At 67.1% G+C, this 55,569-nt stretch carries 53 protein-coding genes and 1 tRNA gene (1 of these 54 only partly in view); 32 read left to right on the top strand and 22 right to left on the bottom strand.

Annotated elements, in window-relative coordinates:
* Positions 1-500, top strand: partial view of a porin gene (locus HWW87_RS24050; RefSeq protein WP_175822432.1) — the end only. 703 nt of this gene lie to the left of the window's left edge; the window shows 500 of its 1,203 coding nt (coding positions 704-1,203); its start codon lies beyond the left edge, outside the window; it ends in the stop codon at positions 498-500.
* A gap of 124 nt (positions 501-624) precedes the next feature.
* On the top strand, positions 625-909 hold the full coding sequence (locus HWW87_RS24045; protein ID WP_174389790.1) for a PAAR domain-containing protein: 285 nt from the start codon (positions 625-627) through the stop codon (positions 907-909).
* A 58-nt stretch (positions 910-967) separates the two neighbouring features.
* Here the strand turns inward: HWW87_RS24045 and HWW87_RS24040 are convergent, their stop codons facing one another.
* The gene (locus HWW87_RS24040; RefSeq protein ID WP_175822431.1) at positions 968-1,279 is read right to left on the bottom strand and encodes a cupin domain-containing protein; all 312 of its coding nucleotides are present in this window, start codon (positions 1,277-1,279) and stop codon (positions 968-970) included.
* Between the two features lie 59 nt (positions 1,280-1,338).
* Positions 1,339-2,022: a DJ-1/PfpI family protein gene (locus HWW87_RS24035; RefSeq protein ID WP_175822430.1), complete on the bottom strand. Its 684-nt coding sequence runs from the start codon at positions 2,020-2,022 to the stop codon at positions 1,339-1,341.
* Between the two features lie 117 nt (positions 2,023-2,139).
* Between HWW87_RS24035 and HWW87_RS24030 the strand changes: the two genes are divergently transcribed.
* The 3 genes from HWW87_RS24030 to HWW87_RS24020 all read left to right on the top strand — a co-directional run bounded on the left by HWW87_RS24030 (position 2,140) and on the right by HWW87_RS24020 (position 8,062).
* On the top strand, positions 2,140-3,114 hold the full coding sequence (locus HWW87_RS24030) for a GlxA family transcriptional regulator (protein WP_175822429.1): 975 nt from the start codon (positions 2,140-2,142) through the stop codon (positions 3,112-3,114).
* A 175-nt stretch (positions 3,115-3,289) separates the two neighbouring features.
* The gene (locus HWW87_RS24025) at positions 3,290-4,264 is read left to right on the top strand and encodes a LysR family transcriptional regulator (RefSeq protein ID WP_175822428.1); all 975 of its coding nucleotides are present in this window, start codon (positions 3,290-3,292) and stop codon (positions 4,262-4,264) included.
* Between the two features lie 393 nt (positions 4,265-4,657).
* The gene (locus HWW87_RS24020) at positions 4,658-8,062 is read left to right on the top strand and encodes an ATP-binding protein (protein WP_175822427.1); all 3,405 of its coding nucleotides are present in this window, start codon (positions 4,658-4,660) and stop codon (positions 8,060-8,062) included.
* Positions 8,063-8,478: 416 nt separating this feature from the next.
* Here HWW87_RS24020 and HWW87_RS24015 read toward each other — a convergent pair whose 3' ends face one another.
* The 6 genes from HWW87_RS24015 to HWW87_RS23990 all read right to left on the bottom strand — a co-directional run bounded on the left by HWW87_RS24015 (position 8,479) and on the right by HWW87_RS23990 (position 14,782).
* Entirely contained in the window at positions 8,479-8,979 is a 501-nt protein-coding gene (locus HWW87_RS24015; RefSeq protein WP_175822426.1) for a DUF4411 family protein, read from the bottom strand.
* 2 nt (positions 8,980-8,981) lie between these two features.
* Positions 8,982-10,148, bottom strand: a complete 1,167-nt coding sequence (locus HWW87_RS24010) for an XRE family transcriptional regulator (protein ID WP_175822425.1) — start codon at positions 10,146-10,148, stop codon at positions 8,982-8,984.
* A 219-nt stretch (positions 10,149-10,367) separates the two neighbouring features.
* A tRNA-Met gene (locus tag HWW87_RS24005) sits at positions 10,368-10,444 on the bottom strand.
* A gap of 159 nt (positions 10,445-10,603) precedes the next feature.
* Positions 10,604-12,262 carry an MFS transporter gene (locus tag HWW87_RS24000; protein ID WP_175822424.1) on the bottom strand — a complete coding sequence of 553 codons (1,659 nt, stop codon included), beginning with the start codon at positions 12,260-12,262 and terminating at the stop codon, positions 10,604-10,606.
* Positions 12,263-12,488: 226 nt separating this feature from the next.
* The gene (locus tag HWW87_RS23995; protein ID WP_175822423.1) at positions 12,489-14,036 is read right to left on the bottom strand and encodes a sensor histidine kinase; all 1,548 of its coding nucleotides are present in this window, start codon (positions 14,034-14,036) and stop codon (positions 12,489-12,491) included.
* Positions 14,037-14,053: 17 nt separating this feature from the next.
* A complete protein-coding gene (locus HWW87_RS23990) occupies positions 14,054-14,782 on the bottom strand; it encodes a response regulator transcription factor (RefSeq protein ID WP_175822422.1) in 729 nt (242 codons plus the stop codon).
* Here HWW87_RS23990 and HWW87_RS23985 point away from each other — a divergent pair.
* From HWW87_RS23985 to HWW87_RS23940, 10 genes are all read left to right on the top strand, one after another.
* The gene (locus HWW87_RS23985; protein ID WP_174389798.1) at positions 14,781-14,936 is read left to right on the top strand and encodes a hypothetical protein; all 156 of its coding nucleotides are present in this window, start codon (positions 14,781-14,783) and stop codon (positions 14,934-14,936) included. The genes HWW87_RS23990 and HWW87_RS23985 overlap by 2 nt on opposite strands.
* Positions 14,937-14,968: 32 nt before the next feature.
* Positions 14,969-16,039 (top strand): recombinase RecA, encoded by a 1,071-nt coding sequence (gene recA / locus HWW87_RS23980; protein WP_175822421.1) that lies wholly within the window; start codon positions 14,969-14,971, stop codon positions 16,037-16,039.
* Positions 16,039-16,908: a recombination regulator RecX gene (gene recX, locus HWW87_RS23975; RefSeq protein ID WP_175822420.1), complete on the top strand. Its 870-nt coding sequence runs from the start codon at positions 16,039-16,041 to the stop codon at positions 16,906-16,908. Before recA ends, recX begins: the two co-directional genes overlap by 1 nt.
* A 145-nt stretch (positions 16,909-17,053) precedes the next feature.
* Positions 17,054-17,662: a DUF2889 domain-containing protein gene (locus tag HWW87_RS23970; protein ID WP_027785327.1), complete on the top strand. Its 609-nt coding sequence runs from the start codon at positions 17,054-17,056 to the stop codon at positions 17,660-17,662.
* Between the two features lie 67 nt (positions 17,663-17,729).
* The gene (gene sucC / locus HWW87_RS23965; RefSeq protein WP_132022571.1) at positions 17,730-18,896 is read left to right on the top strand and encodes an ADP-forming succinate--CoA ligase subunit beta; all 1,167 of its coding nucleotides are present in this window, start codon (positions 17,730-17,732) and stop codon (positions 18,894-18,896) included.
* 64 nt (positions 18,897-18,960) lie between these two features.
* Positions 18,961-19,842 (top strand): succinate--CoA ligase subunit alpha, encoded by an 882-nt coding sequence (gene sucD / locus HWW87_RS23960; protein ID WP_175822419.1) that lies wholly within the window; start codon positions 18,961-18,963, stop codon positions 19,840-19,842.
* A 154-nt stretch (positions 19,843-19,996) separates the two neighbouring features.
* Positions 19,997-20,701 carry a TerC family protein gene (locus HWW87_RS23955; RefSeq protein WP_175822418.1) on the top strand — a complete coding sequence of 235 codons (705 nt, stop codon included), beginning with the start codon at positions 19,997-19,999 and terminating at the stop codon, positions 20,699-20,701.
* A gap of 95 nt (positions 20,702-20,796) precedes the next feature.
* Positions 20,797-21,393 (top strand): pilin, encoded by a 597-nt coding sequence (locus HWW87_RS23950; protein WP_175822417.1) that lies wholly within the window; start codon positions 20,797-20,799, stop codon positions 21,391-21,393.
* A gap of 156 nt (positions 21,394-21,549) precedes the next feature.
* Positions 21,550-23,328 carry a Wzy polymerase domain-containing protein gene (locus tag HWW87_RS23945; protein WP_175822416.1) on the top strand — a complete coding sequence of 593 codons (1,779 nt, stop codon included), beginning with the start codon at positions 21,550-21,552 and terminating at the stop codon, positions 23,326-23,328.
* A 453-nt stretch (positions 23,329-23,781) separates the two neighbouring features.
* Complete coding sequence (locus HWW87_RS23940; RefSeq protein WP_175822415.1) at positions 23,782-24,132, top strand: TonB family protein; 351 nt, start codon at positions 23,782-23,784, stop codon at positions 24,130-24,132.
* 156 nt (positions 24,133-24,288) lie between these two features.
* On the opposite strand, the gene HWW87_RS23935 is transcribed toward HWW87_RS23940, so the two are convergent.
* Positions 24,289-25,524 carry a glycosyl hydrolase gene (locus tag HWW87_RS23935; RefSeq protein ID WP_244107327.1) on the bottom strand — a complete coding sequence of 412 codons (1,236 nt, stop codon included), beginning with the start codon at positions 25,522-25,524 and terminating at the stop codon, positions 24,289-24,291.
* A gap of 432 nt (positions 25,525-25,956) precedes the next feature.
* Positions 25,957-26,436, bottom strand: a complete 480-nt coding sequence (gene moaC, locus HWW87_RS23930; RefSeq protein WP_175822414.1) for a cyclic pyranopterin monophosphate synthase MoaC — start codon at positions 26,434-26,436, stop codon at positions 25,957-25,959.
* Positions 26,437-26,705: 269 nt separating this feature from the next.
* On the opposite strand from moaC, the gene HWW87_RS23925 reads away from it, so the two are divergent.
* Positions 26,706-28,400, top strand: a complete 1,695-nt coding sequence (locus HWW87_RS23925) for a M48 family metalloprotease (RefSeq protein WP_175822413.1) — start codon at positions 26,706-26,708, stop codon at positions 28,398-28,400.
* Positions 28,401-28,439: 39 nt separating this feature from the next.
* On the opposite strand, the gene HWW87_RS23920 is transcribed toward HWW87_RS23925, so the two are convergent.
* From HWW87_RS23920 to HWW87_RS23895, 6 genes are all read right to left on the bottom strand, one after another.
* Positions 28,440-29,027 carry a DUF2946 family protein gene (locus tag HWW87_RS23920; RefSeq protein WP_175822412.1) on the bottom strand — a complete coding sequence of 196 codons (588 nt, stop codon included), beginning with the start codon at positions 29,025-29,027 and terminating at the stop codon, positions 28,440-28,442.
* Positions 29,020-30,057 (bottom strand): hydrolase, encoded by a 1,038-nt coding sequence (locus HWW87_RS23915; protein ID WP_175822411.1) that lies wholly within the window; start codon positions 30,055-30,057, stop codon positions 29,020-29,022. The genes HWW87_RS23920 and HWW87_RS23915 overlap by 8 nt, the downstream gene beginning before the upstream one ends.
* A gap of 33 nt (positions 30,058-30,090) precedes the next feature.
* The gene (locus HWW87_RS23910; RefSeq protein WP_006477934.1) at positions 30,091-30,537 is read right to left on the bottom strand and encodes a nuclear transport factor 2 family protein; all 447 of its coding nucleotides are present in this window, start codon (positions 30,535-30,537) and stop codon (positions 30,091-30,093) included.
* 115 nt (positions 30,538-30,652) lie between these two features.
* Positions 30,653-31,690: a lipopolysaccharide heptosyltransferase II gene (gene waaF / locus HWW87_RS23905; protein ID WP_072442744.1), complete on the bottom strand. Its 1,038-nt coding sequence runs from the start codon at positions 31,688-31,690 to the stop codon at positions 30,653-30,655.
* A gap of 141 nt (positions 31,691-31,831) precedes the next feature.
* Positions 31,832-32,026, bottom strand: a complete 195-nt coding sequence (locus tag HWW87_RS23900) for a zinc-finger domain-containing protein (RefSeq protein WP_006749970.1) — start codon at positions 32,024-32,026, stop codon at positions 31,832-31,834.
* Positions 32,027-32,077: 51 nt separating this feature from the next.
* Positions 32,078-33,001: a branched-chain amino acid transaminase gene (locus HWW87_RS23895; RefSeq protein WP_175822410.1), complete on the bottom strand. Its 924-nt coding sequence runs from the start codon at positions 32,999-33,001 to the stop codon at positions 32,078-32,080.
* Positions 33,002-33,208: 207 nt separating this feature from the next.
* Here HWW87_RS23895 and HWW87_RS23890 point away from each other — a divergent pair, with 207 nt between their 5' ends.
* The 3 genes from HWW87_RS23890 (at position 33,209) to HWW87_RS23880 (ending at position 35,761) form a co-directional block, all read left to right on the top strand.
* On the top strand, positions 33,209-33,964 hold the full coding sequence (locus tag HWW87_RS23890) for an AzlC family ABC transporter permease (protein WP_050014553.1): 756 nt from the start codon (positions 33,209-33,211) through the stop codon (positions 33,962-33,964).
* Positions 33,961-34,284, top strand: coding sequence for an AzlD domain-containing protein (locus tag HWW87_RS23885; protein ID WP_126363139.1), 324 nt, complete (start codon positions 33,961-33,963; stop codon positions 34,282-34,284). Before HWW87_RS23890 ends, HWW87_RS23885 begins: the two co-directional genes overlap by 4 nt.
* 280 nt (positions 34,285-34,564) lie before the next feature.
* Positions 34,565-35,761 carry a phosphoglycerate kinase gene (locus HWW87_RS23880; protein WP_175822409.1) on the top strand — a complete coding sequence of 399 codons (1,197 nt, stop codon included), beginning with the start codon at positions 34,565-34,567 and terminating at the stop codon, positions 35,759-35,761.
* Between the two features lie 157 nt (positions 35,762-35,918).
* Here the strand turns inward: HWW87_RS23880 and HWW87_RS37440 are convergent, their stop codons facing one another.
* Entirely contained in the window at positions 35,919-36,047 is a 129-nt protein-coding gene (locus HWW87_RS37440) for a hypothetical protein (protein WP_021164118.1), read from the bottom strand.
* Here HWW87_RS37440 and pyk point away from each other — a divergent pair.
* From pyk to HWW87_RS23850, 6 genes are all read left to right on the top strand, one after another.
* A complete protein-coding gene (gene pyk, locus HWW87_RS23875) occupies positions 36,046-37,482 on the top strand; it encodes a pyruvate kinase (RefSeq protein WP_011546106.1) in 1,437 nt (478 codons plus the stop codon). The genes HWW87_RS37440 and pyk overlap by 2 nt on opposite strands.
* Before the next feature lie 316 nt (positions 37,483-37,798).
* On the top strand, positions 37,799-38,863 hold the full coding sequence (gene fba, locus HWW87_RS23870; protein WP_174390560.1) for a class II fructose-bisphosphate aldolase: 1,065 nt from the start codon (positions 37,799-37,801) through the stop codon (positions 38,861-38,863).
* A 233-nt stretch (positions 38,864-39,096) separates the two neighbouring features.
* Positions 39,097-39,990 carry a phosphoribosylaminoimidazolesuccinocarboxamide synthase gene (locus HWW87_RS23865; protein ID WP_175822408.1) on the top strand — a complete coding sequence of 298 codons (894 nt, stop codon included), beginning with the start codon at positions 39,097-39,099 and terminating at the stop codon, positions 39,988-39,990.
* Between the two features lie 17 nt (positions 39,991-40,007).
* On the top strand, positions 40,008-40,529 hold the full coding sequence (gene purE, locus HWW87_RS23860) for a 5-(carboxyamino)imidazole ribonucleotide mutase (RefSeq protein WP_175822407.1): 522 nt from the start codon (positions 40,008-40,010) through the stop codon (positions 40,527-40,529).
* 90 nt (positions 40,530-40,619) lie between these two features.
* On the top strand, positions 40,620-41,816 hold the full coding sequence (locus HWW87_RS23855; RefSeq protein ID WP_175822406.1) for a 5-(carboxyamino)imidazole ribonucleotide synthase: 1,197 nt from the start codon (positions 40,620-40,622) through the stop codon (positions 41,814-41,816).
* 11 nt (positions 41,817-41,827) lie between these two features.
* Positions 41,828-42,856, top strand: coding sequence for an L-threonylcarbamoyladenylate synthase (locus HWW87_RS23850; protein ID WP_175822405.1), 1,029 nt, complete (start codon positions 41,828-41,830; stop codon positions 42,854-42,856).
* Between the two features lie 91 nt (positions 42,857-42,947).
* Here the strand turns inward: HWW87_RS23850 and HWW87_RS23845 are convergent, their stop codons facing one another.
* The 3 genes from HWW87_RS23845 to dacB all read right to left on the bottom strand — a co-directional run bounded on the left by HWW87_RS23845 (position 42,948) and on the right by dacB (position 46,962).
* Complete coding sequence (locus HWW87_RS23845; RefSeq protein ID WP_175822404.1) at positions 42,948-44,087, bottom strand: SGNH/GDSL hydrolase family protein; 1,140 nt, start codon at positions 44,085-44,087, stop codon at positions 42,948-42,950.
* 96 nt (positions 44,088-44,183) lie between these two features.
* Positions 44,184-45,098 carry a sterol desaturase family protein gene (locus HWW87_RS23840; RefSeq protein WP_175822403.1) on the bottom strand — a complete coding sequence of 305 codons (915 nt, stop codon included), beginning with the start codon at positions 45,096-45,098 and terminating at the stop codon, positions 44,184-44,186.
* A 331-nt stretch (positions 45,099-45,429) separates the two neighbouring features.
* On the bottom strand, positions 45,430-46,962 hold the full coding sequence (gene dacB, locus HWW87_RS23835) for a D-alanyl-D-alanine carboxypeptidase/D-alanyl-D-alanine-endopeptidase (RefSeq protein WP_175822402.1): 1,533 nt from the start codon (positions 46,960-46,962) through the stop codon (positions 45,430-45,432).
* A 186-nt stretch (positions 46,963-47,148) separates the two neighbouring features.
* Here dacB and HWW87_RS23830 point away from each other — a divergent pair, with 186 nt between their 5' ends.
* The 6 genes from HWW87_RS23830 (at position 47,149) to HWW87_RS23805 (ending at position 52,523) form a co-directional block, all read left to right on the top strand.
* Positions 47,149-47,811: a response regulator gene (locus HWW87_RS23830; RefSeq protein WP_006481728.1), complete on the top strand. Its 663-nt coding sequence runs from the start codon at positions 47,149-47,151 to the stop codon at positions 47,809-47,811.
* A gap of 3 nt (positions 47,812-47,814) precedes the next feature.
* Positions 47,815-49,161 (top strand): ATP-binding protein, encoded by a 1,347-nt coding sequence (locus tag HWW87_RS23825; protein ID WP_174432753.1) that lies wholly within the window; start codon positions 47,815-47,817, stop codon positions 49,159-49,161.
* 113 nt (positions 49,162-49,274) lie between these two features.
* Positions 49,275-50,756 carry a DegQ family serine endoprotease gene (locus HWW87_RS23820; RefSeq protein WP_174390569.1) on the top strand — a complete coding sequence of 494 codons (1,482 nt, stop codon included), beginning with the start codon at positions 49,275-49,277 and terminating at the stop codon, positions 50,754-50,756.
* 105 nt (positions 50,757-50,861) lie between these two features.
* Positions 50,862-51,299, top strand: a complete 438-nt coding sequence (locus tag HWW87_RS23815) for a carboxypeptidase-like regulatory domain-containing protein (protein ID WP_050014530.1) — start codon at positions 50,862-50,864, stop codon at positions 51,297-51,299.
* Positions 51,300-51,427: 128 nt separating this feature from the next.
* Positions 51,428-51,787 carry a DUF427 domain-containing protein gene (locus HWW87_RS23810; protein WP_174390570.1) on the top strand — a complete coding sequence of 120 codons (360 nt, stop codon included), beginning with the start codon at positions 51,428-51,430 and terminating at the stop codon, positions 51,785-51,787.
* Between the two features lie 28 nt (positions 51,788-51,815).
* The gene (locus HWW87_RS23805) at positions 51,816-52,523 is read left to right on the top strand and encodes an SRPBCC domain-containing protein (RefSeq protein ID WP_175822401.1); all 708 of its coding nucleotides are present in this window, start codon (positions 51,816-51,818) and stop codon (positions 52,521-52,523) included.
* A gap of 59 nt (positions 52,524-52,582) precedes the next feature.
* Here the strand turns inward: HWW87_RS23805 and HWW87_RS23800 are convergent, their stop codons facing one another.
* Entirely contained in the window at positions 52,583-53,581 is a 999-nt protein-coding gene (locus HWW87_RS23800) for a helix-turn-helix domain-containing protein (protein ID WP_175822400.1), read from the bottom strand.
* A 152-nt stretch (positions 53,582-53,733) separates the two neighbouring features.
* On the opposite strand from HWW87_RS23800, the gene HWW87_RS23795 reads away from it, so the two are divergent.
* Positions 53,734-54,411: a cysteine hydrolase family protein gene (locus HWW87_RS23795; RefSeq protein ID WP_175822399.1), complete on the top strand. Its 678-nt coding sequence runs from the start codon at positions 53,734-53,736 to the stop codon at positions 54,409-54,411.
* Positions 54,412-54,448: 37 nt separating this feature from the next.
* Here the strand turns inward: HWW87_RS23795 and HWW87_RS23790 are convergent, their stop codons facing one another.
* Positions 54,449-55,090 carry a TetR family transcriptional regulator gene (locus HWW87_RS23790; protein WP_175822398.1) on the bottom strand — a complete coding sequence of 214 codons (642 nt, stop codon included), beginning with the start codon at positions 55,088-55,090 and terminating at the stop codon, positions 54,449-54,451.
* Between the last annotated feature and the right edge of the window lie 479 nt (positions 55,091-55,569).

Raw genomic sequence — 55,569 nt, 5'->3', positions numbered from 1 at the left:
GTGTGCCCGGCAACAACATGCTGTCGCCCGTCTATTCGGGCTATGCGTCGGCGCGCACGCTGCAGGTCGCGGCGGCGGGCGGCACCTATGCGCTCGGCGCGGTGACGCTCGGCGCGATGTATACGAACACGTCGTTTCGCCGGCTGGGCGACCTGTCGTCCGGGCCCAACCCGGGCGGCGTGTCCGGTAACGCGGTGTTCAACAACGTCGAGGCGAGCGTGCGCTATCAGTTCGCGCCCTACCTGTTCGGCGGCGTCGCGTACGACTACACGCGCGGCGGCGGCGTGAACGGCCGTGACGGCGCGACGTATCACCAGGTCGCGGCCGGGCTCGACTACTTCCTGTCGACGCGTACCGACGTGTACCTGACCGCGGTCTATCAGCGCGCGTCGGGCGCCGATTCGACGGGGCGGGCAGCCGTCGCCGCGATCAACGGCCCGGGCGCATCGGCGAACGATCGCCAGTTCGAGGCGCGGCTCGGCATGCGGCACAAGTTCTGACGGGGCGCGGCTGCGGCCGCGGCGAGCGATGATATGCTCGCGGGACGCCCGCAACCGACGGGCGGTTTCACGATGCCCGTGCGCGACTGCGTTGCGCGGCGTTTCCGAGGGAAGAACCGACATCATGAGCCGCAAATTCATTCTGAAGGGCGACACGACCGATCACGGCGGCGTCGTGCTCGAAGGGATCGCCAATTCGTCGTTCGACGGGCGCGAACTCGCGTATCTCGGCGCATCCGTGTTCTGCGCGGCGTGCAAGTCGCCGGGCGTGATCGTGTCGGACGGCGGCGAGCGCACGATGACCGTGATGGGCAAGGTCGTCGCGCTCGAACACGACCTGTGTCAGTGCCAGTGCACGCCGCTGCCGAAACTGATCGCATCGCAGGCCACCGGGACGATCTCGGGATGACCGCCGCCGCGCGGAGGCGTTCGTCGTCCGCGCGGCATCGATGCACCGATGCCTGCCGTCAGGCGCTGCCTTCGGTCTCGATCACGAGGATGCGTGCTTCGCCGAGCGGATGCGCGACGTGCTCGGTGCCGGCCGTCGCGTGGAACACGTCGCCCGTTTCGAGCACCGTCGCGTGCTCGACGCCTGCTTCGCGGTAGCGCATCTCGACGCGGCCATCGAGCACTGCGAACACCTCCTCACCGTCGTTCACGTGCCAGCGATACGGCTGGTCGGTCCAGTGCAGCCGGACCGTGATGCCGTTCAGGTTCGCGATGTCGAGGGCGCCCCACGCGTGCTCCGCCGTGAATGCGGCACTCCGGATGATGTTCATCGATGTGTTCTCCGGCACGCGTGTGCGCCGCTTTCCAGTGATTTTTCCGACATCCGCACTCAGCGCGACGTTGCGCGCAGCGCCTGCTCGACGATCTGCTTGCGCTTCGCGAAGCCGGCGGCCGTACGTTCGGTGACGCGCTCCACGACCGCAGCCGGCGCGGTGTCGGGCGAGCCGGCGTCGAACGGTGGTGCGGGCGCATATTCGAGCTGCAGCTGGATCGCCTGCGCTTCTTCGTCGCCGACCAGCTCCGCGGCGATCGTCAGCGCGAAGTCGATGCCGGCCGTCACGCCGCCGCCCGTGACCAGGTTGCCGTCGCGCACGACGCGCTCGCGCACCGGTATCGCACCCAGCGGTTCGAGCAGCGCGTGGAACCTCCAGTGCGTCGTCGCACGCCGCCCGCGCAGCAGGCCGGCCACGCCGAGCAGCAGCGAGCCCGTGCAGACCGACGTCACGTAGCGCGCGGTGGCCGCGCGCTGCTGCACGAACGCGATCGTTTCGGCATCGAGCAGCAATTCGTTGATGCCGATCCCGCCCGGGATGCAGATCACGTCGAGCGGCGGGCAGTCGTCGAACGTGCAGGTCGGCGCGAGCGCGAGGCCGCTGCTCGACGCGATCGCGTCGCGCGACTTCCACACCAGATGGACGGCTGCGTCCGGCAGCGACGCGAGCACGTCGTGCGGCCCGGTGAGGTCGAGTTGCTGGACGCCCGGAAAGACGAGAAGGCCGATATGCAGGGTCATGCGAAGGCTCCGAGAGGGAAGGGAACGCGCGCCGTTCGGCACGGGATGGACAGATCGATTCTAGGCGCGTAGTGTTTGGCGAAATTGCCATATCACCCACGTTTTCAGCCAATCGCCATGCCTGCCGCCGCCCCGCGTTCGATCCTGGTTCTCGCGTTTCCTCGTGCGCAATTGCTCGATGTGACGGGGCCGCTGCAGGTGTTCGCGTCCGTCAACGAACTCGCGCTGGAGCGCGGGCAGCCGGCGCCGTATGCGCCGCACGTCGTGGCCGTCGAGGCCGGGCCCGTCGAGACGTCGTCGGGCCTCGTCGTGATGGCCGAGTCGCTGCGCGCGGCTGCGCGCCATCCCGATACGCTGATCGTCGCCGGCGGCAAGGGCGTACATGCGGCGTCGAAGGATGCGCGGGTGGTGCGCTGGGTGCGGCAGCAGGCCGGGCGGGCGCGGCGCGTGGCGTCGGTCTGCACCGGCGCGTTCCTGCTCGCCGAGGCCGGCTTGCTCGACGGGCGGCGCGCGGTCACGCACTGGGCGCGCTGCGACGAATTCGCGGCGCGCTACCCGAACGTGCGCGTCGAGCCGGACCCGATCTTCATCCGCGAAGGCGCGCTGTGGACGTCGGCCGGCGTGACGGCCGGCATCGATCTCGCGCTCGCGCTGGTCGAGGAGGATCTCGGGCGGGCGACCGCGCTCGACGTCGCGCGCGAACTCGTCGTATTCCTGAAGCGCCCGGGCGGACAGGCGCAGTTCAGCACGATGCTGTCGATGCAGCGCACCGCCGACCGGTTCGGCGAGCTGCACGCATGGATGGCCGAGCACTTGACGGCCGACCTGTCGGTGCCCGCGCTGGCCGAGCGCGTGAACATGAGCGAGCGCAGCTTCGTGCGCCACTATCGCGCGGAAACCGGCCGCACGCCCGCGCGCGCGGTCGAGCAGATCCGTGTCGAGGCCGCGCAACGCCTGCTCGGCGAAACGGCGTGGCCCGTCAAGCGGATTGCCGGGCGTTGCGGCTTCGGTTCCGAGGAGACGCTGCGGCGCAGTTTCGTGCGCGTGCTCGGCGTGTCGCCGCAGGGATATCGCGAGCGGTTCGTGCGGTAACGGACGACGGATGAGCGGGGCCGGCGCGGCGCCGCCCGGAACTGAACGGAAATCGGTCGGTTTCCAGTCCGAAGCGTCGAAACTATTCAGGATCGGAGAACAATAGGCGGGGGCTTGTGCCGCGCCCGCCGCGCGCTCTATTCTGTTCCGTTGGCGATTCGAAGGGGGAAGCAGCATGGACCGCATCCAGGCAATGGAAGTTTTTACCCGCGTGGTCGACGCGAACAGCTTCACGCGGGCGGCCGACACGCTCGCGATGCCGCGCGCGTCGGTGACGACCATCATCCAGAATCTCGAGGCGCTGCTCGGCGTGCGCCTGATGCACCGGACGACGCGCCGGCTGTCGCTGACGCCGGAGGGCGCCGCGTACTACGAGCATTGCATGAAGATCATCACGGAGATCGCCGAGGCCGACGCGAGTTTCCAGGCCGGCAACCGCAAGCCGAGCGGCATGCTGCGCGTCCACATGCCCAGTTCGCTCGGGCGGCGCATCGTGCTGCCGTCGCTGTCGATCTTCCGGCAGCGCTATCCGGACATCACGCTCGAACTGGGGCTGTCCGACCGCTACGTCGATCCGGTCGAGGAGGGCATCGACTGCATGATCCGGGTCGGGCCGCTTGAGGATTCGTCGATGGTCGCGCGGCGCATCGGGATGCTGAAGCGCGTGACGTGCGCGTCGCCCGATTACCTCGCCCGTCACGGCGAGCCGAACGAGATTGCCGATCTCGTCGACCATCATGCGGTGAATTTTCGTTCGAGCCACGGCGCGCGGGCGATTCCGTGGGTGTTCATGATCGACGGCAAGCCGTTCGAGGTGCGGATGAACGCCAGCGTCACGGTCAACGATTCGGATGCCTACGTGACGTGCGGGCTCGAAGGCTTCGGGATGATCCAGCCGACGCTGTTCATGGTGCTGCCGAACCTGCTCGACGGCTCGCTGGTCGAAGTGCTGCCGGACTGCAATCCGAAGCCGAAACCGATCTCGATCGTCTATCCGCACAACCGGCATCTGTCGCAGAAGGTGCGCGTGTTCGCCGACTGGATCGCGGAGGTGTTCGAGTCGACGCCGGCGCTGGAGGGTGGGGAGAATTGGCGGGGAAAGGTGGGGGCGCAGACGGAGCGGGGGCCGCGCAGTTCGGTGGCGGCGTAGCGCGCTGGGGGGGCGGCCGTGGCGTCCGGCCGTTTAAGCCTCAGCTACGGAGTGGGTTGCGCGGCGTCGTAGCGCTGCGTTTCATGCGGGCGGTCCGTCGCAATCGCCCCGTCGGTTTCCGGCGCCGCCGCGCGGTTCGCTTGATAACGCGAGACGATACTTTCGTATTCGAAAACGCGTGAGTATTCGGCTGTCAATCTCCTGTCGGGGATGTTTCGTCCATTTTCCGTCTCTCGAATGTCCGGGCTTGTGCCGGCCCGTCCCTTCTGATGACGAGTCGAGCGCGCTGCCGCGACAGGTATCTGGTTTTCAATCAACGGGATACAACGTCGGGATCGGGACTATGATTATATGATTAGACAAAATCAGACGAAACGAGGGGCGTGAAAAAGCATGGCCGACGCGGAAAGGATTCATCATATTCTCGACTATTGGCACAAGATCGAATTCTTTATTCCTTTCGATTTGAAGCAGGTATTCGAGCATGCCGAAGACGACGCGGTTAGATGGGTCGCGCCGAGCGATCTCGCGCGGGGTGCAGTGCCGCTGTGGCAGGTCGGCGAGATCCCCGAAGAGCGCGAGCTGACGGGGTTCCGGCTCTATCTCGGCGTATTCGACATGCAAGCCATTGTCGAGTTTGCCAATGAGCTTGCACCGGAAGGTGCGGGGATTTCCCCGGAGGAGGAAGAGCGGACGGCGCTCGATGGTCGATCATGCATGGCTCGGATAACGTTGAACGCTTTTGGCGAACCCGCGTTCGACCCGTTGTCCGTCTCGACTGTGCCGTGGGCGATCGGCACGGCCCGGCGCGACGGACTCGAGATGCTCGGTTCGGCCGCGTTCGACGTGGCAAGAAGGCGTTTGTCCGAGCAACTGGTCAATTTCGAGGCCGAGCGACGTAGGCGACGATCCGGTACGAAACGGGCCGAGTCGTCTATTCCGTTGGGAGGAGATGAAATCCTGCTGCTACGCGATCTCCTGGCGGATTGGAGCGGCTGGGAATCGAACGCGGACTCCACTGTCGCGCTTCTGGAAATCGTGACGCGCGAGAAAAAGCCGCGCACCAAACCGTTGAACGAGGCGGTGGGCGTCGCACAGGACGATGCCGAATCTCCGGATCGGGAAGAGCCGGCGGCACACGACGAAGATGACGATGATGCCGACGACGGCGGTCCAACGGTCGACATCCTGAACAGTTTCTACATCGAGGATATCGAGCGCTGCATGGCGTCTGTCGGAGCAGGCGATGAACCGGCGACGATCCGGGCCTATCTGACGCCGGGAGATGTGCAGCGGCGAATCGACCTGTATACCGATGCCGGTCGCGCAGCGATCGTCGATATGTTGCATCCGTCAAGAACGAATGCTGGGCGCTGGCCCGCGGATGCGCCGCAGAAAATGAGCCTGATGCAGCAGTTTGCGATCAACGCGGCTTTCGACCATTTGCGGGAAGAAGGATTGTTTTCTGTCAATGGCCCCCCCGGAACGGGGAAAACGACGCTGCTTCGGGACATGATTTGCGAGAACGTCGTGCGACGTGCGAATCGGCTGGCGGCGCTGGGGCGCGCGGCAGATGCATTGGCCGACGTGAGCACGGGAATCCCCTTCGTGGACGGCGAGGCGCCACGAATTCGCGCGTTGCGCGCGGAGTTCACGGGTTTTGAGATGGTGGTGGCCTCCTCGAACAATGCGGCCGTCGAGAATATTTCGAACGATCTGCCCAAGTGCAAGCAACTGGGAGACGAGTGGCGTCGGGTGCGCTACTTGCAGCCGGTTGCACACAAGATCGCGGCGCAGGTAGGCGATCGGAGGATGGCGAAACTCGACGCTGACGATGTGCCCTGGGGGCTCGTTTCGTGCGCGTTGGGCAACGCCGACAATCGATGGCGCTTCAAGGAGCGCTTCTTTAGCGATTTCCGGCCACTGGAAGAGCGCGGCGGACCCGACGACCCGCAGGCCATATGGGCATGGCGCGACGGCTATTCGGGACCGACATTCCAGTCGGCGAAAGAGACCTTTCTCGAAGCGAATGCCGCGTATCAAGCCGCGCTGTCCGAACGGGTGGCCTACAGGGCGTTGCATGCGGAGTGGGGCGAGATCACCGAGGCGCAATTTGCGCAGCCGGCCATGGAAGCGTTGGAGCAGGCAAAGAAGCATGTTCGCGAGACGGACGCCGAACTCGTCGCATGCGACGCTCGGTCGGAAGCGGTTGGCGCGGCGCTCGCGGAGTTGCAGGAAGAGGAGCGTTTGCTCGATCGCGCCCGTCCGGGTTTCTTTTCCCGGTTGTTCCAGGCGGACGGTGCCCGGCGGCACATGGAGCAGGTGACGAGGAATGCACGCGAGCAAATCGACGTTCGCCGGGCCATTGTGCAATGTCGGACGGATGCGGAGTCGGCGCGCCGGTCGTCGGACGATGCGCGATCGCACGCGAAACAGGCGGAAGCCGAACTGGTCAAGGCCCGCGGCATGTGGGCGCAACAGCACGCGTTGCTTGCCGAATGGCGCCTGCGGTTCGGAGAGGCGAGCTTGCCGGTCCGCTGCGACCAGATCGAATCGGACAAGGTGCAGCGTGACGGCTTTGGGCACGACGACGAGTTCGCACGTCTGCGATCGGGGCTCTTCGTCGCGGCACTGACGCTGCACGAGGCCTGGCTCGCGGAGGTTTCGAGAAAAGGAGGCGGCTTCGGCGGCAATCTGGTTGCGATACGAAAACTGCTTGGCGGTATGAGGCTGGAGAATCCGGCCGCCGCGGAATGGATATGGCAAAGCCTGTTCATGGTGGTACCGGTTGTGTCGTCGACCTTCGCATCGTTTGCTCGCCAGTTTCGCGGGATGGGGCCGCGGTCCATCGGTTGGCTGTTTATTGACGAGGCCGGGCAGGCCGTGCCGCAAGCGGCGGTTGGCGCGTTGTGGCGGGCTCGGCGCGCCGTGGTGGTGGGAGATCCGCTGCAGATTGAACCGGTATTCACGGTGCCGACTCGATTGATCAATGCATTGGCCGACCTGTCGCCATACACGTCCGATGGGCGGTGCTCGCCCGCCAGGGTATCGGTGCAGAGGCTTGCCGACGATGCGAATCCTTTTGGTACGTACGTGCCGGTGGACGGGGAAGAACCGTTGTGGATCGGGAGCCCGCTTCGGGTGCACCGGCGCTGCTTCGACCCGATGTTCACGATTTCGAATCGGATCGCGTATCACGACAAGATGGTCTATGGGCTGGATTCTCGCGACTCTGCCGGAGATCCGCTTGAACGACTGGGGAAGAGCGCGTGGATCGATGTGCGAGGCCGCACGTCGGAACGGCAGATCGTACCGTCGCAGATCGAGGCAGTCGTTGCGCTGGTGGCGCGGCTGTATGCGGATTCCGGCGTTTTGCCGCCGTTGTATGTGATCTCCCCTTTCAAGGCGATCAGAAAAGCGTTGCTGGATCGCTTGCGGAAAATCGACTGGCTGGCCGACACCGGCCGACGAGGGCCGGCGAGCAAGGTCTGGAAACGATGGTGTTCGCAACGTATCGGCACCGTACATACGTTTCAGGGGAAGGAGGAAAGTGTCGTCGTGTTCGTGCTCGGGGCGGACCATGAAAGCGGTGCGTCCGCGAACTGGGCGGCATCCAAGCCGAATCTCTTGAACGTGGCGGTGACCCGTGCCAAGCATCGTTTGTTTGTTGTCGGCGATGCATCGCTCTGGGGTGGCCTGAAGTACTTCAGCGAAGCCCGATTCCGCCTTGGGGACGCGATTTCGGCAGAGGAGTGGCTGGCGAGAACGGACGAGATGCCGCACGGCCATCCGGCTTGACGGAGGACCGTAACCATTGTGACGCCCATTTACACCCATTTGGGGGGGGGCGGAGAAATGGGCGTAAATGGGTGTGGTATTGGTTTATGTTTCGAATCGATACCCTTCAGATCGCACCGGAAGTCTTGGGCCTGATTGCCCGGATCGACGAATTCAAGGGCGCGTGGCGTGCGTTGGGTAGACGAGTGTGATTGCCGCGGCGCACACGCGCGCCCGATTGAGCGGATACCTCGTCCGTAGGACGGGGTAGACGCGATTTATCCGGGTCTTGTCGCCCGTGAGGGTGGCCCGCGTGCGGGCCAGGTCAGGTTGCTCGGTATCGAGCAACCTGAGTCGACTAGACCGAGGCACGACGGAGGCGGTTGCCTTTCGAACTGCTACTTGGGGGGGGCGTGAACTAATTAATGCAGTGTCTGTCAGTTCGCGCGGGCCCATCCAAAGGACGCCTCAAGCTGACGTAACACATCGAAGGTGTCTCGACTTGCCACACCGAAATTACGACACACGTTTGGGATCTTCACTTTGGTCGTGTGTTCGTTAAATTGCTCGTGTGTAGCGACGCTCCAGCCAATCGTTCGCGCTTTTGCGATGAGCCAAGGATCTGCGCCGCCGAGAAATTGGTCTTTGTTCGGCCGCGTATATCGATCGACAGATTCAACGTGCTGGACAATTTCCGCGAATGCCGTTTGTGTTGCGTCATCGGAAACGTCAAAAAACCAGCCGGTGTTACGGCGCTCTTCGATCCATTGGGCAAGCGGATCCCCACGACCTGCTAACTCCTCATAGACTTCACCGATACTTGCAACTAGTCCGCGCGCGTTTGCATCATCTAGCCAGGCCCAAAAGCCGGGACAAATATCGTTCGCGTAGTAGCGGTTCTGGGCTTCGATAAAGATATTGGTATCCAGCAGGTACATTTTTATTTTTCCCCGTACACAGTACTTGCAAGCTTTCTCAGGTTTGCAGGCGCAACACCAAGCAAGCTGCTGGCATCCCGCAATAGCATTCGCCCTTCGAAGGCCATTCCCAGTACCGCTTTTGTGAGGGTCTTGCTGTTTCTTACCGCCGAGGTTTTGTAAGGGTCTCCACCGCTGGCTTGTCGAGCTGCGGCTGCTGCCCACGCATCACGTTCGCCTTGGTAAAAGGCGAAAAAGTCGTCCCACCTTGCCAGGCGGAGTTCGACCGCACGTCGACCAATAACCACTCCACTAACTTTGAACTGGCGAGCTAGCTCCCGTGCTTGGGTTGCGAGGTCGGCGTTAGCGTTCCACGCAGTGAGGAACACGTCGGCCGGCACCAGGAACTCCGCAGCTGCAGCGTTACAGAGTTTTTCAACGTCTCCGCTTTGGCGCCCAATCGCGCCAATTTTCTCATTGGAAACGCCGCTTGCTCCCAACCACAGATGGGCCAGTTCATGGATGAGTGTGAAGATCTGGGCTGCCTTCGCGTCCTTTCCGTTGATGAAGATGACGGGAGCGTAAGAGTCTGCGACTGCAAACCCGCGAAACTCATCGACCGAAAGAGGGCGATGTGTATTGGTGCCCACAATGCCGGAGCGCATAACGAGGACTCCGATGTCCTCGATCTTTGTCATCAGCAGCCGCAGGTAGTCTTCCCAGTTTCCGCTATCAGCACGTTGCTGCTCCGTAATCGATAGGGTGCGCCTGATATCGGCTGCGATTTCAGCAGCGGAATTACCGGTTCCGTACCGACCAATAAAGGGAAGGGGTTCGTCACCTTGCAGTCTTCGATACTCCTGGAACCACGCTTGCTTCCTTAGTACATCGCTGAGCACGTCACGGAAGTCGATGCTTAAGGGGCGCAATGGGTCGTCGCCAACTGTCCGGAAGTCCGCGATAGGCAGCGGTTCGTCAGGCGGCCGGGGTAGGTATAGGTATCCGAACGGAATATGGGTGATTTCGGCGATACGCCGAGCTTGCCGAAACGTTGGTTTGCGCTCGCCTGTTTCCCAAGACGAAACGCGAGCTTCCGCTGTTCCCAGTTTGCTGGCCAAAGCGGGCGCGTCGATACCAGAGCGCCGAAGAGCCCAAGTCAGTATCGCAGGATTGATGTGCGCCTCGGCCATGATTCGTACTCGTCGCGTGGACTGGTTCTAGTTTTTGTTTCGGCGAGCGCGTCAGCGCGTGACGCCGGCGGCATATGAGCCTCTGAGTTCAGCGAATCATACCCGATAGGGTTGAGACGTAGTGTGAACTAGATGATCTGCACCCAGGCAGCCAGAGCAACTGGTTGACAGGGAGCAGAAACGACAAAGGGTTAGCCGAAGCTAACCCTTTGTTTTGTTTGGTGGCGAATCAGGGATTCGAACCCCGGACCTGCGGATTATGATTCCGTCGCTCTAACCGACTGAGCTAATTCGCCGAAGACTTGAATTATGTAGATTGCCCATCAGGCTGTCAACACCTTTTTTCATCTCTCCCGAAAAAAGGTGCCAGTGAGACTCACACCAGCCTGCGTTGCGGGCGGGTGCCGGTCGCCGGCAACGCCCGCCGACCGATTTCCGCCCGCTGCGACCGGGCGTCAATCCTGCGCGTAGATGTCCGAGTCCTTCGTCTCCTTGACGAACAGCAGGCCGATCACGAAGGTACCCAGCGCGATCACGATCGGATACCAGAGCCCCGAATAGATGTTGCCCTTCGCCGCGACGATCGCGAATGCGGTTGCCGGCAGGAAGCCGCCGAACCAGCCGTTGCCGATGTGATAGGGCAATGACATCGACGTGTAGCGGATCCGCGTCGGGAACATCTCGACCAGCATCGCGGCGATCGGGCCGTAGACCATCGTCACGTAGATCACGAGGATCGTCAGGATGACGATCGTCATCGGCCAGTTGAGTTGCGCCGGGTCAGCCTTCGCCGGGTAGCCGGCTCCCTTCAGCGTCGACGCGAGCGTCTTGTCGAACGCCGCGCCCTGCGCCTTCGCGTCGGCCGCCTTGCCGTCGTAGGTCTGGATCACCGTGTCGCCGACCTTGATTTCGGCCAGCGCACCGGCCGGCGCCGCGACGTTCTCGTAGTTCAGGCCGGCCTTCGAGAGCGCGCTCTTCGCGATGTCGCACGAGCTGGTGAACTTCGACGTGCCGACCGGGTTGAACTGGAACGAGCAGGTGGCCGGATCGGCGACGACCGTGATCGGCGCCTTCTGCGTCGCGAGTTCGAGCTGCGGGTTCGCGTAGTGCGTGAGCGCCTTGAACAGCGGGAAGTAGGTCAGCGCCGCGATCAGGCAGCCCGCGAGGATGATCGGCTTGCGGCCGATCTTGTCCGACAGCGAACCGAAGAACAGGAAGAACGGCGTGCCGATCAGGAGCGCGATCGCGATCAGGATGTTCGCGCTGGCGCCGTCGACCTTCAGCGTCTGCGTGAGGAAGAACAGCGCGTAGAACTGGCCCGTGTACCACACGACGGCCTGGCCGGCCGTCAGGCCGATGAGCGCGAGGATCACGATCTTCAGGTTCTTCCACTGGCCGAACGCTTCGGTCAGCGGCGCCTTCGACGTCTTGCCTTCCGCCTTGATGCGCAGGAACACCGGCGATTCGTTCAGCTGCAGCCGGATCCACACCGACACCGCGAGCAGCAGGATCGACGCGACGAACGGCACGCGCCAGCCCCAGTTGCCGAACGCCTCCTCGCCGATGAACGTGCGCACGCCGAGGATCACGAGCAGCGACAGGAACAGGCCGAGCGTGGCCGTCGTCTGGATCCATGCGGTGTAGAAGCCGCGCCGGTTGGCCGGCGCATGCTCGGCGACGTAGGTCGCCGCACCGCCGTACTCGCCGCCGAGCGCGAGGCCCTGCAACAGTCGCATCGCGATGAAGATCACGGGGGCGGCGATGCCGATCGACGCGTAGCCGGGCAGGAAGCCGACCACGAAGGTCGAGACGCCCATGATCACGATCGTCACGAGGAACGTGTGCTTGCGGCCGACGAGGTCGCCGAGCCGGCCGAACACGATCGCGCCGAACGGCCGCACCGCGAAGCCGGCCGCGAAGCCGAGCAGCGTGAAGATGAACGCGGCGGTCGGATTGACGCCGGAGAAGAAGCTCTTGCTGATGTAGGCCGCGAGTGACCCGGCCAGGTAAAAGTCGTACCACTCGAACACGGTGCCGAGCGACGACGCGAAGATCACCTTCTTCTCTTCGCCCGTCATCGGCGAGTGCGAAACTTGCCCGCCTAACGTTGCCATGAATCGTCTCCAAGTCGCTTGATATAGATATGCGGCCGCCTTGGGTGGGCGGGCCTGTCGACGATTATTGGCACGGAAACTTACGGCGCACTGACTCGCGCGTACAAAACGACTGCGCGTTAACCCGGGTCGAATCGGCCGCTTCGCGGGCCGATCGTGGCGCGAACGGCCGGTAAATCGCCGGTTTCGACGTATTGGCGCCGAGCCGCGGCGGCGCGCGTCAGGGTTAATCCTGGGCGGTGTCGGCCAGCGGCAGGCTGATGCGCACGAGCGTACCGGCGAGGCGCGGCGCGTGCTGGTAGACGTGATCGTCGAGCGTCAGCGTGCCGCCGTGCTGCGTGGCGATCTCGCGCACGATCGCGAGCCCGAGGCCGCTGCCGTCGCCTTCGCGGCCGAGGATCCGGTAGAAGCGCTCGACGACGCGCTCGCGCTCGCCGGCCGGGATGCCGGGGCCCGTATCCTCGACTTCGAGATGCACGCGTCGCGCCGCGGGCTCGGCCTGCACGCGCACGGTGATGCGGCCGCCTTCGGGCGTGTAGCGGATCGCGTTGTCGACCAGGTTGCCGAGCATCTCGCGCAGCATCACCGGGTTGCCGTCGACATTGAGCGGCGCATCGTCGTCCGGGCCCTCGTACCCGAGGTCCATGCGTTTCGCGAGCGCGGCCTGTACCCAGTCGCGCACCGTGCGCCGCGCGAGCGCGGCGATCTCGACCGGCTCGAACGTGAGCCCGCTCGCGCGGTTCTCGGCGCGCGCGAGCGCAAGCAGTTGCGTGACGAGCCGCGCGGCCTGCTCGGAGCTCGTCGCGATCTGCTCGAGCGAGCGCTGCACGTCGGGCGGCACCGGGTGGCGCAGCGCGAATTCGGCCTGCGTGCGCAGGCCCGCGAGCGGCGTCTTCATCTGGTGCGCGGCGTCGGCGATGAAGCGTTTCTGCAGCGCCATGTTCTGTTCGAGCCGCGCGAGCAGGTCGTTGAACGACGTGACGAGCGGTTCGATCTCGGGCGGCGCGCGTTGCGCCTCGACGGGCGACAGGTCGTCGGGCCGCCGCGCGCGAATGTGCGCCTGCAGTGCGTTGAGCGGCGCGAGCCCGCGCGACAGCCCGAACCAGACGAGCAGGATCGCGAGCGGCAGGATCACGAATTGCGGCAGGATCACGCCCTTGATGATGTCGTTCGCGAGCGCGTTGCGCTTGTCGAGCGTCTCGCCGACCTGCACGAGCACGGGCTGCGCGCCGCTCGCCTGCGGCAGCGCGACGGTCGTATACGCGACGCGCACGTCGTTGCCGCGCAGCAGGTCGTCGCGGAACACGACGACGCCCGGCGGCGGGCGGTCCTCGTCGCGCGGCAGCGGCATGTCGGCCTCGCCCGCGACCAGCTCGCCGCGCGTGCCGAGCACCTGGAAGTAGACACTGTCGATGTTGTCCGCGCGCAGGAAGTCGCGCGTTTGCTCCGGCAGCGTCAGCTCGGCGACGCCGTTGACCGGATGGATCTGCCGTGCGAGCACGTATGCATTGGTCTCGAGCGCGCGGTCGAACGGGCTGTTCGCGATCGTCTTCGCGACGAGATAGGTGACGGCGATGCTCATCGGCCACAGCAGCAGCAGCGGCGCGAGCATCCAGTCGAGGATTTCGCCGAACAGCGAGCGCGGGCGCGGCGTTTCGGGCGATTCGGTTTCGTCGGGCGGCGCGAACGGGTTCTCGTAGCGCGCGTCGCGCGCCTCGTCGGCAGCCGACGACGGCGCGCCGGTCGGGTGGCGGGAATGGGCCGGCGTGGCCATCGCGGCGCCGCCCGGCGTCAGCGCAGCGGCGTGCCGGCCGCCGCGGGCTGAGGCGCCGCCATGTCGGCCGGCGTCGCGGGCGCGACCTTCTCGAGGCAATAGCCGAGGCCGCGCACGGTCGAGATCCGCACGCCGCTCGGTTCGATCTTCTTGCGCAGCCGGTGCACGTAGACTTCGATCGCGTTGTTGCTGACTTCCTCGCCCCATTCGCACAGGTGATCGACGAGCTGTTCCTTCGACACGAGCCGGCCGATCCGCTGCAGCAGCACCTCGAGCAGGCCGAGCTCGCGCGCGGAGAGATCGAGCACGTGATCGTTCGCATATGCGATGCGGCCGACCTGGTCGAACGCGAGCGAGCCGTGGCGCACGACGGTCGGGCCGCCGCCGGCGCCGCGCCGGGTCAGCGCGCGCACGCGCGCCTCGAGCTCGTTGAGCGCGAACGGCTTGGCCATGTAGTCGTCGGCGCCGAGGTCGAGCCCCTTCACGCGTTCGTCGACGCTGTCGGCGGCGGTCAGGATCAGCACGGGGAGATTGGAATTGCGCGCGCGCAGGCGCTTGAGCACGTCGAGCCCGGACATTTTCGGCAGCCCGAGATCGAGGATCAGCAGGTCGAAAGTCTGCATCGACAGCGCGGTGTCGGCGTCGACGCCGCTCTTCACGTGATCGACGGCATAGCCCGATTGGCGGAGTGACCGGGTGAGGCCGTCCGCGAGTATGCTGTCGTCTTCGGCGATGAGAATTCGCATGTTGCTGACCGATGCCGGCAGGGCGTTCGCGCCGGTGCGGCTGTCTCCGAAGTTATTTGTGTACAACGCTCTGCATTGCGGGCTTGCACAAAACACTGTTTTTTTATACAGTGTCTGCATTCGTGGGCAGCGCTTGAAGCGGGCGCGCCTCTAACAGACGCTGCTCATCATAGCAAAGGACGATTCATGGAAGATAGCAAGAAGGGCTCCGGGATGACCGCCGAGAAGAGCAAGGCGCTGGCGGCCGCGCTCGCACAGATCGAGAAGCAGTTCGGCAAAGGGTCGATCATGCGCATGGGCGACGGCGAGGCGGCCGAGAATATCCAGGTCGTCTCCACGGGGTCGCTGGGTCTCGACATCGCGCTGGGCGTCGGCGGCTTGCCGCGCGGCCGGGTGGTCGAGATCTACGGTCCGGAATCGTCCGGTAAAACCACGCTCACGCTGCAGGTCATCGCTGAACTGCAGAAGATCGGCGGCACAGCAGCCTTCATCGACGCCGAGCACGCGCTCGACGTCCAGTACGCATCGAAGCTCGGCGTGAACGTGCCGGAACTGCTGATCTCGCAGCCGGACACCGGCGAGCAGGCGCTGGAAATCACCGATGCGCTGGTGCGCTCGGGCTCGATCGACATGATCGTCATCGACTCGGTCGCGGCGCTCGTGCCGAAGGCCGAAATCGAAGGCGAGATGGGCGATTCGCTGCCGGGTCTGCAGGCTCGCCTGATGTCGCAGGCGCTGCGCAAGCTGACCGGCACGATCAAGCGTACGAACTGCCTCGTGATCTTCATCAACCAGATCCGGATGAAGATCGGCGTGATGTTCGGCAATCCGGAAACCACGACGGGCGGCAACGCACTGAAGTTCTATTCGTCGGTGCGTCTCGACATCCGCCGGATCGGCTCGATCAAGAAGAACGACGAGGTGATCGGCAACGAAACCCGCGTGAAGGTCGTCAAGAACAAGGTATCGCCGCCGTTCCGCGAAGCGATCTTCGACATCCTGTACGGCGAAGGCATTTCGCGTCAGGGCGAGATCATCGATCTCGGCGTGCAGGCGAAGATCGTCGACAAGGCGGGCGCCTGGTACAGCTACAACGGCGAGAAGATCGGCCAGGGCAAGGACAATGCGCGTGAATTCCTGCGCGAGAATCCGGAAATCGCACGCGAGATCGAGAACCGCATCCGCGAATCGCTCGGTGTCGTCAGCATGCCCGATGGCGTAATCAACGAAGCCGAGGCGTTGGACGAAGAAGAGTAATGGTTGCGCGCCGAGGTCAGGCTGGCGAGCCGGAGGAGCGTGACACGCCCGAAATGGCGGGTCGCTCCGGCCGGCGAGCCGGATCCTCGGGCGCCGGCCGGCGGGACGCAGGCGGCAACGCCGCGAACCGCGCCGCGACGAGGGCATCCGACGATGCCCTCGTTTCGTTTGAGATTGCCGCACCGGACGATCCGTTCGACGACGATGAGTCGTTCGACGCACACGATCGCTCCCGCCGTCGCGTGTCCGGTGTCCGCTTCCCGGGCGAGCGCGCAGCCGACGCCGCCGCGCCGGTCAGGGAAGATGTCTATACCCGCAGCAGCCAGCATCCGCGCCGCGCCCGCCGCGCGTCCGGCGGCTCTGCCAGCGCGGCTTCCGGCGACGAGCCGGGCGCCACCGAGCGCAAGTCGTCGAAGCCGCCGCGGTCGTTGAAGGGGCGCGCGCTCGGCTATCTGTCGAGACGCGAATACAGCCGCGCGGAGCTCGCGCGCAAGCTCGCACCCTACGTCGGCGAGGACGAATCCGTCGAACCGGTGCTCGATGCGCTGGAAAAGGAAGGCTGGCTGTCCGACGCGCGCTTCGCCGAGAGCCTCGTGCATCGTCGCGCATCGCGCGTCGGCGTCGCGCGCATCGTCAGCGAACTGAAGCGCCATGCGGTCGGCGACAGCCTCGTCGAAGAGGTGAATGCCCAATTGCGCGAGACCGAGTTGACGCGCGCGCAGGCCGTCTGGCGCAAGAAATTCGGTGCACTGCCGCAAACGCCCGCGGAGCGCGCGAAGCAGGCGCGCTTCCTTGCCGCGCGCGGCTTCTCGAGTGCGACCATCGTGAAGTTGCTGAAAGTCGGCGACGATTTCCCGATCGACGACTGACGAGCCTGGTCGCGCGCGTGGCGCGCGATTTTGCTGCATTGCAACCGCTTCCGGCAGGCGGGAATACCCGCCGTCGCGGCAAACTGTCTCAAATACCCAATATGCTAAAATCCACGGGTTTTCCTCTTCGGCCTCAACCTCCAGCATGCCGCTATCCGAGCCCGTGCCCCGTCAGTTGCGACATCGACGCGCAATCCGAGCGGAAGCCTACGAGCGCGGCGACGGCTTGTGGGACATCGAAGCCTGCCTGACCGACCACAAGCCGCGCGATGTCGCGCTTGCGTCGGGCATCCGGCCCCAGGGCCTGCCGATCCACGAACTCTGGCTGCGCGTGACCATCGATCGTGACCTCAATGTCGTCGACGCCGAAGCGTCTTCGGAATGGGTGCCTTATCCCGGTCACTGTCAATCCGCCCCGCCTGCCTATCGGGCCCTCATCGGGCTCAATCTCTTCCGCAATTTCCGCCGCAACGCGAACCGGCTGCTCGCCGGCGTCGCAGGCTGTTCCCATCTCACCGAACTGTGCGCCGTGCTGCCGACGGCCGCGATCCAGGCGTTCGCCGGTGATGTGTGGAACGTGCGCGAGGAGGGCGGCGAAGGGCCGGATCATGACGGCGTGCACGCCGAACCGCCGTTCCAGCTCGGCCGCTGCCGCGCGCTGCGATTCGACGGCGAGGTCGTGCGGCAGTACTACCCGCGCTGGTATGGCCCGATTCGGCCGGATCTGCCCGGTGAAGGCAGCACGAAGGAATGAACGGAAATCATTCGAAGAAGCGTCTTAGCGACATTTCATCCAACTCTCAGACTGAAGGGAATCACGCATGAAGATTCACGAGTACCAGGGTAAGGAAATCCTGCGGAAGTTCGGCGTCGCGGTACCGCGCGGCAAGCCGGCGTTCTCGGTGGACGAGGCCGTCAAGGTGGCGGAAGAGCTCGGCGGCCCGGTTTGGGTCGTGAAGGCTCAGATTCACGCGGGTGGCCGTGGCAAGGGCGGCGGCGTGAAGGTGGCGAAGTCGATCGAGCAGGTGCGCGAATACGCGAACCAGATCCTCGGCATGCAGCTCGTCACGCACCAGACCGGTCCGGAAGGCCAGAAGGTCAACCGCCTGATGGTCGAAGAAGGCGCCGACATCAAGCAGGAACTGTATGTCAGCCTCGTCGTTGATCGCGTGACGCAAAAGATCGTTCTGATGGGTTCGAGCGAAGGCGGCATGGACATCGAAGAAGTCGCCGAAAAGCACCCGGAACTGATCCACAAGGTCATCGTCGAGCCGTCGACGGGCCTGCTGGACGCCCAGGCCGACGACCTCGCCGCGAAGATCGGCGTGCCGGCCGCATCGATTCCGCAAGCGCGCGCGATCCTGCAAGGCCTGTACAAGGCATTCTGGGAAACCGACGCATCGCTGGCTGAAATCAACCCGCTGAACGTCTCCGGCGACGGCAAGGTCATCGCACTCGACGCGAAGTTCAACTTCGACTCGAACGCGCTGTTCCGTCACCCGGAAATCGTCGCGTACCGCGATCTGGACGAAGAAGATCCGGCTGAAATCGAAGCGTCGAAGTTCGACCTCGCGTACATCTCGCTCGACGGCAACATCGGCTGCCTCGTGAACGGCGCAGGCCTCGCGATGGCGACGATGGACACCATCAAGCTGTTCGGCGGCGAGCCGGCGAACTTCCTCGACGTCGGCGGCGGTGCGACGACCGAGAAGGTCACGGAAGCGTTCAAGCTGATGCTGAAGAACCCGGACCTGAAGGCGATTCTCGTGAACATCTTCGGTGGCATCATGCGCTGCGACGTGATCGCGGAAGGCGTGATCGCCGGTTCGAAGGCCGTGAACCTGAACGTGCCGCTCGTCGTGCGCATGAAGGGCACGAACGAAGACCTCGGCAAGAAGATGCTGGCCGATTCGGGCCTGCCGATCATCTCGGCTGACAGCATGGAAGAGGCTGCGCAGAAGGTCGTCGCGGCTGCCGCAGGCAAGTAACGCTATCGAATACGCATGGCGGCGCGGCTAGCACGCGACGCCCATCGAACAGAGGTCAAAATACATGTCGATTCTGATCAACAAGGACACGAAGGTCATCACGCAGGGCATTACCGGCAAAACCGGTCAGTTCCATACGCGCGCCTGCCGTGAATACGCAAACGGCCGCGAAGCATTCGTCGCGGGCGTGAACCCGAAGAAGGCCGGCGAAGATTTCGAAGGCATTCCGATCTACGCGAGCGTCAAGGAAGCGAAGGCGGAAACCGGCGCGACCGTGTCGGTCATCTACGTTCCGCCGGCAGGCGCAGCCGCTGCGATCTGGGAAGCGGTCGAAGCCGACCTGGATCTCGCGATCTGCATCACGGAAGGCATCCCCGTGCGCGACATGATCGAAGTGAAGGACCGCATGCGTCGCGAAGGCCGCAAGACGCTGCTGCTCGGGCCGAACTGCCCGGGCACGATCACGCCGGACGAACTGAAGATCGGCATCATGCCGGGTCACATCCACCGCAAGGGCCGCATCGGCGTCGTGTCGCGTTCGGGCACGCTGACGTATGAAGCCGTTGCGCAGCTGACGGCACTCGGCCTTGGCCAGTCGTCGGCAGTCGGTATCGGCGGCGACCCGATCAACGGTCTGAAGCACATCGACGTGATGAAGATGTTCAACGACGATCCGGATACGGATGCGGTCGTGATGATCGGCGAAATCGGCGGTCCGGACGAAGCCAACGCCGCCGAGTGGATCAAGGACAACATGAAGAAGCCGGTGATCGGCTTCATCGCGGGCGTCACGGCGCCTCCGGGCAAGCGCATGGGCCACGCCGGCGCGCTGATCTCGGGCGGTGCGGATACGGCCGAAGCGAAGCTGGAAATCATGGAAGCGTGCGGCATCACCGTCACGCGCAACCCGTCGGAAATGGGCCGTCTGCTGAAGAAGGCGCTGTAATTTTCGCGTGGTTCGTCCTGCAGAAAACGCCGGCTTTGCCGGCGTTTTTTGTTATGCTCGCGCAATGAATTCGTAAGCACCGGGCATGCGTCCTGCATGTGCCGGCGATGAACCGGGTCGCCCCTGACGCGGCCGCTGCTCTTTCCTCACCGCCATGCTCGAATTCCTGACCTCGCTGCACTGGGGCGCCATTCTCCAGATCATCATCATCGATATCCTGCTCGGCGGCGACAACGCGGTCGTGATCGCGCTCGCGTGCCGCAACCTGCCGGCGAACCAGCGGCTGCGCGGCGTCGTCTGGGGCACCGCGGGGGCGATCCTGCTGCGTGTCGCGCTGATCACGTTCGCGGTCGCGCTGCTCGACGTGCCGTTCCTGAAGCTCGGCGGCGGGCTGCTGCTGCTGTGGATCGGCATCAAGCTGATGGCGCCGGCCGCCGACGCGCACGACGACATCAAGCCGGCCGACCGGCTGTGGGACGCCGTGAAGACGATCGTCATCGCCGATGCGGTCATGAGCCTCGACAACGTGATCGCGATCGCCGGCGCGGCCGAGCAGGCCGATCCGTCGCACCGGATCGCGCTCGTGATCTTCGGGCTCGTTGTCAGCGTGCCGATCATCGTATGGGGCAGTACGCTTGTGCTGAAGCTGCTCGACCGTTTCCCGGTCATCGTGGCGTTCGGCGCGGGGCTGCTCGGCTGGATCGCGGGCGGGCTGATCGTGAACGACCCGGTCGGCGATCGCTGGCCGGTGCTCGATACGCCGTCGGTGGTCTACGGCGCGAGCATTGCCGGCGCACTGTTCGTCGTCGCGATCGGTTACGCGCTCAGGAAACGCCGCAGCGTGCCGCACGCGCACTGACTGGCCATCCGGCCGACTGCCGGCCTCGCGGCCCGCTGGCTACGATCGAGACGCCTGCCTGTATCGGCAGGCGTTTTTCGTTTCCGGAGCCTGTCATGTTCGAAGCCTTTTCCGTTTCCCTGTTCCGTCGCGTTGCCGCTGATCTCCGGCGCGCGAACCGGCCGTCGCCTCGCTGGCGGCTGGCCGGCTTCACGCTGATCGAACTGATGATCGTGCTGGCGATCGTCGGTGTCATCGCGGCCTATGCGATTCCCGCGTACCAGGATTACCTCGCACGGTCGCGCGTCGGCGAGGGGCTTGCGCTCGCGTCGTCCGCGCGGCTCGCGGTCGCCGACAATGCCGCGAGCGGCGCGAGCCTCGACGGCGGCTACAGCCCGCCTGCCGCGACCCGCAACGTCGAATCCGTCACGATCGACGGTGCTACCGGCCAGATCACGGTCGCGTTCACCACCCGCGTCGCCGCGGCCGGCACGAATACGCTGGTGCTCGTGCCGTCGGCGCCGGACAAGGCCGATGCGCCCACCGCACGCGTGCCGCTCAAAAAGGGGGCGATACAGGCGGGCGCGATTGCGTGGGAATGCTTCGCCGCGGGCAAGGACGCGTCGTCGCTGCCGGCGCCGGGAGCGGGGCCGTTGCCGGGTAACGCCGCGACGCTGCCCGCGAAATATGCACCCGCGGAGTGCCGCGCATAAGGCTGGCGGAGAAGGAGGGCGGCCGCGCATGCGGCCTGCCGGCCGCCGCTTCGGCCGGCGGGGGCCGCGGCCTTGCGCCGGCTCGCGGAGCGACAGCCCCGCACAGAGCAGGGAAAGTTTTGTATAGTGCGCCGGTTGCTGACATCCGGTTCGCTCATGCCTTCTACTTTTTCCCGTTCGTTGTCGCTCGTTGCGCTGGCTGTCGCCCTGATCGTGCCGTACGCGATCACCAATCACACGTATCCGATCCCGACCTTCTATTCCGAGTTTTCCGCGCTGGTGCTGTATCTGCTGGTGGGCGCGTCCGTCGTGCTGCTCGCGCGCACCGGCCGCCCGGCCGAGCCGTTTGCCGCACCGGCTGCGTTCGCCGTGCCGCTCGGCTTTGCGGTGGTGCTGCTCGCGCAGGTCGCGCTGATCCCGCTCAAGGTGCCGTCGATGAACTGGCTGGCGGTCGGTTATCTCGCCGCCGCGCTGGTCGCGATGCAGGCCGGCTACGCGCTTGCGCGCGACGGGATGGCGGAAACCGTGTCGCGGATGATGGCCGGTGCGCTGCTCGTCGGCGGCGTGTTCGCGGTCGGTACCCAGATCGTGCAGCTGTTCCACCTCGAGTCGGCCGTCTCGCCGTTCGTCGTGGTGTACAACATCGCGGTCGACCGCCGTCCGTACGGCAACATGGCGCAGGCGAACCATCTGGCCAGCTACATCGCCTTCGCGCTCGCGGGCGCGCTGTATCTGGTGCAGACGCGCCGGCTCGCGGTGTGGGCATGGCTCGCGCTGTCGCTCGTGCTGTCGGTCGGTCTCGCGCTGACGGTGTCGCGCGGGCCGTGGCTGCAGGTCGCGGTGATGGTCGTCGCGGGCTTCTGGATGGCGTGGATCGAATCGCGCCGCACGCCGGGCAATGCGCGTGCGTGGCTGATACCGGTCGTGCTCGCGGTCGCGTTCATCGCGGTGAACGTCGCGGTGCGCTGGGCCAACGTGCACTATCACCTGAATCTCGCGGAGTCGGCAGCCGACCGGATGCGCGACGCCGGGCAGATCGCGCCGCGCCTCGCGCTGTGGAAATACGGGCTCGCGATGTTCCGCGAGCATCCGCTGCTGGGGGTCGGCTGGGGCGAATTCCCGTCGCACCAGTTTGCGCTCGTGCGCACGCTCGGCGGCGTCGAGATCGCGAACAATTCGCACGACATCTTCATCGACCTGCTCGCGAAGTCCGGTCTCGTCGGGCTCGGCGTGCTCGCCGTCACGCTCGTCACGTGGTTCGTGCGCGCGGTGCGGGCGCCGCAGTCGAGCATGCGCGTGTTCGGCTTCGCGCTGATCGGCATCCTGCTGATGCATGCGCTGGTCGAGTATCCGCAGCAATACATGTTCTTCCTGCTGCCGGCGATGTTCGTGATCGGGCTGCTCGAGGTGAAGCCGCTGCGCATCCTGCCGGGGCGTGCGGCATTCGGGCTGTTCGCGGTGCTGTCGTTCGGCGGCGTGCTGGCGGCGGTGCCCGTGCTGCGCGATTACCAGCGCGCGGAAGTGCTCTATTACGGCAGCAATCCGGCCGCGCAGTACCGCGATGCGCCGTCGCTGCTGTTCGGCGCGTGGGGTGATTACGGTGCGGCGACGCTGCTCCCGGTTTCGCCGGACGATTTGCCGGCCAAGCTCGCCGCGCACGAGCGCGCGATCGCATTGCTGCCGGGCGAGACGGTGCTGCGCCGCTACGCGGTGCTGCAGGCGCTGGCCGGCCGCGAAGCCGACGCGCTCGATACCGTCGCGCGCCTGCATGTGTTTGCGAAGGAATTGAAGGACTGGCCGCAACAGCTGGCCTCGTTGTACAAGCTGTGCGACCAGGAGCCGGCGCTGAAGACGTTCAGGGCGGCCGTCGTCGCGAAGTACGGGGAAGCGCCGGCCGATGAGGGCGACGACTCGGACGACGACGATTCGGATTGACGCATGTCGTGCCCGCCGGAACGGGGAATTCCGGCGTCTATTGCGTCGCGCTAAAGGCGGGCTGACGTCGGGGCAACCCGACGCGGCGCGTAGCGCGCCGATCCGGTCGGATCTCGATTACCTCGCGGATCGCGCGGATTCCGGTCGAATGAGCGGTGATTCGCGTCAACCATTGTCAAATTGCCGCCGCTGACCGGGCGGCGCGTGCACAATGCGCGAAAGCGCTCGCGTGCCCGCGGCGCGAGGCGTAGCCGGTGCGAATACGGAAAACTTCCCGGTTATCCGGGCATTCCGCCGGGCAGGATCGCGGCCGGGCATTGCTCGGCCGTGCGGCCGTAACGGGGCGCCGGTCCGATGGCCGCGGCGCAGTACGACACATGCGATACGGCCGAGGGAAGGCTTCCGGCGCGCGGCGCGTGTGCCCAGAACAGTGCTGAAGAACGATATTCGACCATGGCCATTCGCTCGACCTACCTGATCCTGCCCGCCGTCGCGATGCTGTTTTCCGGCTGCGCGATGCTGTCGTCGTCGCAGGAAAGCAAGCTGACCTGCCACATTCCGCGTGCCGTCTATCCGGATACCGCGAAGCCGCTCACGCGCCCGGCGACCGTGCTCGTGCGCGCGTTGATGACGACGTCCGGCGAAGCGCAGAACGTCACCGTGACGACGAGCAGCCGCAATGCGGCGGCCGATCGCGCGGCCGTCGAAGCGATGACGCACGCGACCTGCGCGCAGACCGGCGCGACGGCGAATCCTTTCCTGCTGACCCAACCGTTCGTGTTCGAGCCGCAGCGCGGGCAGTGACGCGGGGCGGCGTGTGCTGCGCGCCGACAGTCGCGCCGTTGCACGCGGCCACCGAAAGTCGATATGTGCGGCAGTCGCGCCGCATGCGCGATGTGCGCTGCCGCGGAGCCGGCACCCGAATCGCGACGGGGCTCCGCGGCAATCGCATCGGAACGGTCAGAACTGCCGCTTCTTGAGCGTATAGGCGACCAGCGAATACAGCGTGTTCGTCTGCGCGTTGAAATATCCGCCCTGGGTCGCCTTCTCCCTGCTCGAGTTCCAGGTCTTCCCCGCGTCGCTGCTGACGAACGTGAGATCGAGCGGTGTGCCGTTGCGCCTGGAGTCGGTTGCGTAGACGAGCAGCAATCCGTCCCGGCCGACGCTCAGGCTATCGAGCGTCAGCGTGTCGTCAAACGAATGCAACTGCTGCACCTGCCCGGGTGCGCTGTTCGTCCAGGTAGAAATGGCGCCGACGCGTTGTCCGTTGTCGGCGGGATTATCGAAATTGCGCGGTTCGCCGAGGCGCGACAGCGCGTAAAGCGCATAGTGATTCGACGCGGCCGGTGACGAGGACAGGTTGACGATCACCTGTTCAGGCAGAACGGCATCCAGGGCGAACTCGGATTGCTCCCAGCCGAGCCGATAGACGACGCTTCCGGCGGAAGCATGCTCGGATTTCTCGATGTGGTACGCCACGCGCAAGGTACCGTCCGGGCCGAGGTCGATGCCGTCAAAGGTGCGGCGGGGTTTGCCGGTCTCCGCGGCACCCGGTGGCAGTTCGATCTCCCGCCACGACTGACCGCCGTCGGACGTGCGCCACACGTGCGGACCCCAACCGATTGCATAGCCGCGCTGCGGATCGAGAAAGAGCAGGCGACCGATATTCCGATCTTCGGGCCACGCGAGCTGCACCCAGTCGCGTCCGCCGTTGGACGACTTCCAGAGCTTGGTCACTTGCGGCGTCAGCCCATCGGCAGGCTGAGGCGACTTGTAGTCCATCCAGCCGGTGCTGATGAATTCGACCGTCCAGTCCTTGGCGTGCCACCAGGCGGCGTTCTGGCCCACCTGTTTGAAATGGCGTGTCATGTCGCCGTTCACCGGGCCGCGCCAGAATTCGACCGACGTCCGGTTCAGCGTTTCGCGACTGTCGTTCATCCAGGCTTCGGCCGGCTCGGCTTTTTCCTTGTCCTTCCATTCCGCGTACGGCTTGAAGGTGATTTCAGGATCGCTGATCTTCAGCGTGATCGCCTCGTTTCCCGATATCACGAAGTCGCCTCCGCCGTAAGGCTTGCTGTTCTTCATGAAAGTGTTGGAAACGACCTGCCAGTCATTCGATATATACGAGTACCCGACAATCGAGACAATGAGCACGACTGCAGCACCCAGCGACAACTTCAGGAATTTTCTCGTCATTTCATTTCGGCATCAGTTTCTCGAGTGCCTTCCATTCCTGAACGAGCGAGGACTGCGGCACGTTCATCACGTAACTACCGCTGTTCCGCTTCCCGAAGATGACCCGTGAATATTGGTCACAAGTCGCTTCATCATTGAGCTAAAGAGATGATCCGGGGAGCGACCCACCCGCACACCGCAGGCGCTGGGAATGACGCTCAATGAGTCGAATAATTGCGGGGGCCGTTGGCAGAAATCCTCTGTACATCAACCAGTACTTGCCATTTCCCGTCTCGGTGGCGAATTGAGGCCATTCCAGTCTCCTGTGGGACAGGAGTCGGACAAGGTCGATTTTTCCGGTGCCAGCAGTCAGATGCGAGGCGATTTCGTCAGACGATGGCGATACCAAAGCGGGCGGTATGGCTTCACAGGAAAGGCTTATAAAGCAAAGCGTTACGCTTCCGCCTTCCAATCCCCCGACTTCCCGCCGCGCTTCTCCCGCACGCTCACGTCGGTGATCACCATCCCGCGATCGACCGCCTTGCACATGTCGTAGACGGTCAGCAGCCCGACCTGGACGGCCGTCAGCGCTTCCATCTCGACGCCGGTCCGGCCGAACGTCTCGACCTGCACGACGCAATGCACGCCCGGCAGCGCGTCGTCGAGCTCGAAGTCGACGGCCACGCGCGTCAGCGCGAGCGGGTGGCACAGCGGAATGAGATCGGCCGTGCGTTTGGCGCCCTGGATCGCCGCGATGCGCGCGACGCCGAGCACGTCGCCCTTCTTGGCCTTGCCGTCGCGGATCAGCGCGAACGTGGCGGGCAGCATCCGGATCGTGCCGCGCGCGATCGCGATGCGTTGCGTTTCCTGCTTGCCGCCGACGTCGACCATGTGGGCGTGGCCGGCGGCGTCGAAATGGGTGAGTCCTGACATGTCTTCCTCTAGTGGAACGGAGTGCGCGCGCACGTCCCTCGATCCTGCTTCGCGATCGGCCGGGCGCCAAATCCCGTACCGGCGCGACGAACCGATCCAACCGCTCAACGGGCGCCTATCATAGCAGCGGCGTTCGCGTTGCCGGAGGCGCAGATGACGCACGCGCGGCAGGGGACAGTCGGCGCGGCGCCGGTACAATGACCCGAATATTCAGACCAAACGCCGCGATGCGCGCCGCTCGCGCGGGACGGCGTCGTTTTCATCCTGCCATGCGTGTCAAACAGTTGCTTGCCGTGTCGCTGTCGGCGGCGCTCGCGCTGCCGCCGGGCAGCCATGCGCAGAGCGGATCCGCGCCACCGCTCGAGCCGGCGGCCGGCGGCTCGACGTCGATTTCCACCGTGCCGTCCGGCATCGCGACCGGCGTGTTCGGCACGTACGGCGGCGCGGAGAGCCGGTTCTCGGGCGCGGACGGTGCGTCGGCGCCGGTCGCGAGCCTGCGCGCGCCGCTGCGTGCGCTGGAGCTGCCCGATCTCGGCGACGGCTCCGGCGGCTCACTGACGCCGCGGGCCGAGCGCCGGCTCGGCGAGCGCGTGATGCGCGAAGTGCGGCGCGATCCCGACTATCTCGACGACTGGCTGGTGCGCGACTACTTGAACGCGATGGCGGCGCGGCTCGCGGCCGCGGCGGCAGCGCGCTACATCGGCGGCTACACGCCGGACTTCGACCTGTTCCCGGTGCGCGATCCGCAGATCAACGCGTTCTCGATGCCGGGCGGCTTCATCGGGATCAACAGCGGGCTGGTCGTCACGACGCAGACGGAGTCGGAACTCGCATCGGTGGTCGGCCACGAGATGGGCCACGTGCTGCAGCGGCACATCGCGCGGATGATCGGCGCGAGCGAGAAGACCGGCTATACGGCGCTCGCGACGATGCTGCTCGGCGTGCTGGCCGGCGTGCTCGCGCGCAGCGGCGATCTCGGCAGCGCGATCGCGATGGGCGGGCAGGCGTATGCGGTCGACAACCAGCTGCGTTTCTCGCGTTCGGCCGAGCGCGAGGCCGATCGCGTCGGCTTCCAGCTGCTCGCCGGGGCCGGCTACGACCCGTACGGGATGCCGGGCTTCTTCGAGCGGCTCGACCGCGCGTCGATGGGCGATGCGGGCGTGCCGGCCTATGCGCGCACGCACCCGCTGACCGGCGAGCGGATCGCCGACATGGAGGATCGCGCGCGCCGCGCGCCGTACCGGCAGCCGCGCCAGTCGGCCGAATACGGGTTCGTGCGTGCGCGGCTGCGCATCCTGCAGAACCGGGCACCGACCGACATCTCGGCCGAGGCGCGCCGGATGCAGCTCGAGATCGACGATCGCACCGCGCCGAACGTCGCGGCGAACTGGTACGGCATCGCGCTCGCGAACACGCTGCTCGGCCAGTACGACGCGGCGGACAAGGCGCTCGCGTCGGCGCGCAGCGCGTTCGATGCGCGCGAGCGGCGCGACGACGATCCGGCGAGCAGTTCGCCGAGCCTCGACGTGCTGGCCGCCGACGTCGCCCGCCGCGCGGGCCGAGCCGACGACGCAGTACGGCTCTCGGCGCTCGCGCAGCGGCGCTGGCCGGCGTCGCACGCGGCGATCGTCGCGCATCTGCAGGCGCTGATCGCCGCGCGCCGCTTCGCCGAAGCGCAGACGCTCGCACGGGCGCAGGCCAAGGCCGACCCCGAACAGCCGGACTGGTGGGATTACCTCGCGAAGGCGAGTGACGGCAAGGGCGACGTGCTCGCGCGGCGCCGGGCGCTGGCGGAGAAGCTGGCGCTCGACGGCGCGTGGCCGTCGGCGATCCGGCAACTGAAGGAAGCGCGCGACGCGAAGGACGTGTCGTTCTACGAGCAGTCGATCATCGGCGCGCGGCTGCTGGAATTCGAGGCGCGCTACAAGGAAGAGCGCGACGACGAGAAGAACGGCCGCGGGTAGCGGCGGCCGCGCGGCGAACGCGGACGGCGCCGCGGCGGGTCAGCGGCCGCTGCCGGCCGCGTCGCGCGCGTGGCGCGCCGGGCTCGCGATGTAGCCGAACCGGCCAGGCACGTCGGCGCAGGCGATGCTGCCGAGCGGCAGCGTGCGGCCGTCGCGCCAGCGCAGCACGGGCGGCTCGGCATTGAAATCCGCGTGATCGGCGAACAGCCCGAGGTCGTGATCGTGCAGCGCCGCGATGCGCGCGGGTGTGCCGGCATCGCGAAACAGCACGCCGCCGCCGTCGTCGAGCCAGGCTGTATCCGGTTCGAACGGGGCGCCCATCTGGTCGGTGAGCGCAAGCTGCCCGTCGCGTTCGGCGAGCCGCACGACCCACGGCGTATAAGCGAGTTCGACGTACACGCGCTGCGGCCCGTTCTGGAAGAACCACTGGCCCTGCGCGTCGCATGCGTAGTTGCGGCCGATGAACGCGTTCAGCGCCGCATGCCGGACCGGCGAGCCGAGTTCGCCGGCCGCCTGCGCGGTGTCGTCGCGCAGCCGCCATTCGCCGCGCCGGTCGAGCAGCAGCCAGCCGGTGCAATCCGGCACGTTCGGCCATTTGGCGAGCGCCTGCCTGACGATGTCATCCATGGTCGACGAATTTCGAGCAATAGCCGAACACCCGCGCCGACAGCCAGTCGAGGCGGCCGGGGAACGGCCCGGTCATGAAGCCCGCATGGCCGCCGTCTGCGGGCTGGTCGAGCTCGACGGCCGGCGACACGTCGGCCGGGCCCGGTAGCGCCGATTCGGGCAGGAACGGGTCGTTGCGGGCGTTGAGGATCAGCGTCGGCACGTCGATCGCGGGCAGCAGCGGCCGCGTGGTCGCCTTCGTCCAGTAGTCGTCCGCGTTCGCGAAACCGTGCAGCGGCGCGGTCACGACCTCGTCGAAGTCGCGCATCGTCACGGCCTGCAGCATCGCTTCGCGGTCGAACAGCCCCGGATACTGGTCGAGCTTGGCGAGCGCCTTGCGCTTGAGCGTCTTCAGGAAGCTGCGCGTGTAGACCATCGCGAACCCCTGCGACAGCGCACGGCCGCCCGCATGCACGTCGATCGGCGTCGAGATCGCGGCGGCGGCATGCACGATCGACGTGTCGCTGCGGTGCTCGCCGAGCCAGCGCAGCAGCACGTTGCCGCCGAGCGATACGCCGGCCGCGACCAGCGGCCCGCGATGCTGCGCGGCGAGCCGGCGCAGGATCCAGTCGACCTCGGCGCTGTCGGCGAGATGGTAGAAGCGCGGCTGGCGGTTGATCTCGCCGCTGCAACTGCGGAAGTGCGGCACGACGGCATGCCAGCCCTTCGCACGCGCGGCGGCCATCATCGCGAGCGCGTAGTGCGAGCCGGAGCTGCCTTCGAGGCCGTGGAACAGCACGAACAGCGGCGCGTCAGGCGCCGGCGCCGCGCTGTCGAGATGCGCGACCCAGTCGAGATCGATGAAGTCGTGGTCGGGGGTTTCCCATCGCTCTCGCCGGTACGCGACAACCGGACGCCGCGCGAACAGCGCGGGCACGATGGTTTGCACATGGCTGTTGGGCAGCCAGCGCGGTGCGCGATAGCGCAATGAATCGTCGTTGGGGGCCGGGGGCCCGGTCAGCGGCGAGGTGGGCGGAGAAGCCGTACTCATGATCGCCCCGCAAATGCGTTGCTTCGTTTTTCGTCAGTGCAGCGGACCCTGCCCGTGACGGATCTTCGCGGCGAATTGTCCGGCCGCTTGTTCAGGAATCGGGCTCGCGTGGATGTGCGCGATGCGCCATTCGCCGCGTTCGTGGATCATCACGTACGTGGCGAAAACCATGTCGGGTTCGGCCGTCAGGTCGGCCTGCTGATGCGCTTCGGCGATCGTATAGACGACCGTGCCGAGGCTGTCGTACACGCGGATGTCGAGCGGCTCGATCGTGACCGGGCGCGTCGCGAGCCGGTTGGCGAGCCCGCCGCGGATCTGGTCGAGGCCGTGCAGATGCTCGCCGTCCGCCCAGACGCAGCTGGCGAAATCCTCGTCGATCCACAACGCCAGCAGCGCGTCGAGATTGGCATCGGCGACGGCCTGGTAGTAGGCGTTCAGCGTATCGGCAGCGGCTTCGAAAAGGCGGGCAAAACGTGGCATCGGGGTTGTCTCTCGCGCGCGTCGCGCGCCGTATTCAGCACGGCGGCCCGGGTGGGGCCGCCGTGCACCGGTGAATCGGATTGCCCGGCGCGCCGTGCGACGCTGCCGGCCAGGGTCAGCGCTGCCCGACGAGCATGCCGCGCAAATCGCCGAATACCTGCTCGGGACCGAGTTCGCGCAGGCACTTCAGATGGCCGAGCGGGCACTCGCGTTCGAAGCAGGGACTGCATTCGAGATGCAGCCATTGTACCTTCGCCAGGTCCGACAGCGGAGGGGTATGGCGCGGATCGGTCGATCCGTACAACGCGACGAGCGGCCGGCGCAGCGCGGCGGCGACGTGCATCAGCCCCGAATCGTTGGTGACGACCGCGTTCGCGCGCGCGATCAGCGCGCACGCCTCGGACAACGACGTCTGCCCGCACAGGTTGCGCACGTTCGGCGCGTGGTCGGCGATCGCCTGCGCGGCCGCGGCATCCTTCTGCGAGCCGAGCGCGACGATCTGCGTATACGGGAACGACTGGTGGACGATGGTCGCGAGCGACGCGAAATGCTCCGGCGGCCAGCGCTTGGCCGGGCCGTATTCGGCGCCGGGGCAGAACACGACGAGCGGCTTGCGCGTATCGAGATTGAAACGTGCGGACACGCGCGCCGTCTCGTTCAGGTCGGCGTCGAGGCGCGGCGCGGGCAGCGTCTTCATCGACTCGGGCAGCTTCGCGCCCGGCGCGTACGCGAGCGCCGCGTAGTGGGTCGTCATCGGCGGCCGCTCGCCCGACTTGTCGGGGTTCGCGTGCCGCACGTTCAGCAGCCCGTAGCGGTGCTCGCCCGTATAGCCGATCCGCAGCGGGATGTTCGCGAGCCACGGGATCACCGCGGACTTCAGCGAATTCGGCAGCACGTACGCCGCGTCGTAGCCGACGTCGCGCAGGTCGCTCGCGAGCTGCCAGCGGCGCAGCAGCTGCAGCTTGCCGTGCGCGAGATCGGTCGCGTAGACATCGTGGATCTCGGGCATCCGCTCGAGCACGGGCGCGACCCACGAGGGTGCGACGGCATCGATCGCGATGCGGGGATGGAGCTTTTTCAGCAGCGCAAAAAGCGGCTGCGCCATCAATGCGTCACCGATCCAATTCGGTGCGATAACCAGCGCTCGACGCATCAGGTCGACTTCCGATGTCGTAATGAAGCGCGGCGCACGGGCGCCGCGTTCGGGTTGCCAGAATGGGGAAGGGCGGCGCGCCGGACTTCCGGCTGCGCCGCCTTGCGGGTCGGCGGGCCCTCAGGCCCGGCCGCCGGGGGCTTAGTGACCCTTGACGACCTCGCCGTCGCGCAGCTTGTAGCGCGTGCCGCAGTACGGGCAGCGCGCCTCGCCGTGCGACACGTCGATGAAGACGCGCGGGTGCGCGCTCCAGCGCGCCATGGCCGGGTTCGGGCAGTAGGCGGGAAGATCCTTGGCCGTCAGCTCGACCAGCGGCATTTCCTTGATTTCACTCATGAGACTTTCTCTTTATCACTCTTGTGTGGGGCGGTCGGTGGCGCGGCGCGCTCAGACCTTCGTCAGCCAGTGCGCGTACTTCGCGTTCTTGCCCGACACGATATCGAAAAACGCCGACTGGAGCTTTTCCGTGACGGGGCCGCGCGCGCCGCTGCCGATCGTGCGGTTGTCGAGCTCGCGGATCGGCGTGACTTCGGCGGCGGTGCCGGTGAAGAACGCTTCGTCGGCCGTGTAGACCTCGTCGCGCGTGATGCGCTTCTCGATCACCTCGATGCCGGCGTCCTTCGCGAGCGTGATGACCGTATCGCGCGTGATGCCGTCGAGGCACGACGACAGGTCGGGCGTATACAGCTTGCCGTTGTTCACGAGGAAGAAGTTCTCGCCGGAGCCTTCCGACACGTAGCCGTCGACGTCGAGCAGCAGCGCTTCGTCGTAGCCGTCGGCGGTCGCTTCCTGGTTCGCCAGGATCGAGTTCACGTACCAGCCCGACGCCTTCGCGCGCACCATCGACACGTTCACGTGGTGGCGCGTGAACGACGACGTCTTCACGCGGATGCCCTTCGCGAGGCCGTCCTCGCCGAGGTACGCGCCCCACGGCCATGCGGCGATCGCGACGTGGATCGTGTTGCCCTTCGCGGACACGCCGAGCTTTTCCGAGCCGACCCAGATGATCGGGCGCAGGTAGCCCGATTCGAGCTGGTTCTCGCGCACGACCGCGAGTTGCGCGGCTTCGAGCGTTTCGCGGTCGAACGGCACGTCCATCTGGAAGATCTTCGCCGAATTCAGCAGACGTTTGGTGTGCTCGCGCAGGCGGAAGATCGCGGTGCTGCCGTCGGCCGACTTGTACGCGCGCACGCCCTCGAAGACGCCCATGCCGTAGTGCAGCGTGTGGGTCAGGACGTGGATCTTGGCGTCGCGCCAGTCGATCAGCTTGCCGTCCATCCAGATCTTGCCGTCGCGGTCGGCCATTGACATAGGATTCTCCTGGAAGCGGGGGTGTGCTGCGGGTTGTGTGCAGCGTTGAACCGGAAAGACGCTTATTTTAGCGTCATTTGGCGGCGATCCGGTCGGACGGAGGGGGGCCGGCGCTATAATCGTCCGGTACCGATTCCAATAACGATGGGTCGCACCGGCAGGAGGCGCCGGCGTCCCGACGAACCGCCCGCTGCGGCCCGCTTTCCGATGCTCGCTCGATTGTCCGCCACCGACCGCTTCGCGCTGATCCAGGGCGCGCGCGACTATTCCCCGACACTGATGGCGATCCTGTCCTGGGGGCTCGTCACCGGCATCGCGATGAGCAAGTCCGTGATGACGCTCGGGCAGGCGAGCGCGATGTCGCTGTTCGTCTACGCGGGCTCGTCGCAGCTCGCGGTGCTGCCGCTCCTCGCGGCGAAGCTGCCGATCTGGACCGTGCTGCTCACGGCCGCGATGGTCAACCTGCGCTTCGTGATCTTCAGCGCCGGCCTGGCGCCCCATTTTTCCTACCTGCCGCTGTGGCGGCGCCTCGCGATCGGTTATTTCAATGGCGACGTGATCTACCTGCTGTTCCAGAAACAGGGCTTCGCGTACGGCCGCGTGCCGGGCAAGGAAGCGTATTTCTGGGGGATGGCGCTCGCGAGCTGGGCGTCGTGGCAGGTGTCGTCGCTCGCCGGCATCCTGCTCGCGAGCGTCTTTCCGGCGAGCTGGGGGCTGGAGCTGGCCGGCACGCTCGCGCTGATCCCGATCATGGTGTCGGCGGTCGCGAACCGCTCGACGCTCGCGGCCGTCGCGGTCGCGGGCATCGTGTCGCTGATCGCGTTCGACCTGCCGTACCGGCTCGCGCTGCCGATCGCGGTACTGGCCGCGCTCGCGGCCGGCTGCGCGGCCGATTTCTTCGTCGAGCGCGCCGACTGGCGGCGCATCCGCACCGAAACCGTGCACGAAAAGGACATCGAATGAGCGCGACCGAGATCTGGATCGTCATCGTCGGGATGACGATCGTCACGGCCGTCACGCGCGCGCTGTTCCTGATCGGCGGCGAGCGCACCGTGCTGCCCGAACGCGCGCAGCGCGCGCTGCGCTACGCGCCGGCCGCGGCGCTGGTCGCCGTCGTGCTGCCCGACGTGCTCGAAACGCCGGCCGGGCTGTCGTTCGGGCTGTCCAACCATCCGTTCTACGCGGCGCTCGCCGGCCTCGGCTGGTTTTTGTGGCGGCGCAGCATGCTCGGCACGATCGTCGTCGGGATGCTCGTGTTCACCGCGCTGCGCCTGATCTTCTGATGGGCCGCCGTTCCGGCTCGCCGCGCGCTGCCCGCTTGCGCGCGTGTATTGCTGCATTGCGGCAAAGCGCCGATTCCGGCGCGCAATTCCAAATAGGCGGAATTCGCCGCCGCACGGGTCAGTCTGCCGGGTGGATCGGCTAGAATGCCCGTTCGAGATTTCTTACCCGTGCGCGTCATGCGAACCGCCAGCCACGGCCGCATCCGGCGCCCTTTCGCGGCAGCCCGCGCACGTCCAGCGTGAACCCCCTTTCCCCATCCACTACTTCAATCTGTTCAACATGAGCCAAGTCAAGCGTCTTACCGACCTGATCGCCGCCGGCCAGCTCGCCGGCAAGCGGGTGTTCATCCGCGCCGACCTGAACGTCCCGCAGGACGATCACGGCAACATCACCGAGGACACGCGCGTGCGTGCGTCCGTGCCGGCCATCCAGGCCGCGCTCGACGCCGGCGCGGCCGTGATGGTGACGTCGCACCTCGGCCGTCCGACCGAAGGCGAATTCAAGCCGGAAGACTCGCTCGCGCCGGTCGCGAAGCGTCTCGCCGAACTGCTCGGCCGCGACGTGCCGCTCGTGTCGAACTGGGTCGAGAACGGCGTGAACGTCGCGCCGGGCCAGGTCGTGCTGCTCGAGAACTGCCGCGTGAACAAGGGCGAGAAGAAGAATTCGGACGAGCTCGCGCAGAAGATGGCGAAGCTCTGCGACGTGTACGTGAACGACGCGTTTGGCACCGCGCACCGCGCGGAAGCGACCACGCACGGGATCGCGAAGTACGCGCCGGTCGCATGCGCGGGCCCGCTGCTGGCGGCCGAACTCGACGCGCTCGGCAAGGCGCTCGGCAACCCGGCGCGCCCGCTGGTGGCGATCGTCGCCGGTTCCAAGGTGTCGACCAAGCTGACCATCCTGAAGTCGCTGGCCGGCAAGGTCGACCAGCTGATCGTCGGCGGCGGCATCGCGAACACGTTCATGCTCGCGGCCGGCCTGTCGATCGGCAAGTCGCTCGCGGAGGCCGATCTCGTCGCCGAAGCGAAGGCGATCATCGACGAAGCGCGCGAGCGCGGCGCGTCGGTGCCGATCCCGACCGACGTCGTCACCGCCAAGGAATTCTCGCCGACGGCCGCGGCCACGGTGAAGCAGGTCGCCGACATCGAAGCGGACGACATGATCCTCGACATCGGCCCCGATACGGCCAAGGCGCTCGCCAGCCAGCTCGAGAAGGCCGGCACGATCGTGTGGAACGGCCCGGTCGGCGTGTTCGAGTTCGACCAGTTCGGCAACGGCACCAGGACGCTCGCCGAAGCGATCGCCAAATCGTCCGCGTTCTCGATCGCGGGCGGCGGCGACACGCTCGCGGCCATCGCGAAGTACGGCATCCACGACCAGGTCAGCTACATCTCCACGGGCGGCGGCGCCTTCCTCGAGTTCCTCGAGGGGAAGAAGCTGCCGGCGGTGGAAGTGCTCGAAACGCGGGCGGCCTGAGCGTGGCGGCGCGCGCAGGGGTGACGAAGGCCGCGCGCTCCGCGAAAGCGGAGCAGCCGGCCGGCGCGGGCAAGCGCAAACGCGCGCCCGCGCGGGCGAACACCGCCCCGCGCGCACCGGCGGCTGCCGGCGACGCGGCCGTGCAGCACCACGAGATTCAGAACAAAGCGATGCCGGGCGCCAGCACCGGCACGCCCCCCGGAACGGCGGCCGCTGGGCCTGCCGCTTCCGGCTCTCGCAGCGTTTCACCCAGCGCATCCACCTTGATCCAGATGAGGAGTTTCATGCAGCGCGCCACCAAGATAGTCGCCACGATCGGCCCGGCATCCAGTTCGCCGGAGATTCTGCTGCAGATGATGCAGGCGGGCCTCGACGTCGTGCGGCTCAATTTTTCGCACGGCACGGCCGACGATCACCGCCAGCGCGCCGAAATGGTGCGCGAGGCCGCCCGCAAGGTTGGCCGCGAGATCGCGATCATGGCCGACCTCCAGGGCCCGAAGATCCGCGTCGGCAAGTTCGAGAACGGCAAGACCACGCTCGTGCCGGGGCAGCCGTTCATCCTCGATGCGGGCTGCGAACTCGGCAACGACGAGCGCGTCGGCCTCGACTACAAGGAGCTGCCGCGCGACCTGAAGCCGGGCGACCTGCTGCTGCTGAACGACGGCCTGATCGTGCTGACCGTCGAGCGCGTGCTCGGCGACGAGATCCACACGACCGTCAAGGTGGGCGGCGAGCTGTCGAACAACAAGGGGATCAACCGTCAGGGCGGCGGCCTGTCGGCGCCCGCGCTGACCGCGAAGGACATGGAAGACATCCGCACCGCGATGTCGCTCGGCGCGGACCTCGTCGCGGTATCGTTCCCGAAGAACGCGACCGACATGGAAATGGCGCGCCAGCTCGCGAACATCGCGGGCGCGCCGTACGGCATCAAGCCGAAGATGATCGCGAAGATCGAGCGCGCGGAAGCGATTCCGGCGCTGCAGAGCATTCTCGACGCGTCCGACGGCATCATGGTCGCGCGCGGCGACCTCGCGGTGGAAGTGGGCAACGCGGCCGTGCCGGCGCTGCAGAAGCGGATGATCCGGATGGCGCGCGAGTCGAACAAGCTCGTGATCACCGCGACGCAGATGATGGAATCGATGATCTACGCACCGGTGCCGACCCGCGCGGAAGTGTCGGACGTCGCGAACGCGGTGCTCGACGGCACCGACGCGGTGATGCTGTCGGCCGAGACGGCCGCCGGCAAGTATCCGGTCGTCACGATCGAGACGATGGCGGCCGTGTGCGTCGAGGCGGAAAAGTCGGAAGAGGTCGAGCTGGACAAGGATTTCCTCGACCGCACGTTCACGCGGATCGACCAGTCGATCGCGATGGGCGCGCTGTTCACCGCGTATCACCTGGGCGCGAAGGCGATCATCGCGCTGACCGAATCGGGCGCGACCGCGCTGTGGATGTCGCGTCACTACACGCACGTGCCGATCTTCGCGCTGACGCCGCGCGTCGGCAGCGAGCGCACGATGGCGCTGTACCGCAACGTGACGCCGCTGCACGTCGACTTCAACAGCGACCGCGATTCGGCGCTGCAGGCGGCGCTCGAGATCGTCGTCAAGCAGGGTTACGTGCAGCATGGCGACATGGTCGTGCTGACCGTCGGCGAGCCGATGGGGCAGGCGGGCGGCACCAACACGCTGAAGATCGTGCGGGTCGGCGAGCACTATTGAGCGCCGGCTGAGCCGCAGCGAGCCGGCCCGCGGGCCGGCGGCCGGATCGGTCGGAATCGATCCGGCACCGTTTTTCGCGCAAAAGCCGCGCGGGGTCCGAAGCCCCGCGCGGCTTTTTTTCTCCTTTTTGGCCGCATTGTGCCGTGCGAACGTAACAAATTGCGAGCGGGGGCCACCGGGCGGTCGGAATCGGAGGCGCTTCGCGATAAAATGCGGCTATTCGACGCTCAGCCGCGCCGCGCCGTCCCGGTTCAGAGGGGAGCGAGCGCCGCGCCGGCGTCAGGGCGCACCGGTTTTCATTCCAAGGAGTTCCACAATGCCTCTCGTATCAATGCGTCAATTGCTGGACCACGCGGCAGAGCACGGTTACGGCCTGCCGGCCTTCAACGTGAACAACCTGGAGCAGATCCAGGCGATCATGGCGGCGGCGGATCAGGTCGGCGCGCCCGTGATCATGCAGGCATCGGCCGGCGCGCGTAAGTATGCGGGCGAGCCGTTCCTGCGCCACCTGATCGAAGCGGCGGTCGAATCGTATCCGCACATCCCGGTCGTGATGCACCAGGATCACGGCCAGTCGCCGGCGGTTTGCACGGCCGCGATCCGCAGCGGCTTCACGAGCGTGATGATGGACGGTTCGCTCGAAGCCGACGGCAAGACGGTCGCGTCGTACGAGTACAACGTCGACGTGTCGCGCAAGGTCGTCGAGATGGCGCACTCGATCGGCGTGACGGTCGAAGCCGAACTCGGCGTGCTCGGCTCGCTCGAGACGATGAAGGGCGACAAGGAAGACGGCCACGGCGCGGAAGGCACGATGACCCGCGAGCAGCTGCTGACCGATCCGGAGCAGGCCGCCGACTTCGTGAAGCTCACACAGTGCGATGCGCTCGCGATCGCGATCGGCACGTCGCACGGCGCGTACAAGTTCTCGAAGAAGCCGACGGGCGACATCCTGTCGATCCAGCGCATCAAGGAAATCCACGCGCGCATCCCGAACACGCACCTCGTGATGCACGGTTCGTCGTCGGTGCCGCAGGAACTGCTGGCCGAGATCCGCGAATTCGGCGGCGACATGAAGGAAACCTACGGCGTGCCGGTCGAGGAAATCCAGGAAGGCATCAAGCACGGCGTGCGCAAGATCAACATCGACACCGACCTGCGTCTCGCGATCACCGGCGCGATCCGCCGCTACCTGTTCGAGAACCCGGGCAAGTTCGATCCGCGCGACTACCTGAAGCCCGCGCGCGAAGCCGCGAAGCAGGTGTGCGTCGACCGTTACCTCGCGTTCGGCTGCGAAGGCCAGGCCGGCAAGATCAAGCCGGTGTCGCTCGACAAGATCGCCGAGCAGTACAAGTCGGGCGCGCTCGCCCAGGTCGTGCGCTGAGACTGTAGTACGATTGCCCCGCCCGGTTCTGCCGCCGGGCATGGGCTGGCCGCCCGGCTGGCCGGATTCGATCCGGCCCCGGCAGCCGTTCCGTCCGGCCGAACAAGGGCCGGCCGGCAGCCGTCCGGGCGTTGCGCCCGCCGGTTCGCCGACGTATTGCAAGACCGCCGTTCCCGCCTGCCGCGGGGAACGGCGTTTCCCTTTTTGTTTGGCTCCTTATCTGCGAAAAGACGATGTCTACCCTTTACGAATCCACGCTCCGCTCGCTGCCGCTCCTCGGTCGCGGCAAGGTTCGCGATAACTACGCGGTCGGCAACGACAAGCTCCTGATCGTCACGACCGATCGCCTGTCGGCCTTCGACGTGGTGATGGGCGAGCCGATTCCGAACAAGGGCCGCGTGCTGAACCAGATGGCGAACTTCTGGTTCGACAAGCTCGCGCACATCGTGCCGAACCACCTGACGGGCGACGCGCCGGAAGCGGTGGTCGCGGCCGACGAGGTCGAGCAGGTGAAGGGCCGCGGCGTGGTCGTCAAGCGCCTCGAGCCGATCATGATCGAAGCGGTCGTGCGCGGCTACCTGGCCGGCAGCGGCTGGAAGGAATACCAGGCGTCGGGCGCCGTGTGCGGCGTGCAGCTGCCGGCAGGCCTGCAGAACGCGCAGAAGCTGCCCGAGCCGATCTTCACGCCGGCCGCGAAGGCCGAGATGGGCGAGCACGACGAGAACATCACGTTCGACGAAACCGAGCGCCGCATCGGCACCGAGCTGGCCGCGACGATCCGCGACATCTCGATCCGCCTGTACAAGGAAGCGGCCGACTACGCGGCGACGCGCGGCATCATCATCGCCGACACGAAGTTCGAATTCGGCCTCGACAACCACGGCAAGCTGTACCTGATGGACGAAGTGCTGACCGCCGATTCGTCGCGCTTCTGGCCGGCCGACCAGTACGAAGTCGGCACCAACCCGCCGTCGTTCGACAAGCAGTTCGTGCGCGACTGGCTCGAGGCGCAGCCGTGGGGCAAGACCGCGCCGGCGCCGGCGCTGCCGGCCGACGTCGTCGAGAAGACGGCCGCGAAGTACCAGGAAGCGCTCGAGCGCATCACGGGCCAGTCGCTCGCCGTCTGACGGAAGGAACGTACGAAATGAGTGAAGTCCAAACCGCCCACACGCACAGCGCGCCGCTCGTCGGCGTGCTGATGGGTTCGAGTTCCGACTGGGACGTGATGAAGAACGCGGTCGCGATCCTGCAGGAATTCGGCGTGCCGTACGAAGCGAAGGTCGTGTCCGCGCACCGGATGCCCGACGAGATGTTCGACTATGCGGAGAAGGCGCGCGAGCGCGGGCTGCGCGCGATCATCGCGGGCGCCGGCGGTGCCGCGCACCTGCCCGGCATGCTGGCCGCGAAAACCACGGTGCCCGTGCTCGGCGTGCCGGTCGCGAGCAAGTACCTGAAGGGTGTCGATTCGCTGCACTCGATCGTGCAGATGCCGAAGGGCGTGCCGGTCGCGACGTTCGCGATCGGCGAGGCCGGCGCCGCGAATGCCGCACTGTTCGCGGTGTCGATCCTGTCCGGCAACTCGGTCGACTACGCGAACCGGCTCGCCGCGTTCCGCGTGCGCCAGAACGAAGCCGCGCACGCGATGGTGCTGCCGCCGCTGGAATGACGGCATGGCGCGCGGCCGCACCACGCGGCCGGCGCCGGATTTTCCTACTGCGGCGGGCATTTCCGCGTTCCGCCGCGACCGACCACTGACATGACCGCAACTCCTGATTCCGTTTCCCCGATCCTGCCCGGCGCGTGGCTGGGCATGGTCGGCGGTGGCCAGCTCGGCCGCATGTTCTGCTTTGCCGCCCAGTCGATGGGCTATCGCGTCGCCGTGCTCGATCCCGATCCGGCGAGCCCCGCCGGCGCGGTCGCCGATCGGCACCTGCGCGCGGCGTACGACGACGAAGCCGCACTCGCCGAACTGGCCGACCTGTGCGAGGCCGTATCGACGGAATTCGAGAACGTGCCGGCCGCGAGCCTCGATTTCCTCGCGCGCACGACGTTCGTCGCACCGGCCGGCCGCTGCGTCGCGGTCGCGCAGGACCGCATCGCGGAGAAGCGTTTCATCGAGGCGTCGGGCGTGCCGGTCGCGCCGCACGTCGTGATCGAATCGGCGGCGGCGCTCGCCGCGCTTGACGATGCCGCGCTCGACGCGGTACTGCCGGGCATCCTGAAGACGGCCCGCCTCGGGTACGACGGCAAGGGCCAGGTGCGCGTCGCCACCGCGCAGGAAGCACGCGACGCGCATGCCGCGCTCGGCGGCGTGCCGTGCGTGCTGGAGAAGCGCCTGCCGCTGAAATACGAAGTGTCGGCGCTGATCGCGCGCGGCGCGGACGGCCGCGCGGCCGCCTTCCCGCTCGCGCAGAACGTGCACCACGACGGCATCCTCGCGCTGACGGTCGTGCCGGCGCCGGCCGCCGATGCCGCGCGCGTCGCAGAGGCGCAGCAGGCCGCCATCCGGATCGCCGACACGCTCGGCTACGTCGGCGTGCTGTGCGTCGAATTCTTCGTGCTGGAAGACGGCTCGTTCGTCGCTAACGAAATGGCGCCGCGCCCGCACAACTCCGGCCACTACACGGTCGATGCGTGCGCAACGAGCCAGTTCGAGCAGCAGGTGCGCGCGATGACGCGCATGCCGCTCGGCAACCCGCGCCAGCATTCGCCGGCCGCGATGCTGAACATCCTCGGCGACGTGTGGTTTCCCGACGGTGCGGCGGCCGATGCCGTCACGCCGCCGTGGGACACGGTTGCCGCGATGCCGGCCGCGCACCTGCACCTGTACGGCAAGGAAGAAGCGCGCGTCGGCCGCAAGATGGGTCACGTGAACTTCACGGCCGAGACGCGCGACGAAGCCGTCGCCGCCGCCACCGCATGCGCGCAGTTGCTGCGCGTGCCGCTCGACTGAGGCGCCGGCCGATGTCCATCGCTCTCCCGACGCACGTGACGCCCGCGCAGATCGACGCGGCCGCCGCGTTGCTCGACGCGGGCCAGCTCGTCGCATTTCCGACCGAAACCGTCTACGGGCTCGGCGGCGACGCGGCGAATCCCGAGGCCGTCGCGCGCATCTACGCGGCGAAAGGGCGGCCCGCGAACCATCCGGTGATCGTGCATCTGCCGCCCGGCGGCGATCCGGGCTACTGGGCCGACGACTTGCCGGCCGACGCGCACGCGCTGATCGATGCATTCTGGCCGGGCCCGCTGACGCTGATCCTGAAGCGCCATGCGCGCATTCCGGACGCCGTGAGCGGCGGGCAGGATTCGGTCGGGCTGCGCTGTCCGTCGCATCCGGTCGCGCAGGCGCTGCTGGCCGCGTTCAGCGCACGGCGCGGCGGCCACGGCGGCGTGGCGGCGCCGTCCGCGAACCGGTTCGGCCACGTGAGTCCGACGACCGCGCAACACGTGCGCGACGAATTCGGCGATACCGTGCACGTGCTCGACGGCGGCGCGTCCGAAGTCGGCATCGAGTCGACGATTCTCGACCTGTCGCGCGGCTTCCCGGCGCTGCTGCGCCCGGGCCACGTGACGCCGCAGCAGATCGCCGACGTGCTCGGCCGCGCGCCGAAGCTGCCGGACGGCAGCGATGCGACGGCACCACGCGCGTCGGGCACGCTGAAAGCGCACTACGCGCCGCGCACGCCGCTCGCGCTGCTGCCGTTCGATGCACTCGAGCCGCTGCTCGCGGCCGCGCAAACCGACGGCGAGCGCGTCGCGCTCGTCGCACGCGCGTCGCGGGCAGGGCGCTGGGCGCAGGCCGACGGCGTGCATTTCATCGCGGCGCCGGAAGATCCGCAGGCCTATGCGCGCGACCTGTACGGCATGCTGCGGGCGCTCGACCGCGCGCAGGTCGCACGCATCCTGGTCGAGAAGCTGCCCGAGACCGTCGAATGGATCGCGGTCAACGATCGCCTCGGCCGTGCGGCGGCCGCGTTCGAAGCGCGCGACTGACGCCGCCTTCCGCACCCGTCCTGAAATAAAAAACGCCCGACTGGCGAAGTGAGCCAGTCGGGCGTTTTCGTTTCGGCGCGCGGCCGGCGGCTTACTTGCCGACGCCGGACTTCGCGATCTGCTGCTCGACGTATTGCGCGAACAGCGCGTGCAGGTGCGTCGTCGGGTGGACCGTGTCGGCGAACATGTAGGTCTGGTCCGCGTTCGCGACCGTGTAGGTCTGCGGCGAGCAGAACAGCGACGAGCCGAACGCGGTCGCGTTCGCGACGCCGTACTGCGTGGCGGCCTGGACCATCGCCTTCAGGTTGCAGGCGGTGTCGGTGTTCGACACGCTGAAACCGTTCGCCTGGAAGTTGGCCGCGATGCCGTCCTGCCACGTGAACGAGTCGACCACCGCGACCTTCGTCGAGTCGACCTTCAGCGCGGCGAGCGTGCCGACGAGCGTCTTGTTGAACAGCCCCGACAGTTGCGTGAACGCGGCCTGCGTGCCGCCCTGCAGCGCGAGCGGCGTGCCGCCGATGTCCGGCACGTTCGCGACGAACACGTGCGTGGCGCCCGCTGCGACGATCTGCTGGACGATCCCGCCGAGCTGCTGCGCGGCCAGGCCGATCGCCTGCGCCGCCGCGAGCTGCGCGGCCGGCGTGTTGCCTTGCGCCTGCGCGACCTGGGCCTGGTAGAAGATGTCGTTCGCGCCGCCGTTGATCAGCACGATCTGGCCGGCGTTGAAGCTGCCGTGCTGCGTCAGGTACTGCTTGACCTGATCGGCGATCGGCGTGGTCGTCGCCTGGGCGTAGTCGGGGTTCGGCACGCTCGCGTCCGCATGGCCGATGCCCGGCTGCAGCGTCACGCGCGAGCCGCCCTGCGCGTAGCCGAGGCCGCCGGTGGCCTGCAGCGGGATGCCGAAGCCGCCCTGGTTCGCGGGCTGCAGCGTGTCGCCGTAGTACTGCGCGACGTCCTGCGTCCACACCTGGCCGGGGTTGGTCGTGAAGCGGCCGCCGCCGAAGCCGAGCTTGATCTGCGAGTAGGTGCCGGCGTCCGACAGGCTGTCGCCGAACGACACGACCTGCATCTTCACGCCCGACGGCGGCGTGTTCGACGCGCTGCTGCCGTTGTTGTCGTCACCGCCGCCGCATGCGGCGAGCAGCGCGAGCGCGGCGCCGGCGATCGCGACTTGCGCGGTGCGCAGCATGCGCTGCCGCGTGCGGGAAGGTGCGTGTTGTTGTGTCTGCATCGTTCGATCTCCTCGTAGATATGGCCCTGATGTATTTCTCATCTGCCGCGTGCCTGCTCGGTTCCGGGCTGCGCGGCGGCCGTTGGCTGAAACGGTTTATCGGTCGCGCGCAGCCGCCGGCGGCACGGTGCGCGGATCCTGGTTCGCGGCCTCGGCAATCTGCGCATGATAAGCGCTCGCCCATTCGGGCGGGCCGAAAATCGCGCGCAGCTTGTTGCGCCATCCGCCGACGCGCCACACGTCGGACGCCATCGCCACCCACTCGTGGAACGTCGCGACGAACGGGTTGTTCGAGCCGAGCCGTTCGACGATCCCGTACTGCGGCGGATCGTCGGGCGTTTCCTCGACATAGCTGCCGAACAGGCGATCCCAGATCACCAGGACGCCTGCGTAATTGCGGTCGATGTAGCGCGCGTTGCGCGCATGGTGCGCGCGGTGGATCGACGGCGTGTTCAGCACGTATTCGAGCCAGCCGAGCTTGCCGATCGCCTGCGTGTGCACGAAGAACTGGAACGCGAGGTTGATCAGCACGATGCCGACGACCTGTTGCGGCGGAAAGCCGGCGAACGCGAGCGGCAGCCAGAACAGCCACATGCCCGCGATCGGGTACATCAGGCTCTGGCGGAAGGCGGTCGAGAAATTCATCCGTTCGGACGAGTGGTGCACGACGTGCGCGGCCCACAGCCAGCGCACGCGATGGCTGGCGCGATGGAACACGTAGTAAAGGAAGTCCTGCGCGACGAACAGCACCGCGAACGACAGCCAGCCGTCGTGCCACGTGTAAAGACGATAGTGCCGGTAGCAGTACGCATAGACGGGAATCACGAACAGCCACGCGATCTTGTCGGCGCCCTGGTGCATCAGCGCGAGCGCCGCGTTGCACAGCGTGTCGCGCCACGCGTAGAGGCGGTCCTGCGCACGGGTGCGGGCGAGGTGCCAGGCCTCCCACGCGATGCAGAGCAGGAAGACGGGCGCCAGCGCGAGCAGAAGCAATTCGACGTCGAATCGCATGGGCGTGTCTCCTTCGTTCCCCTGCAAGCCATGAGGCCGGGCGTGTGGCCCGTTGTAGATATCGGTCAGGCCAACAGCCTACGCAATCGCCACGCGCTAGGCGAGGGGGCAGCGTAGAGGGTTCCCTCTGAGGACAGGGTTTCTACGGAATCCGTACTGCACGGGGCCGGGCGGTGCGGCCCCGTTTCGTGGGTGCGGCGTGCGCGCGGGGCGTCGCGCGAGGGTGGCGGGGGCGTTTCAAACCGCGCAGCGCGAGATTTCGCGGGCGACGCGGTGCGCGGGGCGCGCGGGCCGCCCTGTCAGGACGGCTCGCTGCGCGGTGCGCGAATCGTCAGTGCGCGCCCGCGTAGATCCACTCGAGCAGCGTGTCGTGCGCGGCGCGCGCGCCTTCCGCGTGATCGTTGTTGATGAAGCTGACGACGATGTAGCTCTGGCCGTCGGTGCCCGCGACGTAGCCGGCGATCGCGCGCACGTCGCGCAGCGTGCCGGTCTTGATGTGCGCGTTGCCGAGCACGCCAGCGTTGGTGAGGCGGTTCTTCATCGTGCCGTCGATGCCCGCGATCGGCAGCGAATCGACGAACGCCTGCGCGACGGGGCTCGCGTTCGCGGCTTGCAGCAGCGCGGCGAGCGACAGCGCGCTCACGTGTTCTTCGCGCGACAGCCCCGAGCCGTTCTCGAGCACGAGGTCGGGCATCGCGATGCCGTTCTTCTGCAGGAACGCCTGGATCGCGCGGCTCGACTGCTCGGGTGTCGCGGGCGGCTTGCCGCTGACCGCGCCGATCGTCAGGAACAGGTTGCGCGCCATCACGTTGTTGCTGAACTTGTTGATGTCGTAGACGATGCTGCCGAGCACCGGGCTGTGATGCACGGCGAGCGGCCGCGCGGTGGTCGGCACCTTGCCTTCGCTCACGGGCCCCGCGATCGTGCCGCCGTCCTGCTGCCACAGCGCGAGGAAGCCGCGCGCGAAGAACGTCGTGTGATCGAGGATCGCGAGGTTGGTCGTATGCGCGCCGCAGCGCAGCGGGTAGTCGCCGGCGAACGACGCGGTCATGATCCCGCCGCCGGCCGTCAGCGTCGGGCGCGCGGCTGCCGCGGCCGCACTGCACGAACCCGAGCCTTCGACGAGCTGGTTGTCGATCGACAGGTCCGCGAGCGGCGGCAGCACGTCGACGGCGACCTTGCCGTCGTCGCCCGGCGTGACCGTGAACGACACGGCCTTGAATGCGTACAGCAGCGGATCGGGGCCGACGTTGTACGGTGCGCTGGCATCGTCGTCGAACGACGGCAGGTCGCGCGTCGACGCCGCGAAATAGCTCTTGTCGAGCACGAGGCCGCCGGCCACGCGCTTGACGCCGGCCTTGCGCAGCTTGTCGACGAGATCGATCAGCTCCTCGGGCACGAGCTTCGGATCGCCGGTGCCCTTGATGTACAGGTTGCCCTGCAGCGTGCCGTCGGGGTCGATCGTGCCGTCCGTATACGCGGTCGTGCGCCAGCGGTAGTCGGGACCGAGGATCGACAGGCCCGAGAAGGTCGTCACGAGCTTCATCGTCGAGGCCGGCAGCATCGGCCGGCTTGCATTCCACGCGATCAGCGGTTGCGGATCGCCGACGCGCTCGACGACGACGCTCATCGCCGACGCCGGCACCTTCGCGCGCTGCAGCGCGACGAGCACCGACGCAGGCAGGCCGGCCGCGCGCGCGGCGGGCGACACGACGGCGGTCTTGCGCGCTTCCTTGTGGGATTTCTTGCGGGCCTGCGCGGACGGCGCGAACGCGAGAGCCGTGCAGGTGGCGACGACGGCGGCCGCCCGCAGGCAGACGCGGGTGCGGGGGGCGAACCGGGCGGAAAGATCGGAAATCGGCATGGGCGAATACGGGAAAAGCGGGGGCTCGGGCAGGACGCGCGGGGGCGTCGAAGCGCACATTGTAGAGACAAGTCGGGGCAGGTCCCTTGCAATCCTCCTTACTGTTGCATTGCACGGTGCCGCGCACGCGATTCGCGGCGCTACAATGGTCGCCGTGTTTGACTCGCCCCATGGATACCTGTCCCGATGCGGATTCTGCTTGTCGAAGATGATCGAATGATTGCCGAGGGCGTGCGCAAGGCGCTGCGCTCGGACGGCTTTGCGGTCGACTGGGTGCAGGACGGCGACGCCGCGCTCACGGCGCTCGGCGGCGAGACGTACGATCTGCTGCTGCTCGATCTCGGCCTGCCGAAGCGCGACGGCATCGACGTGCTGCGCACGCTGCGCGGGCGCGGGCTGGCGCTGCCGGTGCTGATCGTCACCGCGCGCGACGCCGTCGCCGATCGGGTGAAGGGGCTCGACGCCGGCGCCGACGACTACCTCGTCAAGCCGTTCGATCTCGACGAGCTCGGCGCGCGGATGCGCGCGCTGATCCGCCGCCAGGCCGGGCGCAGCGAGTCGCTGATCCGCCACGGCGCGCTGACGCTCGATCCCGCTTCGCACCAGGTGACGCTCGACGGCGCGCCCGTCGCGCTGTCCGCGCGCGAGTTCGCGCTGCTCGAGGCGCTGCTCGCGCGGCCGGGCGCGGTGCTGTCGAAGAGCCAGCTCGAGGAGAAGATGTACGGCTGGGGCGAGGAGATCGGCAGCAACACGGTCGAGGTCTACATCCACGCGCTGCGCAAGAAGCTCGGCTCGGACCTGATCCGCAACGTGCGCGGGCTCGGCTACATGGTCGTCAAGGAAAGCTGACGCGTGCGGTCGATTCGTCATCAATTGCTGATCTGGCTGCTCGCGATCGTCGTCGCGGGCGTGGGCATGGCGGGCTGGCTCATCTACCGGCAGGCGCTCGCCGAGGCGAACGAACTGTTCGACTACCAGTTGCAGGAAATCGCCGCGGCGCTGCCGTCGGAGCCGTTCTCGCAGGTGTTCGGCTCGCGCACCAACGGCGACGAAGGCATCGTGATCCAGATCTGGAATCGCAACGGCGTGCTGATGTACTTCTCGCATCCGCGCGCGCCGATCGCGCCGCGCGCGGAGCTCGGCTTCTCGACCGAGCGCACCGATCGCGGCGAATGGCGCGTGTACGGCGCGATCGTCGGCGACAACGTGGTGCAGCTCGCGCAGCCGCTGTCGGTGCGCAACCGGCTGGCGGCGAACGTCGCGCTGCGCACGCTGTGGCCGCTGATCGTGCTGCTGCCGTTCCTCGGCGCGGCCGTGTGGGGGATCGTCGGGCGCGGGCTCGCGCCGCTCGCCCGCGTGACGCGTGCGGTCGAGGCGCGCCGGCCGGAAGCGCTCGATTCGCTGCCCGACGCGCGCCTGCCGCTCGAGGTGCAGCCGCTCGTGCGGGCGCTGAACGGGCTGCTCGCGCGGCTGTCGGCGGCGCTCGACACGCAGAAGGCGTTCGTCGCCGACGCCGCGCACGAATTGCGCACGCCGCTCGCGGCCGTGCAGATCCAGGCGCAGCTCGTCGCCCGCGCGAAGGACGATGCGTCGCGCCGCGAGGCGATCGCGGATCTCCAGGACGGCGTGTCGCGCGCGACGCGTCTCACCGAGCAACTGCTCGCGCTCGCGCGTGCCGAGCCGGACGGCGCGACGATGCGCGAACCGGTCGACCTGCAGGCGCTGCTCGCCGAATGCGTGGCCGCGCATGCGCCGCTCGCGCAGCGGCACGACATCGATCTCGGCTTCGAGGAAACGCGCGCGGCGAGCGTCGTCGCGGACGTCGGCGCGCTGCGCGTGATGTTCGGCAACCTGCTCGACAACGCGGTGAAGTACACGCCGGACGGCGGCCGCATCGACGTGTCGCTGACGCGCGACGCGGCCGGCCGCGCGTGCGTGCAGATCGGCGACAGCGGGCCGGGCATTCCGGCCGACGAGCGCGAGCGCGTGTTCGACCGCTTCTATCGCGACAGCACGGCGCGCGCGCGCACCGACGTGTCGGGCAGCGGGCTCGGGCTCGCGATCGTCAAGCGCGTGGCCGCGCAGCAGGGCGCGACGGTGTCGCTCGGCGATGCGGCCGCGGGCGGCCTGCTCGTCAGCGTGGTGTTCCGCGATGCCGAGATGCCGGCCCAGGCGCCGCAGCCTTCCGAATCCGTCTGAAGGGGGCGGGGCCAGCCCGGCCCGGGCAGCCGCTTAAGCCCCGCTTAAGGCTGATTAAGCCTCCTTTAAGTCAGGGTCGTTACGCTGCGTCCTAACAAAGAGGAGGTCCTACGATGAACACCCGATTCCTTGCGCGCGGCACCGTCGCGGTCGCCGTGGCGGCCGCCCTGTCGGCAGGCTATTTCGCCGGCACCCGCCGCGCCGATCCGCAGATCATCACGCCCGCGCAGGCGGCATTGATGCCGGCCGAAGCCGCGGCCAAGACCGGCATTCCCGATTTCTCCGGGCTCGTCGAGACCTACGGCCCGGCGGTCGTGAACATCAGCGCGAAGCATGTCGTGAAGCAGGTGTCGCGGCGCGCGCCGCAGCCGCAACTGCCGATCGATCCGAGCGACCCGTTCTACCAGTTCTTCAAGCACTTCTACGGCCAGGTGCCGGGCATGGGCGGCGACGCGCAGCCGGACGACCAGCCGAGCGCGAGTCTCGGGTCGGGCTTCATCGTCAGTGCCGACGGATACATCCTCACCAATGCGCACGTGATCGACGGCGCGAACGTCGTCACGGTCAAGCTGACCGACAAGCGCGAATACAAGGCGAAGGTCGTCGGCTCCGACAAGCAGTCCGACGTCGCCGTGCTGAAGATCGACGCGAGCGGCCTGCCGACCGTGAAGATCGGCGACCCGGCGCAGAGCAAGGTCGGCCAGTGGGTCGTCGCGATCGGCTCGCCGTACGGCTTCGACAACACGGTCACGTCGGGCATCATCAGCGCGAAGTCGCGCGCGCTGCCGGACGAGAACTACACGCCGTTCATCCAGACCGACGTGCCGGTGAATCCCGGCAACTCGGGCGGGCCGCTGTTCAACCTGCAGGGCGAGGTGATCGGCATCAACTCGATGATCTACTCGCAGACGGGCGGCTTCCAGGGCCTGTCGTTCGCGATCCCGATCAACGAGGCGATCAAGGTGAAGGACGAGCTCGTGAAGACGGGCCACGTAAGCCGCGGCCGTCTCGGCGTCGCCGTGCAGGGGCTGAACCAGACGCTCGCGAGCTCGTTCGGGCTGCAGAAGCCGGACGGCGCGCTCGTCAGCTCGGTCGACGCCAACGGTCCGGCCGCGAAGGCGGGCCTGCAGCCGGGCGACGTGATCCTGTCGGTCAACGGTTCGCCGGTCGCCGATTCGACGTCGCTGCCCGCGCAGATCGCGAACCTGAAGCCGGGCTCGAAGGCCGACCTGCAGATCTGGCGCGACAAGTCGAAGAAGTCGATCAGCGTGACGCTCGGCGCGATGGCCGATGCGAAGCTCGCGTCGAACGACGGCGGGCCGGTCGAGCAGGGCCGCCTGGGTGTCGCGGTGCGTCCGCTGTCGCCGCAGGAGCGCAGCGCCGCCAACCTGTCGCACGGGCTGATCGTGCAGCAGGCCGGCGGGCCGGCCGCCAACGCGGGCATCCAGCCCGGCGACGTGATCCTCGCGGTCAACGGCCGCCCGGTCACCAGCCCCGAGCAGTTGCGCGACGCGGTGAAGGGTGCGGGCAACAGTCTTGCTCTGCTGATCCAGCGCGATAATGCACAGATCTTCGTGCCGGTCGACCTGAGCTGACCGGCGACGGCCGACGGCCGGCCTGGCCGGCCGCGGCGGGCGCCGCCGCCGTACGTTTCGCGTGACGCTGCGCCCCGTATGTGTTCCGACCCCAAGGAGAGAGCCATGCAATATCTACGCAACGTGTCCCGATTTGCCGTCGCCGCGGCGCTGACCGCCGGCCTCGCGGCTGGTGCGACCGGCGCGTACGCGCAGTCGGACGGTCTGCCCGCCGCGAGCCAGCAAGGCGATATCAGCTATGTGTCGGGCGGTATCGGCAAGGACCAGTCGACGGCATTCCAGAGTAACGAGGCATCGTGGCCGCTGGCGCTGCGCTTCACCGGCAAGGGCGGCGAGTTCCTGGCCGACGTCCATGTCCGGATCGTCGACGGCAAGGGCACCGAGGTGCTGGCAACCGACGCGCGCGGGCCGTACATGCTGGTGAAACTGCCGCCGGGGCGCTATACGGTGCACGCGTCGTACCAGGGCAGCGACGAATCGCGCGCCGTCACGGTCGGCGCGAAGGGCGGCGCGAAAGCCGCGTTCCAGTGGAGCGCGCAGTAGCCGCCGCGCGCGGCCCGGGCCCCGGGCGCGCAATCGGACGAAGTTTCGCCCATAATGAAAGCCACGGCATGCGTGCCGTGGCTTTTTCGTTTCCTGCCCCGGCCAGGCGGCCGCCCGAAGGAGAAACGATGTCCGATGCAGCCGACCCTCGACTCGAAATCGTGCCGAACCGTCATCGCGTGCGCGTGATTCATCGCGGCATCACCTATGCCGATTCGCAGGGTGCGCTGACCGTGCGTGAAGCGGGGCTCCCGGACATCCATTACCTGCCGCGCAGCGACGTCAACATGCGCCGGCTCGTGAAGTCGGGCGTCACGACGGCCTGCCCGTTCAGGGGGCAAGCCGTGCATTTCGACTTGCAGACGGAAGACGGCGTGATCGAGAACGCCGCATGGAGTTACGAAGAACCGAAGGAGGCGGCGGCCGTGCTGGCGCTCTACGTCGCCTTCGATGTCGCACGGATCGACAGTCTCGTCGAGACGTCCTGATGCGGCGCGCGTTCATCGGGGAGGCGTCATGGAACTGAACGACACGTTACGCGTACCGCTCGCGCCGCCTGTCGTGCGGGATGCGCTGGAGGATCTCGCGCTGCTGCGGGCGAGCTTCGATCATTGCGAATCGTTCGTGAAACTCGCGCACGGCGAGTTCGCGCTGACGATCACGGTGCCGCTCGGCCCGCTGCGCGCCCGCTACGACGTGCGCGCGCATGCGGCGGCCGAGCAGGGCGATGCCGAAGGGCAGCCGCGCCGCGTGCTCAACTTCAAGGCGCGGGCCGACGGCCTCGGCGCGCTGCGCGGCCAGGTCGAACTCGTGCTGATGCCGGATGACGATGCGACCGCCACGCGGATCGAGTACGTGGTCTGGGCGACGGCGAGCGGGCCGCTCGCCGAGCTGCCGGGGCGGCAGATCGACAATGCGCTGCGCGAGTGGACCGACACGTTCTTTCGCGAGTTCTGCGCGGTCGTGCAGGCGAAGCACGGTCTCGCGCCGAATCGCGCGAGCGCCCCTGCGCAGCGACGCCAGCACGTATTTCTGCGGCCGGCCTCGCTGGTGGCCGCGACGAAGCGTTCGCTGCCGCCGCATCTCGGCGGCGCGCTGAGCGGGCGTGCCGCGAGCGCGCTCCGGCATCGCGATTCCGGCACGGTGCCCGTGTGGGCCTGGGCGGCGATGATCGTGTTCGTCGCGCTGCTGCTTTACGCGGCACGCTGGTTCAACGCCGGCTGAGCGGCTGATCAGCCGCCCGGTTCCGCGTCACGGCCGGCCCGCCGCCCGCGCGGCGGGCGTCACTGTCCCGCGTCGGCTCCGGCCCCGGCGCCGCGAAATTCCCTTCGATACGCAGACGGCGACGTGCCGAGCGCGCCCGCGAAATGCTGGCGCAGCGACACGCTCGAGCCGTAGCCCGCCGCCTGCGCGATCGCGTCGATCGATTGCCCGGTGGTTTCGAGCAGATGCTGCGCGCGCGCGAGCCGTTCGGCCTGCAGCCACGCGGTGACGGTCGTGCCCGTTGCCTGGCGGAAATGGCGCGTGAACGTGCGCCGGCTCATCAGCACGCGTTCGGCGAGCGAATCGACGCTGTGCGCGGCGTCGAGATGGGCGCGCACCCAGTCGAGCAGGCCCGCGAGCCGCGCATCGCGCGGATGCGCAGCGACCGGCTGCGGCACGTATTGCGCCTGCCCGCCCTGGCGGTGCGGCGGGATCACGAGGCGGCGCGCGATCCGGTTCGCGGCGTCCGAGCCGAAGCGTCGCCGCACGACGTGCAGGCAGCAGTCGAGGCCGGCTGCCGTGCCGGCCGACGTCATCAGGTTGCCGTCGTCCACGTACAGCACGTCGGGATCGAGTTTCACGCGCGGAAAGCGCTGGGCGAAATCGTCGGCCCACGCCCAGTGCGTGGTGGCCGGGCGGCCGTCGAGCAAGCCGGCCGCGGCGAGCACGTAGGCGCCGAGGCACAGGCCCACGAGCTCGGCGCCGCGCGCGGCGACCGCGCGCACGGCATCGAGCAGCGCGTCGGGCGGCACTTCGTCCGGGTCGCGCCAGGAAGGCACGATGACGATGTCCGCATCGTCGAGCGCGTCGAGCCCGTACGGCGCGGTGATCGTGAAGCCGCCCGTCGTCGCGAGCGGGCCGCGCTCGGCCGAGCAGACGCGGAACACGAACGCGGGCGACGCGGCTGCGTCGCGTTCCTTGCCGAACACGACCGACGGCACCGACAGGTGGAACGGGCTGATGCCGTCGTACGCGATCACGGCGACGACGGTCGGAACGGGCGGGGCGGCGGCGAGCATGGCGGGCTCCGGAAAGGCGATGGCCCGATTTTATCGAAGAATGGCTATCGGGCCACTATCGGCGCAAGCCACGCGGCCCGACAATGCATCGCATCGCACTGCTGGCCGCCTCGCTCCGGGGCGGGGCAGCGCCTCCCGACCAGGAGCCCGCCATGCTTGCCGCCGCGTCGCCCGCCGTCCCGCATTCTGCTTCCCGTCCCGCTGCCCGCCGCGCACTGATCGTGATCGACGTGCAGAACGAATACGTGACGGGCAACCTGCCGATCGAATATCCGCCGCTCGACGTGTCGCTCGCGAACATCGGCCGCGCGATCGACGCCGCGCACGCGGCCGGCGTGCCGGTGATCGTGGTTCAGCACGTCGCGCCGGCCGGCGCGCCGATCTTCGCGCCCGGCACCGACGGCGTCGCGCTGCACGCGGTGGTCGCCAGCCGGCCGTACGCGCATCGGATCGAGAAGGCGCAGGCCAGCTCGTTCGCCGGCACCGATCTCGCCGCGTGGCTCGATGCGCACGGCATCGACACGCTCGCGGTGGCCGGCTACATGACGCACAACTGCAATGCGTCGACGGTCTATCACGCGGCGCATGCGGGGCTGAAGGTCGAGTACCTGAACGATGCGACGGGCGCGCTGCCTTACGAGAACGAAGCGGGTGCGGTGAGCGCCGAAGAGATTCACCGCGCGTATGCGGTGGTGTTCCAGTCGAATTTCGCGGCCGTGATGTCGACCGACGCGTGGATCGCGGGACTGGCCGGCGCGCCGATGCCGGCGCGCGATTCGGTGGCCGCGTCGAACCGGCGCGCCCGCGCGCAGCGCGCGAAGGTAGCCTGACCCGGCACGGCGACGGGGCGCGCGATGCGCCGCGCGGTCAGTCGCCGTCCTTCAGCATCGCCGGGCTGTAGCGCAGCATGTCGAAGCAGCCGTCGACGAGCTTTTCCGCATGCTGCTCGGCGTCGATTTCGTCGGGCAGCATCAGCATGTCGCGCACGAACCCGCTGACGAGCGTGTGCAGCATCAGCGTCGCGCGCCACGTATCGAGCCGCTCGGGCAGCAGCTTGAGGCCCACGGCCACCGCGAGATCGGCGTCGATCATGTGCAGCGCCTCGCTCATCCCCGCGCGGTTGCGCTGCAGCAGCGGCTCCATGTCCGCGACGTACTCGCACTTCATGAACAGGATGCTGAACACGCGCCGCAGCTGCGGGTCGCGCTGCACGCCGAGCAGGCACCAGATCAGGATCTGGCGCACCTTCTCGAGCGGATTGCTGCCCGGCGCGTCGAGCGGCATCCGCTTCAGTTCGTCGATCGGCAGGAACACGCGGTCGAACATCGCATCGAACAGTTCGCTCTTGTTCGCGAAATGCCAGTAGATCGCGCCGCGCGTCACGCCGGCGTGCTGGGCGATGTCCGCGAGCGACGTGTGCGACACGCCTTTCTCGAAGAACACGTGTTCGGCGGCGTCGAGAATGCGATTGCGTGTCTCGAGCGCCTCCTCCTTGGTACGTCTGACCATGTGCAGGCCTGATTGGATCGATCGTCGGTGAATATGGGGCCCGCAACCCTCGTCGTCGTCATGCAGACGGGCTATGCTTGCTGTTGGTAACAATCTGTAAGACTGGACAGCCTGCGGAGTACAAACGGGCTTTTTACATACATTCGTGAATGTATATACAATACCACCCTACGATCGAATGACCCAAGTGGCAATCAGTTAATATCCCACTCTGCTGATTCCCGCCCTAGTACCAGTCCGCAGTTCGCGGCATCCCCGTCGGCACGGAGGTTTCGTGCCGACGTGCTGTATCTAGCAGTCCAGTAATTCAGGTGTTCGATCTGCGCCGCGAGGCGCATCCGTGTTGCGCTCCGGTCGGGCGCGGCACTTATTCCATTGGTTATACACAGAGGTCGCTCCATGCGCGTCGAACGGGTTCCATACCGCTTAATCACTGTCGCGACGGCCGCCGTTTTCCTGGCCGCGTGCGGGAAAAAAGA

The sequence above is a fragment of the Burkholderia sp. BCC0419 genome, from assembly GCF_902830285.1.
Lineage (GTDB): Bacteria > Pseudomonadota > Gammaproteobacteria > Burkholderiales > Burkholderiaceae > Burkholderia.
The sequence above is the reverse complement of the archived record's forward strand: the minus strand, read 5'-3'. Positions and strand labels throughout refer to the sequence as shown.

Bases quoted from the DNA above. Each gene is read 5' to 3' on its own strand.
- waaF (WP_072442744.1), bottom strand. From the start codon at position 31,690: ATGCGTCGAGCGCTGGTTATCGCACCGAATTGGATCGGTGACGCATTG.
- pyk (WP_011546106.1), top strand. From the start codon at position 36,046: ATGCAGCGCGCCACCAAGATAGTCGCCACGATCGGCCCGGCATCCAGT.
- HWW87_RS23865 (WP_175822408.1), top strand. From the start codon at position 39,097: ATGTCTACCCTTTACGAATCCACGCTCCGCTCGCTGCCGCTCCTCGGT.
- HWW87_RS23795 (WP_175822399.1), top strand. From the start codon at position 53,734: ATGCTTGCCGCCGCGTCGCCCGCCGTCCCGCATTCTGCTTCCCGTCCC.
- HWW87_RS24000 (WP_175822424.1), bottom strand. From the start codon at position 12,262: ATGGCAACGTTAGGCGGGCAAGTTTCGCACTCGCCGATGACGGGCGAA.
- HWW87_RS23970 (WP_027785327.1), top strand. From the start codon at position 17,054: ATGCCGCTATCCGAGCCCGTGCCCCGTCAGTTGCGACATCGACGCGCA.
- HWW87_RS23855 (WP_175822406.1), top strand. From the start codon at position 40,620: ATGACCGCAACTCCTGATTCCGTTTCCCCGATCCTGCCCGGCGCGTGG.
- HWW87_RS23790 (WP_175822398.1), bottom strand. From the start codon at position 55,090: ATGGTCAGACGTACCAAGGAGGAGGCGCTCGAGACACGCAATCGCATT.
- HWW87_RS24045 (WP_174389790.1), top strand. From the start codon at position 625: ATGAGCCGCAAATTCATTCTGAAGGGCGACACGACCGATCACGGCGGC.
- HWW87_RS23850 (WP_175822405.1), top strand. From the start codon at position 41,828: ATGTCCATCGCTCTCCCGACGCACGTGACGCCCGCGCAGATCGACGCG.
- HWW87_RS24015 (WP_175822426.1), bottom strand. From the start codon at position 8,979: ATGTACCTGCTGGATACCAATATCTTTATCGAAGCCCAGAACCGCTAC.
- HWW87_RS23820 (WP_174390569.1), top strand. From the start codon at position 49,275: ATGAACACCCGATTCCTTGCGCGCGGCACCGTCGCGGTCGCCGTGGCG.
- HWW87_RS24040 (WP_175822431.1), bottom strand. From the start codon at position 1,279: ATGAACATCATCCGGAGTGCCGCATTCACGGCGGAGCACGCGTGGGGC.
- HWW87_RS23910 (WP_006477934.1), bottom strand. From the start codon at position 30,537: ATGCCACGTTTTGCCCGCCTTTTCGAAGCCGCTGCCGATACGCTGAAC.
- recA (WP_175822421.1), top strand. From the start codon at position 14,969: ATGGAAGATAGCAAGAAGGGCTCCGGGATGACCGCCGAGAAGAGCAAG.
- HWW87_RS23940 (WP_175822415.1), top strand. From the start codon at position 23,782: ATGGCCATTCGCTCGACCTACCTGATCCTGCCCGCCGTCGCGATGCTG.
- HWW87_RS23805 (WP_175822401.1), top strand. From the start codon at position 51,816: ATGGAACTGAACGACACGTTACGCGTACCGCTCGCGCCGCCTGTCGTG.
- fba (WP_174390560.1), top strand. From the start codon at position 37,799: ATGCCTCTCGTATCAATGCGTCAATTGCTGGACCACGCGGCAGAGCAC.
- HWW87_RS24020 (WP_175822427.1), top strand. From the start codon at position 4,658: ATGGCCGACGCGGAAAGGATTCATCATATTCTCGACTATTGGCACAAG.
- HWW87_RS23935 (WP_244107327.1), bottom strand. From the start codon at position 25,524: ATGACGAGAAAATTCCTGAAGTTGTCGCTGGGTGCTGCAGTCGTGCTC.
- HWW87_RS23920 (WP_175822412.1), bottom strand. From the start codon at position 29,027: ATGGATGACATCGTCAGGCAGGCGCTCGCCAAATGGCCGAACGTGCCG.
- HWW87_RS23900 (WP_006749970.1), bottom strand. From the start codon at position 32,026: ATGAGTGAAATCAAGGAAATGCCGCTGGTCGAGCTGACGGCCAAGGAT.
- HWW87_RS23840 (WP_175822403.1), bottom strand. From the start codon at position 45,098: ATGCGATTCGACGTCGAATTGCTTCTGCTCGCGCTGGCGCCCGTCTTC.
- recX (WP_175822420.1), top strand. From the start codon at position 16,039: ATGGTTGCGCGCCGAGGTCAGGCTGGCGAGCCGGAGGAGCGTGACACG.
- HWW87_RS23880 (WP_175822409.1), top strand. From the start codon at position 34,565: ATGAGCCAAGTCAAGCGTCTTACCGACCTGATCGCCGCCGGCCAGCTC.
- sucD (WP_175822419.1), top strand. From the start codon at position 18,961: ATGTCGATTCTGATCAACAAGGACACGAAGGTCATCACGCAGGGCATT.
- HWW87_RS23950 (WP_175822417.1), top strand. From the start codon at position 20,797: ATGTTCGAAGCCTTTTCCGTTTCCCTGTTCCGTCGCGTTGCCGCTGAT.
- purE (WP_175822407.1), top strand. From the start codon at position 40,008: ATGAGTGAAGTCCAAACCGCCCACACGCACAGCGCGCCGCTCGTCGGC.
- HWW87_RS23945 (WP_175822416.1), top strand. From the start codon at position 21,550: ATGCCTTCTACTTTTTCCCGTTCGTTGTCGCTCGTTGCGCTGGCTGTC.
- HWW87_RS23990 (WP_175822422.1), bottom strand. From the start codon at position 14,782: ATGCGAATTCTCATCGCCGAAGACGACAGCATACTCGCGGACGGCCTC.
- HWW87_RS23915 (WP_175822411.1), bottom strand. From the start codon at position 30,057: ATGAGTACGGCTTCTCCGCCCACCTCGCCGCTGACCGGGCCCCCGGCC.
- HWW87_RS23815 (WP_050014530.1), top strand. From the start codon at position 50,862: ATGCAATATCTACGCAACGTGTCCCGATTTGCCGTCGCCGCGGCGCTG.
- HWW87_RS23995 (WP_175822423.1), bottom strand. From the start codon at position 14,036: ATGGCCACGCCGGCCCATTCCCGCCACCCGACCGGCGCGCCGTCGTCG.
- HWW87_RS23810 (WP_174390570.1), top strand. From the start codon at position 51,428: ATGTCCGATGCAGCCGACCCTCGACTCGAAATCGTGCCGAACCGTCAT.
- HWW87_RS24030 (WP_175822429.1), top strand. From the start codon at position 2,140: ATGCCTGCCGCCGCCCCGCGTTCGATCCTGGTTCTCGCGTTTCCTCGT.
- HWW87_RS23830 (WP_006481728.1), top strand. From the start codon at position 47,149: ATGCGGATTCTGCTTGTCGAAGATGATCGAATGATTGCCGAGGGCGTG.
- HWW87_RS23845 (WP_175822404.1), bottom strand. From the start codon at position 44,087: ATGCAGACACAACAACACGCACCTTCCCGCACGCGGCAGCGCATGCTG.
- HWW87_RS23895 (WP_175822410.1), bottom strand. From the start codon at position 33,001: ATGTCAATGGCCGACCGCGACGGCAAGATCTGGATGGACGGCAAGCTG.
- HWW87_RS23925 (WP_175822413.1), top strand. From the start codon at position 26,706: ATGCGTGTCAAACAGTTGCTTGCCGTGTCGCTGTCGGCGGCGCTCGCG.
- dacB (WP_175822402.1), bottom strand. From the start codon at position 46,962: ATGCCGATTTCCGATCTTTCCGCCCGGTTCGCCCCCCGCACCCGCGTC.
- HWW87_RS24010 (WP_175822425.1), bottom strand. From the start codon at position 10,148: ATGGCCGAGGCGCACATCAATCCTGCGATACTGACTTGGGCTCTTCGG.
- sucC (WP_132022571.1), top strand. From the start codon at position 17,730: ATGAAGATTCACGAGTACCAGGGTAAGGAAATCCTGCGGAAGTTCGGC.
- HWW87_RS23985 (WP_174389798.1), top strand. From the start codon at position 14,781: ATGTTGCTGACCGATGCCGGCAGGGCGTTCGCGCCGGTGCGGCTGTCT.
- HWW87_RS23800 (WP_175822400.1), bottom strand. From the start codon at position 53,581: ATGCTCGCCGCCGCCCCGCCCGTTCCGACCGTCGTCGCCGTGATCGCG.
- moaC (WP_175822414.1), bottom strand. From the start codon at position 26,436: ATGTCAGGACTCACCCATTTCGACGCCGCCGGCCACGCCCACATGGTC.
- HWW87_RS24025 (WP_175822428.1), top strand. From the start codon at position 3,290: ATGGACCGCATCCAGGCAATGGAAGTTTTTACCCGCGTGGTCGACGCG.
- HWW87_RS23955 (WP_175822418.1), top strand. From the start codon at position 19,997: ATGCTCGAATTCCTGACCTCGCTGCACTGGGGCGCCATTCTCCAGATC.
- HWW87_RS23890 (WP_050014553.1), top strand. From the start codon at position 33,209: ATGCTCGCTCGATTGTCCGCCACCGACCGCTTCGCGCTGATCCAGGGC.
- HWW87_RS24035 (WP_175822430.1), bottom strand. From the start codon at position 2,022: ATGACCCTGCATATCGGCCTTCTCGTCTTTCCGGGCGTCCAGCAACTC.
- HWW87_RS37440 (WP_021164118.1), bottom strand. From the start codon at position 36,047: ATGAAACTCCTCATCTGGATCAAGGTGGATGCGCTGGGTGAAACGCTG.
- HWW87_RS23885 (WP_126363139.1), top strand. From the start codon at position 33,961: ATGAGCGCGACCGAGATCTGGATCGTCATCGTCGGGATGACGATCGTC.